Annotated in this window: 55 protein-coding genes (2 of these 55 only partly in view); 38 read left to right on the plus strand and 17 right to left on the minus strand. The window is 63.5% G+C overall.

Annotated elements, in window-relative coordinates; genetic code table 11:
- From Q4I12_RS13440 to moaA, 5 genes are all read right to left on the minus strand, one after another.
- A protein-coding gene (locus tag Q4I12_RS13440) for a YczE/YyaS/YitT family protein (RefSeq protein WP_239463855.1) crosses the window boundary here: on the minus strand, window positions 1-597 show its 5' portion. Its footprint begins 120 nt before the window's first position; 597 of the gene's 717 nt are visible here — the first part of the coding sequence; it begins with the start codon at window positions 595-597; its stop codon lies beyond the left edge, outside the window.
- Between the two features lie 307 nt (window positions 598-904).
- Window positions 905-1,981, minus strand: coding sequence for a Holliday junction branch migration DNA helicase RuvB (gene ruvB, locus Q4I12_RS13445; protein ID WP_239463854.1), 1,077 nt, complete (start codon window positions 1,979-1,981; stop codon window positions 905-907).
- 79 nt (window positions 1,982-2,060) lie between these two features.
- Window positions 2,061-2,672: a Holliday junction branch migration protein RuvA gene (gene ruvA / locus Q4I12_RS13450; protein ID WP_302261981.1), complete on the minus strand. Its 612-nt coding sequence runs from the start codon at window positions 2,670-2,672 to the stop codon at window positions 2,061-2,063.
- Between the two features lie 48 nt (window positions 2,673-2,720).
- Window positions 2,721-3,134, minus strand: coding sequence for an EamA family transporter (locus Q4I12_RS13455; RefSeq protein ID WP_072337360.1), 414 nt, complete (start codon window positions 3,132-3,134; stop codon window positions 2,721-2,723).
- Between the two features lie 362 nt (window positions 3,135-3,496).
- Complete coding sequence (gene moaA / locus Q4I12_RS13460; protein ID WP_204625400.1) at window positions 3,497-4,504, minus strand: GTP 3',8-cyclase MoaA; 1,008 nt, start codon at window positions 4,502-4,504, stop codon at window positions 3,497-3,499.
- Window positions 4,505-4,560: 56 nt separating this feature from the next.
- Here moaA and Q4I12_RS13465 point away from each other — a divergent pair, with 56 nt between their 5' ends.
- Window positions 4,561-4,866 (plus strand): DUF5334 domain-containing protein, encoded by a 306-nt coding sequence (locus tag Q4I12_RS13465; RefSeq protein WP_006008500.1) that lies wholly within the window; start codon window positions 4,561-4,563, stop codon window positions 4,864-4,866.
- A gap of 54 nt (window positions 4,867-4,920) precedes the next feature.
- Here the strand turns inward: Q4I12_RS13465 and Q4I12_RS13470 are convergent, their stop codons facing one another.
- The gene (locus tag Q4I12_RS13470; RefSeq protein WP_204674304.1) at window positions 4,921-5,484 is read right to left on the minus strand and encodes a hypothetical protein; all 564 of its coding nucleotides are present in this window, start codon (window positions 5,482-5,484) and stop codon (window positions 4,921-4,923) included.
- 166 nt (window positions 5,485-5,650) lie between these two features.
- On the opposite strand from Q4I12_RS13470, the gene Q4I12_RS13475 reads away from it, so the two are divergent.
- From Q4I12_RS13475 to Q4I12_RS13485, 3 genes are read left to right on the plus strand one after another with little or no spacing between them, the layout of a single operon-like run.
- The gene (locus Q4I12_RS13475; RefSeq protein ID WP_006008497.1) at window positions 5,651-6,034 is read left to right on the plus strand and encodes a hypothetical protein; all 384 of its coding nucleotides are present in this window, start codon (window positions 5,651-5,653) and stop codon (window positions 6,032-6,034) included.
- A 5-nt stretch (window positions 6,035-6,039) separates the two neighbouring features.
- Entirely contained in the window at window positions 6,040-7,386 is a 1,347-nt protein-coding gene (gene miaB / locus Q4I12_RS13480) for a tRNA (N6-isopentenyl adenosine(37)-C2)-methylthiotransferase MiaB (RefSeq protein ID WP_302261985.1), read from the plus strand.
- Complete coding sequence (locus Q4I12_RS13485; protein ID WP_302261986.1) at window positions 7,380-7,991, plus strand: bifunctional nuclease family protein; 612 nt, start codon at window positions 7,380-7,382, stop codon at window positions 7,989-7,991. The genes miaB and Q4I12_RS13485 overlap by 7 nt, the downstream gene beginning before the upstream one ends.
- 160 nt (window positions 7,992-8,151) lie before the next feature.
- Here Q4I12_RS13485 and Q4I12_RS13490 read toward each other — a convergent pair whose 3' ends face one another.
- The 5 genes from Q4I12_RS13490 to Q4I12_RS13510 form a co-directional block, all read right to left on the minus strand.
- Window positions 8,152-12,396 (minus strand): acyl-CoA dehydratase activase-related protein, encoded by a 4,245-nt coding sequence (locus tag Q4I12_RS13490; protein ID WP_302261987.1) that lies wholly within the window; start codon window positions 12,394-12,396, stop codon window positions 8,152-8,154.
- Window positions 12,397-12,432: 36 nt separating this feature from the next.
- Window positions 12,433-13,137 carry a TetR/AcrR family transcriptional regulator gene (locus Q4I12_RS13495; protein ID WP_204674300.1) on the minus strand — a complete coding sequence of 235 codons (705 nt, stop codon included), beginning with the start codon at window positions 13,135-13,137 and terminating at the stop codon, window positions 12,433-12,435.
- A gap of 184 nt (window positions 13,138-13,321) precedes the next feature.
- Window positions 13,322-14,800: an MATE family efflux transporter gene (locus tag Q4I12_RS13500; RefSeq protein WP_297160340.1), complete on the minus strand. Its 1,479-nt coding sequence runs from the start codon at window positions 14,798-14,800 to the stop codon at window positions 13,322-13,324.
- Window positions 14,801-15,154: 354 nt separating this feature from the next.
- Entirely contained in the window at window positions 15,155-16,576 is a 1,422-nt protein-coding gene (locus tag Q4I12_RS13505; RefSeq protein WP_302261991.1) for an MATE family efflux transporter, read from the minus strand.
- Window positions 16,577-16,696: 120 nt separating this feature from the next.
- The gene (locus Q4I12_RS13510; protein WP_302261992.1) at window positions 16,697-17,527 is read right to left on the minus strand and encodes a 1,4-dihydroxy-6-naphtoate synthase; all 831 of its coding nucleotides are present in this window, start codon (window positions 17,525-17,527) and stop codon (window positions 16,697-16,699) included.
- Between the two features lie 110 nt (window positions 17,528-17,637).
- On the opposite strand from Q4I12_RS13510, the gene mqnE reads away from it, so the two are divergent.
- Both mqnE and mqnC read left to right on the plus strand, forming a co-directional pair.
- Window positions 17,638-18,771 (plus strand): aminofutalosine synthase MqnE, encoded by a 1,134-nt coding sequence (mqnE, locus tag Q4I12_RS13515; RefSeq protein ID WP_302261993.1) that lies wholly within the window; start codon window positions 17,638-17,640, stop codon window positions 18,769-18,771.
- Window positions 18,768-19,895, plus strand: coding sequence for a cyclic dehypoxanthinyl futalosine synthase (gene mqnC, locus Q4I12_RS13520; protein ID WP_302261994.1), 1,128 nt, complete (start codon window positions 18,768-18,770; stop codon window positions 19,893-19,895). The genes mqnE and mqnC overlap by 4 nt, the downstream gene beginning before the upstream one ends.
- A 609-nt stretch (window positions 19,896-20,504) precedes the next feature.
- Here mqnC and Q4I12_RS13525 read toward each other — a convergent pair.
- Complete coding sequence (locus tag Q4I12_RS13525) at window positions 20,505-21,962, minus strand: catalase (protein WP_302261996.1); 1,458 nt, start codon at window positions 21,960-21,962, stop codon at window positions 20,505-20,507.
- Between the two features lie 217 nt (window positions 21,963-22,179).
- On the minus strand, window positions 22,180-22,629 hold the full coding sequence (locus Q4I12_RS13530; protein WP_302261998.1) for a GlcG/HbpS family heme-binding protein: 450 nt from the start codon (window positions 22,627-22,629) through the stop codon (window positions 22,180-22,182).
- A gap of 247 nt (window positions 22,630-22,876) precedes the next feature.
- Here Q4I12_RS13530 and Q4I12_RS13535 point away from each other — a divergent pair, with 247 nt between their 5' ends.
- Window positions 22,877-23,731: a menaquinone biosynthetic enzyme MqnA/MqnD family protein gene (locus Q4I12_RS13535; protein WP_006008470.1), complete on the plus strand. Its 855-nt coding sequence runs from the start codon at window positions 22,877-22,879 to the stop codon at window positions 23,729-23,731.
- A gap of 553 nt (window positions 23,732-24,284) precedes the next feature.
- Here the strand turns inward: Q4I12_RS13535 and lon are convergent.
- The 4 genes from lon to tig all read right to left on the minus strand — a co-directional run bounded on the left by lon (window position 24,285) and on the right by tig (window position 30,311).
- Window positions 24,285-26,726 (minus strand): endopeptidase La, encoded by a 2,442-nt coding sequence (lon, locus tag Q4I12_RS13540; RefSeq protein ID WP_297159148.1) that lies wholly within the window; start codon window positions 26,724-26,726, stop codon window positions 24,285-24,287.
- Window positions 26,727-26,961: 235 nt separating this feature from the next.
- Entirely contained in the window at window positions 26,962-28,239 is a 1,278-nt protein-coding gene (gene clpX, locus Q4I12_RS13545; protein ID WP_302262002.1) for an ATP-dependent Clp protease ATP-binding subunit ClpX, read from the minus strand.
- Window positions 28,240-28,242: 3 nt separating this feature from the next.
- On the minus strand, window positions 28,243-28,845 hold the full coding sequence (gene clpP / locus Q4I12_RS13550) for an ATP-dependent Clp endopeptidase proteolytic subunit ClpP (RefSeq protein WP_006008466.1): 603 nt from the start codon (window positions 28,843-28,845) through the stop codon (window positions 28,243-28,245).
- A gap of 143 nt (window positions 28,846-28,988) precedes the next feature.
- Window positions 28,989-30,311: a trigger factor gene (tig, locus tag Q4I12_RS13555; protein WP_168935243.1), complete on the minus strand. Its 1,323-nt coding sequence runs from the start codon at window positions 30,309-30,311 to the stop codon at window positions 28,989-28,991.
- Between the two features lie 887 nt (window positions 30,312-31,198).
- On the opposite strand from tig, the gene Q4I12_RS13560 reads away from it, so the two are divergent.
- The 31 genes from Q4I12_RS13560 to Q4I12_RS13710 form a co-directional block, all read left to right on the plus strand.
- Window positions 31,199-33,808, plus strand: a complete 2,610-nt coding sequence (locus Q4I12_RS13560; RefSeq protein WP_302262005.1) for a DNA-directed RNA polymerase — start codon at window positions 31,199-31,201, stop codon at window positions 33,806-33,808.
- Window positions 33,809-34,107: 299 nt separating this feature from the next.
- Window positions 34,108-34,413, plus strand: coding sequence for a hypothetical protein (locus tag Q4I12_RS13565; RefSeq protein ID WP_302262007.1), 306 nt, complete (start codon window positions 34,108-34,110; stop codon window positions 34,411-34,413).
- Window positions 34,406-35,113, plus strand: coding sequence for an ssDNA-binding protein (locus tag Q4I12_RS13570; RefSeq protein ID WP_302262008.1), 708 nt, complete (start codon window positions 34,406-34,408; stop codon window positions 35,111-35,113). The genes Q4I12_RS13565 and Q4I12_RS13570 overlap by 8 nt, the downstream gene beginning before the upstream one ends.
- Window positions 35,097-35,579: a PDDEXK family nuclease gene (locus Q4I12_RS13575; protein WP_302262009.1), complete on the plus strand. Its 483-nt coding sequence runs from the start codon at window positions 35,097-35,099 to the stop codon at window positions 35,577-35,579. Before Q4I12_RS13570 ends, Q4I12_RS13575 begins: the two co-directional genes overlap by 17 nt.
- 16 nt (window positions 35,580-35,595) lie before the next feature.
- On the plus strand, window positions 35,596-37,284 hold the full coding sequence (locus tag Q4I12_RS13580) for a DnaB-like helicase C-terminal domain-containing protein (RefSeq protein ID WP_302262010.1): 1,689 nt from the start codon (window positions 35,596-35,598) through the stop codon (window positions 37,282-37,284).
- Between the two features lie 2 nt (window positions 37,285-37,286).
- On the plus strand, window positions 37,287-38,123 hold the full coding sequence (locus tag Q4I12_RS13585) for a BRO-N domain-containing protein (RefSeq protein WP_302262012.1): 837 nt from the start codon (window positions 37,287-37,289) through the stop codon (window positions 38,121-38,123).
- Window positions 38,113-39,906, plus strand: a complete 1,794-nt coding sequence (locus tag Q4I12_RS13590) for a DNA polymerase (protein WP_302262013.1) — start codon at window positions 38,113-38,115, stop codon at window positions 39,904-39,906. The genes Q4I12_RS13585 and Q4I12_RS13590 overlap by 11 nt, the downstream gene beginning before the upstream one ends.
- A gap of 19 nt (window positions 39,907-39,925) precedes the next feature.
- The gene (locus Q4I12_RS13595) at window positions 39,926-40,423 is read left to right on the plus strand and encodes an HNH endonuclease signature motif containing protein (protein ID WP_302262014.1); all 498 of its coding nucleotides are present in this window, start codon (window positions 39,926-39,928) and stop codon (window positions 40,421-40,423) included.
- Between the two features lie 16 nt (window positions 40,424-40,439).
- On the plus strand, window positions 40,440-40,610 hold the full coding sequence (locus Q4I12_RS13600) for a hypothetical protein (RefSeq protein ID WP_302262015.1): 171 nt from the start codon (window positions 40,440-40,442) through the stop codon (window positions 40,608-40,610).
- A gap of 15 nt (window positions 40,611-40,625) precedes the next feature.
- On the plus strand, window positions 40,626-41,024 hold the full coding sequence (locus tag Q4I12_RS13605) for a hypothetical protein (RefSeq protein WP_302262016.1): 399 nt from the start codon (window positions 40,626-40,628) through the stop codon (window positions 41,022-41,024).
- A 75-nt stretch (window positions 41,025-41,099) separates the two neighbouring features.
- On the plus strand, window positions 41,100-41,330 hold the full coding sequence (locus tag Q4I12_RS13610; RefSeq protein WP_204674282.1) for a hypothetical protein: 231 nt from the start codon (window positions 41,100-41,102) through the stop codon (window positions 41,328-41,330).
- A gap of 9 nt (window positions 41,331-41,339) precedes the next feature.
- The gene (locus Q4I12_RS13615; RefSeq protein ID WP_302262018.1) at window positions 41,340-41,996 is read left to right on the plus strand and encodes a hypothetical protein; all 657 of its coding nucleotides are present in this window, start codon (window positions 41,340-41,342) and stop codon (window positions 41,994-41,996) included.
- A 22-nt stretch (window positions 41,997-42,018) separates the two neighbouring features.
- Window positions 42,019-42,810: a hypothetical protein gene (locus tag Q4I12_RS13620; protein ID WP_302262019.1), complete on the plus strand. Its 792-nt coding sequence runs from the start codon at window positions 42,019-42,021 to the stop codon at window positions 42,808-42,810.
- Complete coding sequence (locus Q4I12_RS13625) at window positions 42,786-43,163, plus strand: DUF3310 domain-containing protein (RefSeq protein ID WP_302262021.1); 378 nt, start codon at window positions 42,786-42,788, stop codon at window positions 43,161-43,163. The genes Q4I12_RS13620 and Q4I12_RS13625 overlap by 25 nt, the downstream gene beginning before the upstream one ends.
- Window positions 43,156-43,587: a nucleoside triphosphate pyrophosphohydrolase family protein gene (locus Q4I12_RS13630; RefSeq protein ID WP_302262024.1), complete on the plus strand. Its 432-nt coding sequence runs from the start codon at window positions 43,156-43,158 to the stop codon at window positions 43,585-43,587. The genes Q4I12_RS13625 and Q4I12_RS13630 overlap by 8 nt, the downstream gene beginning before the upstream one ends.
- Window positions 43,588-43,602: 15 nt before the next feature.
- A complete protein-coding gene (locus Q4I12_RS13635) occupies window positions 43,603-44,082 on the plus strand; it encodes an ATP-binding protein (RefSeq protein WP_302262026.1) in 480 nt (159 codons plus the stop codon).
- A complete protein-coding gene (nrdD, locus tag Q4I12_RS13640; protein WP_302262124.1) occupies window positions 44,082-46,034 on the plus strand; it encodes an anaerobic ribonucleoside-triphosphate reductase in 1,953 nt (650 codons plus the stop codon). Before Q4I12_RS13635 ends, nrdD begins: the two co-directional genes overlap by 1 nt.
- Before the next feature lie 118 nt (window positions 46,035-46,152).
- Complete coding sequence (locus Q4I12_RS13645; protein ID WP_302262027.1) at window positions 46,153-46,629, plus strand: 4Fe-4S cluster-binding domain-containing protein; 477 nt, start codon at window positions 46,153-46,155, stop codon at window positions 46,627-46,629.
- Window positions 46,604-46,828, plus strand: a complete 225-nt coding sequence (locus Q4I12_RS13650; protein WP_302262028.1) for a hypothetical protein — start codon at window positions 46,604-46,606, stop codon at window positions 46,826-46,828. The genes Q4I12_RS13645 and Q4I12_RS13650 overlap by 26 nt, the downstream gene beginning before the upstream one ends.
- A 34-nt stretch (window positions 46,829-46,862) precedes the next feature.
- On the plus strand, window positions 46,863-47,114 hold the full coding sequence (locus Q4I12_RS13655) for a hypothetical protein (protein WP_302262029.1): 252 nt from the start codon (window positions 46,863-46,865) through the stop codon (window positions 47,112-47,114).
- Window positions 47,092-48,741, plus strand: a complete 1,650-nt coding sequence (locus Q4I12_RS13660) for a portal protein (RefSeq protein ID WP_302262030.1) — start codon at window positions 47,092-47,094, stop codon at window positions 48,739-48,741. Before Q4I12_RS13655 ends, Q4I12_RS13660 begins: the two co-directional genes overlap by 23 nt.
- Window positions 48,734-48,895, plus strand: a complete 162-nt coding sequence (locus Q4I12_RS13665; RefSeq protein WP_302262032.1) for a hypothetical protein — start codon at window positions 48,734-48,736, stop codon at window positions 48,893-48,895. Before Q4I12_RS13660 ends, Q4I12_RS13665 begins: the two co-directional genes overlap by 8 nt.
- Window positions 48,896-48,922: 27 nt before the next feature.
- Window positions 48,923-49,699 (plus strand): capsid assembly protein, encoded by a 777-nt coding sequence (locus Q4I12_RS13670; protein ID WP_302262033.1) that lies wholly within the window; start codon window positions 48,923-48,925, stop codon window positions 49,697-49,699.
- 3 nt (window positions 49,700-49,702) lie between these two features.
- Window positions 49,703-50,227: a lysozyme gene (locus Q4I12_RS13675; RefSeq protein WP_302262035.1), complete on the plus strand. Its 525-nt coding sequence runs from the start codon at window positions 49,703-49,705 to the stop codon at window positions 50,225-50,227.
- Window positions 50,228-50,234: 7 nt separating this feature from the next.
- The gene (locus Q4I12_RS13680; RefSeq protein WP_302262036.1) at window positions 50,235-50,537 is read left to right on the plus strand and encodes a hypothetical protein; all 303 of its coding nucleotides are present in this window, start codon (window positions 50,235-50,237) and stop codon (window positions 50,535-50,537) included.
- Window positions 50,538-50,573: 36 nt separating this feature from the next.
- The gene (locus tag Q4I12_RS13685; protein WP_302262037.1) at window positions 50,574-51,533 is read left to right on the plus strand and encodes a phage capsid protein; all 960 of its coding nucleotides are present in this window, start codon (window positions 50,574-50,576) and stop codon (window positions 51,531-51,533) included.
- 83 nt (window positions 51,534-51,616) lie between these two features.
- Entirely contained in the window at window positions 51,617-52,258 is a 642-nt protein-coding gene (locus tag Q4I12_RS13690) for a phage tail tubular protein A (protein ID WP_204673939.1), read from the plus strand.
- Window positions 52,259-52,260: 2 nt separating this feature from the next.
- Complete coding sequence (locus tag Q4I12_RS13695; RefSeq protein WP_302262039.1) at window positions 52,261-54,666, plus strand: phage nozzle protein; 2,406 nt, start codon at window positions 52,261-52,263, stop codon at window positions 54,664-54,666.
- The gene (locus Q4I12_RS13700; protein WP_302262041.1) at window positions 54,667-55,146 is read left to right on the plus strand and encodes a hypothetical protein; all 480 of its coding nucleotides are present in this window, start codon (window positions 54,667-54,669) and stop codon (window positions 55,144-55,146) included.
- A gap of 5 nt (window positions 55,147-55,151) precedes the next feature.
- The gene (locus Q4I12_RS13705; RefSeq protein WP_302262042.1) at window positions 55,152-55,775 is read left to right on the plus strand and encodes a virion core protein, T7 gp14 family; all 624 of its coding nucleotides are present in this window, start codon (window positions 55,152-55,154) and stop codon (window positions 55,773-55,775) included.
- A 3-nt stretch (window positions 55,776-55,778) separates the two neighbouring features.
- Window positions 55,779-57,021, plus strand: the 5' portion of a protein-coding gene (locus tag Q4I12_RS13710) for a hypothetical protein (protein ID WP_302262043.1). It continues 659 nt past the right edge of the window; the window shows 1,243 of its 1,902 coding nt (coding positions 1-1,243); it begins with the start codon at window positions 55,779-55,781; its stop codon lies beyond the right edge, outside the window.

A 57,021-nucleotide genomic window follows, 5' to 3' on the forward strand; every position in this document is an offset into this window, starting at 1 on the left:
GCCCACCAGCACGGCCGAGATGATGGTGCCCTCGCGCAGGCCCACGATGGTATGCAGGACGGCCAGGCTGAGCAGCACCGCGGCCAGCACCATGGAGGAGTCCACCAGGACCTTGATGTTGCCGAAATTCTTGTGCGTGCGGAAGACGATGGCCACGACCATGCCCTCACCGGGCAGCACGGTGGCGTTGCTGATGATCTCCAGGCTCACGCCCAGGCCCAGGACCATGGAGCCCACCAGGCACATGAGCATCTGCTGCCAGTAGACATCAGTCACCAGATAGGAGGTGGCCCACATCCAGCCGTCGATGAACAGGCCGAACAGGAAGACCGCGGGGATCTGCATCAGATGCCCCACCGTAAAGTAACGACCCAGCAGGGCCTTTTGTACCACGAGAAAACAGATATTGGACAGAAAAGTCACGGTCCCCAGACTCAGGGGGAAGATGGCGCTCAGGGCGTACGGCAGGCTGGTGATGGGCGAGGTGCCCAGACAGGCATTGGTCACCAGCGCTACCCCCAGGGCACAGACCAGCAGTGCCACGGTGAAGCCCGCATAACGTTTGCACAACACAGATTTGTCAACAGTCACTTTCATTCTGAAAACTCCGACCACGTCCATACACAACGCGGTACTCCGGCGATGAAACCAAGGGGGGCGCCGTCTCCGCCCCCGTGCCGCTCCTTCCGGCGCCGGTCGGGAAGGCAGGGCAAGGGGACGTTATCGAAACGACGTCCGCCGCGGGCAACGTCCCGCCGCCTTTCAGGAGAGAACAGAAAAGCGACGGCGCCGTTACCGGCGCGGCACAAATTGGAGCCGGGCTCCGGGAAGAACAGAAAAAAACGTTGCTGTCGCAACTATGCAGATGCGACAAAAAGCAGCGCAGCTGTTCTTCGTGCGCCTCTCAGCGCAGTAAAAGGTTGAGGTGGCGGTAGGCTTTGGCGGTCACCATGCGACCACGGGGGGTACGCTTGAGCAGACCGCACTGGATGAGGTAGGGCTCGTAGATCTCTTCGATGGTACGCACTTCTTCGGAGCAGGCCACGGCCAGCGTCTTGAGCCCCACGGGTCCGCCGTCGTAGTGGGTGATCATGACTTCCAGCAGGCGCCTGTCCATGCGGTCCAGACCTATCTCGTCGACGTCCATGCGCCGCAGGGCCTCGGCAGCCTGTTCCGCGGTGATGACGTCGTGGCCGCCCATCATGGCAAAATCCCGCACGCGACGCAAGAGGCGGTTGGCGATGCGCGGTGTGCCGCGGGAGCGGCGGCCTATCTCTTCCGCACCGTCAGGAGTGACGGCGATGCCGAGGATGTGCGCCGTGCGCAGCACCACCCGGGCCAGTTCGGCGGGCGTGTAGAACTCCAGCTGCGAAAGGATGCCGAAGCGCCCGCGCAAGGGCGCGGAAATCAGGCCCATACGCGTGGTGGCCCCTACCAGGGTGAACGGCTCCAGGTCGATCTTGACCGTGCGGGCCGCCGGGCCCTGCCCGATGACCAGATCCAGCTTGAAGTCTTCCATGGCCGGATACAGCACTTCCTCCACAGCGATGGGCATGCGGTGGATCTCGTCCACGAAGAGGATGTCGTTGCGGGACAGGTTGGTCAGGATGGCGGCCAGATCACCGCTGCGCTCCAGCACCGGGCCCGAGGTGCAGACCAGGTTGACGCCCAGCTCGGCAGCCATGATCTGGGCCAGGGTCGTCTTGCCCAGACCGGGGTTGCCGTAAAAGAGCGTATGGTCCAGCGCGCAGCCGCGTTCACGGGCAGCGCCCAGATACACGCGTAGATTGGCACGCAGTTCTTCCTGACCGATGAAATCATCCAGGCTGCGGGGCCGCACGCTCTCTTCCAGCGCGGCGGTGCTCAGACCGGGGTCTTCCGTGCCGGCTGCGGGTGCGGGCGTGTGCTGTTCCGCAGGGGCATCCCAGTCATCATTGCCGAAAAAACGGGCTGCGGGGGAAGGGGAGGATTTCTGTGCCATGATGTCCAGTCGGTCAGGATTTGCCCCCTGCACAGGCCGGGCCTGCACGGGGAACACTCAAGAAAAAGAAAGCGCCGGTCTACAGACGACCGCGCGCCAGTGCCTTGAGCGCCGCCCGCAAAGCGCCGGTGACGTCAAGGTCGGGCTCCTGCAACAGGATGTTTTTGACCACAGGAGCGCATTCGTCTTCAGAATAGCCAAGATTGGACAAACCATCAAGCACGTCCCGGAACACGGAGCCCGGACGGCCGTTGGGCGCCAGCACCGCCGCCTGCGGCACGTCCTCCACCTTGAGCTTGTATTTGAGCTCCAGAAAAACATGCTGGGCCGTCTTCTTGCCGATGCCGCTCACCCGGGTGAGGGCATCCACATCCTCTTCCAGCACGATGCGGCGCAGGTCGTCGGGCCGGTACAGGGAAAGGATGGCCAGCGCCGTGCGCGCGCCCACCTTGGAGATGGTCAGCAGCACCCCGAAGACCTGCCGCTCCTCAAAGGTGGCAAAGCCGAACAGCTGCTGGGCATCCTCGCGCACCACCAGGCTGGTGTACAGGGCCACGCTTTCCCCGCGTCCGGGCAGGGATGCCATGGTGTGGGCGGGCAGATCCAGCTCGTAGCCCACGCCACCGCGCGTGACCACGATGCAGGAGGTGCCCCAGGTCTCGGCCAGCAGGCCTTCAAGATAGGCGATCATGGATGCTCCTTGATGTCATCGAAAAACAGGGATGCGGAGGCAGCGGCCTCACAGCACCAGCAAAAGGGCCCCGGCCGTGATCAGGATGCCCCCGGCCACGGTCTTGGGATCACAGGGCTCGCCCAGGACGAGCACCCCCAGCAGCATGGCCAGAGGTACGCTGAGCTTGTCCAGCGGCGCGACCCTGGAGACGTCCCCCAGCTGCAGGGCCTTGAAGTAGCACAGCCACGACAGGCCCGTGGCCACGGCGGAAAGGAACAGGAAGAGCCAGGTATGCCCGCCGATCTGGCGCACCTCGCGCCAGGTGCCGGCATACAGGCTCATGCCCCAGGTGAGGAGCAGGATGAAGCCCACCCGGATGGCCGTGGCCAGCCCGGAATCCACGTCCCGGACGCCCAGTTTGGAAAAAATGGCTGTCAGGGCCGCGAACACGGCCGCCAGCAAGGCATAGACCTGCCACATGACGCTTTCCACCCCTCTGTTGCCGGTCTCTCCCGCCGGGCCCTGGGGAACAGTCTCTGAGAGCTGTCATACCGTGGAGACGCTGCCCGGGCCCCTGCTCCCCTCGTGGGCAGGATGCCTCTCCCTGGCCGGAGGATGCCGGCGGTATCCGCGAGGCAGCGCTGCTCCGGGCCGGTGCGGCGCCCCATACGGCAACCATGCAGGCAGGGACCGGGCTGCCTTTCCGGGGCATGGGCAACAGACACGGCTACCCCGAACAGGGAGGCAACCGTATCATTTTGTATCAATATATATGGCAAGGCCTGTTGTGCCTGCCACCCCACCCCGCAGGGCACCTTGCCGTGCGGCAGGAGCGCCCTGCCCTAGCCGCCGATGGAGACCATCTTGCTGCTGGCCACAGCGCCCCCCTGCCGGGCCGCCAGCAGATCCGCGCCCACGGGCTTGCTCTTGCAGGCCTGGGCGATGACCCGGGCGATATGCTCATCCGTGACCTTGGGATGACGCAGCAGGGGCCGCAACGGATACTCCCTGTCGGCAAACAGACAGGTGCGCAGATGCCCGTCGCTGGTCATACGCAGGCGGTTGCAGGACAGACAGAAATGGTTGGTCAGCGGCGTGATGAAGCCCATGCGCCCCTTGCCGCCTTCCAGGGCGAACATGCGGGCCGGGCCGCGCTGGCCCTCGTTGGCATCGCCCAGCGGCACCAGGCGGACGTGCTGCTCCACGGCGGCGCGGATGTCGCTGGCGGGCCAGAAATTCTCGGGGCTCCACAGGGTATCGCTGCCCATGGGCATGAATTCGATGAAGCGCACGTCCACGGGCAGGGTCATGGCCGCATGGACGAAGTCGGCCAGCTGGCCGTCATTGATGCCGCGCAGGCCCACGGCATTGATCTTGACCCGGATGCCCGCGGCCAGCATGGCGTCCAGGGCCCGCAGCACTTCGGGCAGCATGTCGCGCCCGGTCACACGGGCAAAGGTCTCGCGGTCGAAGCTGTCCAGCGACAGGTTCACGGCGCTGATGCGGATACGCTGCAGCAGGGGGATGTGCTCCTCCAGCAGCGTGCCGTTGGTGGTGATGCGGATGTCCAGATCGTCGAAGCGCTGCCGCAACCGCAGGAGGAAATCGTCACAGCCCTTGCGCGCAAAGGGTTCCCCGCCGGTCAGACGCACCTTTCCCACGCCCATGCCGCGCACGATCTGCACCAGACGGATCATCTCCTCATAGCGCAGCACCTTTTCGTGCGGGATGCACTGGTGCCGGGCATTGCTGTGACAATACAGACAGCGCAGGTTGCAGCGGTCCGTCAGTGACAGGCGCAGGTAACGTACCGTGCGGCCGTGGTCGTCGTGCAGGGCATGGATGCTCATCGTCCCTCCGGGGCCTCCTGTTGCCAAGAAGCAAAAATGGTTTTACACATGCAGCCATGAAGACACTCTTACGCAATCAGCGTGTCCGGCGTCTGCCGGCCGTCATCGCCCTGTGTGCCTCTCTGGCCCTGCCGCTGCCCGCGCTGGCCTGGGACGGCTTTGATGCGGATTCCGCCGACCTGGTGGAGATCATCCCCGATGCCCTGCCCAACAAGGGCGACACCGTGGACGTGCGCAACTACAGCAATGACGAGACGACCACCTGCCTGGTGGTCTCCGTCACCCGCAACAGCCGCACCGTGGAGATCGTGGTCCGCACGCCCGACGGCGAAGCGCACACCCTCGTGATGGAAGGCCGCTAGCCGTCGCGGACGGACGCGCCGGAACCCTGGGGCCCCGGCGCGACCGGGTCATGCCTATTCGTCGGCGCCCTGCTCGTAGCCGGGCAGCACCACACTGGCAGCCTCGCTTTTGCCCTGTCCCTTGGGGCAGTTGGACTGCAGATGGCAGATCTCGCAGCCGCCCTTGAAGGGATAATGGGTCACCAGAGCAAAACGGCGGTTCAGGGTGGGGGCATCTTCACGATATTCCAGGCCCAGGCCGGACAGGGCCTCACGCAGGGCCTCGGTGGGACGCGGTGCGGGCGCACAGCCGGCATCTTCCACCTGGGGCAGCACTTCCTGCACGGCGGCCATGCACATGTACTGGGCCAGGTTGTTGTCCTGCCAGCCGTCCGAAGGGGATTTTTCCCAGGCGGCGTCCACCTGCTGCTCCACGCTCTCGGGCAGCCAGACGGCCAGATAGGAGATCTTGGCTGTCTTGATCTCGCAGACCTTGAGTTGCGGCATCCACTCTTCCCACAACTTGCACAGCCGTTCCAGCGTCGCGCCGCCCAGGCGCGATTCCTGGCTCAGGGTCATGAAGCCTTCCATATCGAAATAGGGACGGATCTCGTGTTCCGTAACGGTAATCTCGCTCACAGTCTCTCCTTGCGGGCATCAGGATGAGCCCTTCTTTACCGTGCTATTGTAACCAAGGACAGGCGACCGTCAAGCCTGCACATCCTTTCACATGCGCCGGGCCCGCCGGGCTTTACTATTGCGGCCGTCTTCTTTACCATCCCCCATATTTTTTCAAGGAGCCTGCATGAGCAACCAACCCGAGCTTCCCAAGAAGATCCGCTACAAGTACGTTATGGACGACAGCGTGCGCATGAGCACCGCCCACGGCGTCTGGGGCGGCATCAATCCCCAGGGAGAGATCGAACTCAATTTCTATGAGGAAAGCGACTCCCTGCCCCAGTGGTCCGAATGCCTGGTGGCCCCGGACGGTTCGCTGGGCCCCGAGATGATGGACGAGGAGAACCTGGAAGTGCGCGAGGTGGTGCGCCGCATCAACACCCGCGTGCTGCTCAACTACAACACGGCCCGCGCCGTGCTGGAATGGCTGGAAGACCGCGTCGCCGCCCTGGAGATGGACGAAAGCGGCATGGCCGTCTACCCCCGCAACATCACCGGCCCCGAACAGTAGAAGACATGATCGACAACAGCTTCCACATCATCACCTTCGGCTGCCAGATGAACGTGCACGACTCGCAGTGGCTGGCCCGCGCCCTCGAAGCGCGCGGCTTTTGCGAGGCGCCCCTGGAAGAGGCCCGCGTGGTGGTGGTCAACACCTGTTCCGTGCGCGAAAAGCCCGAACAGAAAGTCATGAGCACCCTGGGCCGCATCCGCCAGGTCACCGGCAACTCGCCGCGTGTGCTGGTGGCCGTCACCGGCTGCGTGGCCCAGCAGCTGGGCGAAAAACTCTTCAGCCGCCAGGTGCGTCTGGTGGCGGGCAGCGACGGCATCAGCGGCGCGCCCCAGGCCATCGAACGCCTGCTGGACGAGCCCGCCCTGCGTCTTTCCCTGCTGGACTTCACCAGCCATTACGTGGAGCGCGAACCCGGCGCCGATACGCCGTCCGCGCCCGTGGGCTTCGTGAACATCATGCAGGGCTGCGACAATTTCTGCGCCTACTGCATCGTGCCCTATACCCGCGGCCGCCAGAAGTCCCGTCTGACCCCGGCCATCCTCGACGAATGCCGCCACCTGCTGGACCGCGGCGCGCGCGAGATCACCCTGCTGGGGCAGAACGTCAACGCCTTCGGCCGCGATACGCACGGCGACGGCGTCAGCTTTGCCGCCCTGCTGGAAAAAGTGGCCGCCCTGCCCGGCCTGAAGCGCCTGCGCTACGTGACGCCCCATCCCAAGGACATGGGCCCCGAAGACGTGGCGGCCTTCGCGAACATCCCGCAGCTCTGCCCGCGCCTGCACCTGCCCCTCCAGGCCGGTTCCGACGCCGTGCTCAAGCGCATGGGCCGCAAGTACGACAGCGCCCGCTATCTGGAGCTGGTGGCCAGCCTGCGTGACGCCCGCCCGGACATCGCCCTGTCCACGGACCTCATCGTGGGCTTCCCCGGCGAGACCGAGGAAGATTTCGCCGCCACGCTGGAGCTGATGCGCGCCAGTGACTTCATGTCCAGCTTCTCCTTCTGCTATTCGGACCGTCCCGGCACCCGGGCCAGCCGTTTCCTGGACAAGATCGCCCCCGACGTGCAGCAGAATCGTCTGCTGCGCCTGCAGGCCCTGCAGGAGGAGCTTTCCCAGCGCTGGCTCGACGCCCGCGTGGGCCAGGAGTGCGAAGTGCTGCTGGAGAACGCCAGCCGCCGCGAGGCCACCGACGACGACAGCCTGCAAAGCTGGCAGGGCCGCGACATCTACGGCGCCCTGGTGCATGTGCCCCTGCCCGCCGGCGACCATACCGGCCGCCTGGTCAACGCCCGCATCGTGGAAGCCAAGAAGCACAGCCTGGTGGCCGAAGCCACGGGACAGCCATGGTAGAGATGCACATGGAGGGCCTGAGCCTCGACCCGCAGACACGAAAACCCATCGTCATCCTGCGGCAGAACGACGGCAAGGGCCTGCTCCCGCTCTGGATCGGCGCCATGGAGGCCATGACCATCTCGCTGGTGCTCAACGGCGAGGAGCTGCCCCGCCCCCTGGCCCACGACCTGCTGCTCATGGTGGCCAAGGCCCTCAACGGCACGCTCACCGGCGTGGACATCGTGGACTACAGGGACGACATCTACTACGCCGTGCTCCTGCTGCGCGGCCCCTCGGGCCTCATCAGCGTGGACTGCCGCCCCTCGGACGGCATCGCCCTGGCCCTGCGCGCCTCGGTGCCCATCCGCGTCAAGAGCGAAGTCTTTGAAAAGGCCGCCCGCGAACAGGAGCCTGGCAGCATCCATCCCGCCACCCGGCACCAGGCCGGTTCCGATGCCGCCACCGACATGGCCCGCACCGCCGACGCCCGCAAGGAGGCCGACACCCTGGCCGCCCTGCTGGCCAAAGGCGCCGTGCCCGAAGATCTGGGCGAGGCCGCCGGGCCGGAACGGCTGCGCGACCTTTTGCGGGCCCTGGAGCCCGTATCGCGGAACAAGATGTAGAAAGCATCGTTCCGGGAGGTCTCTGTTGCAATACATTCAGGGATCTCAACGAATCAAGATGACAACCGGTCATCATCCACTGGAATGCAAAACAGCCCGAAACCTTCCGGTTTCGGGCTGTTTTCTCAGACAGATCCAGTGATGCCTGTGCTCCCTGTCATCAGGCCTGCTGCAACTTGGCGTGGGCCATGGACATGAAGAGCTTGATGCGGTTGAGCTGGTTGGCCTCGCTGCTGCCTGGGTCATAGTCCACGGCCATGAGGTTGGCCGCAGGACGCAGGCGCTTGAGTTCCTTCATGACGCCCTTGCCGGTGATATGGTTGGGCAGGCAGCCGAAGGGTTGCAGGCAGAGCACGTTGGTGGCGCCGTTGTCGATGAGCTCCAGCATCTCGGCGGTCAGCAGCCAGCCTTCACCGGCCTGGTTGCCGCGCGAGATGATGCCCTTGACGCTGTGCGACAAATGCCGGATGCGGGACACGGGCATGAAGATGCTGCCCTCCAGGGCCTTGCGCATGGAGGCGCGCAGCATCTCCACCCGCATGATGAACAGCCAGCTGCCCAGCGCGGGCAGGATGCGTCCGCCCAGCCGCTTCCAGCGGTACATGGGATCCATGAAGCAGTAGAGGAAGAAGTCCATGATGTCGGTGAGCACGGGCTCGCCGCCTTCGTCCATGATGTGCCGGGCCACATGGTTGTTGGCATCGGGGTGGTACTTGAGCAGGATCTCGCCCACGATGCCCACCTTGGGCCGGACCACGCCGTCACGCGGGATCTTCGTGAAGTCTTCCACGATACGGCGCATGTCCTTGCGGAAGGCACGGGTATCGCCCTTGCCCGCCACTTCGCGGGCGCGCTGCGTCCAGCGTTCCAGCAGGGCGTCGGTATCGCCCTTGTGCAGCTCGTTGGCCCGGCAGGACATGGAGACACGCTGCAGCATGTCGCCGTACAGGCAACTCAGGATCATGCGGTGCAGCATGCTGCCCGACATCTTGAAGCCCGGCTGCTTGTTGAGGGAACCGCTGCTCAGGGTCAGGATGGGCACCTGCGGGAAGCCCGCTTCCTGCAGGGCCTTGCGCAGAAGGGCCGGATAATTGCTGGCGCGGCAGGGGCCGCAGGTCTGGGCCAGCATCAGGGCCGTGCGCTGCGGGTCGCACCGGCCGTTGAACAGGGCGTCCAGCATCTGGCCGATGACCACGATGGCCGGGTAGCAGGCGTCGTTATGGACGTAGTTCAGGCCCAGCTCGATGGCCCGGCGGCTGACCACGGGCAGCACCTGCAAGCGGTAGCCCGCGCTGTTGACCGCCGCCTCCATGATGGAGAAATGCAGCGGCGCCATCTGCGGGGCCACGATGGTGTGGGTCTCGCGCATGTCTTCGGTGAAGTACGGGCTTTCCGGGCGCGGGGACTGCCGGAACTCCGGCGCCCTGCTCTCGCGGCGTTCCCGCACCGCGGCCAGCAGCGAACGGATGCGGATGCGGGCCGCCCCCAGCGACGCGCCTTCGTCGATCTTGATGAGCGTATGCAGGCGACCGTGATGGGTCAGCAGTTCCGCCACCTGGTCGCTGGTCACGGCATCGAGGCCGCAGCCGAAGGACGTGAGCTGCACCAGCTCCAGCAGGGGACGCTCGCAGACCAGGGCCGCGGCCCGGTACAGGCGGGAGTGGTAGCTCCACTGGTCCACCACGCGCAAAGGATCGCGCAGCACGCCCAGATGGGCCACGCTGTCCTCGCTGAGCACGGCCGCGCCCAGCGACGCGATATAGTCCGGCAGGCCGTGATGCACGGCAGGGTCCGCATGGTAGGGACGGCCGCACAGCACGATGCCCAGCCCCCGCTCACGTTCCACCTGGGCCAGGATGCGTTCGCCCTCGGCCCGCAGTTCGGCACGATAGGCCTCCTGCTCGGCACGGGCCGCATGGGCCGCCTCCCACAATTCCAGCTTGGGCAGGCCCAGCACTTCGTGCAGGCGGTCCACCAGGGTGTCCAGATGCTCCAGCGAGACGAAGGGCGTGTACAGATGCGCGCCCAGCTCCCGCACCTCGTCGGTGTTCAGGCGGATGACCTCGGGATAGCCGGAGACCACGGGGCAGTTGTAGCCCCGCACCGAGGTATCCTGCCCTTCACGCGGCAGACAGGGGAAGAAGATCTCCCGCACGCCCTGGCGCAGCAGGGCCGTCACATGGCCGTGGGCCAGCTTGGCGGGATAGCAGACCGTCTGGGACGGCATGGACGAAAGCCCCAGATCGTACAGCTCCTTGCCCGATGCCGGGGAAAGCTCCACCCTGTAGCCCAGGCGGGTGAAAAAGGTGAACCAGAAGGGATAGTGCTCGTAGATGTTGAGCACACGGGGGATGCCCATGCGGCCGCGGGGGGCCCGCTCCGGCTCCAGCGGCTGGTAGCGGAACAGGCGCCGGGCCTTCCAGGCGTAGATGTTGGGCATGACCGGGACATCGTCCTGCGAATGCCCCATGCCGCCGCGCTCGCAGCGGTTGCCGGACACGAAGCGGTGCCCGTTGGAGAAACGATGCACCTTGAGCAGGCAATGGTTGCCGCAGCCACGGCAGCGCACGGACTTGGTCGTGATCTCCAGCGAGCGCAGCCCGGCGGAACTCAGGGGCGTGCGCTCCTCCTGTCCGGCACAGCGGCGCAGGGCCAGCAGGGCCGCGCCGTACGCGCCCATGAGCCCGGCGATGTCGGGACGGCTGACCTCGCGTTGCAGCAGGTTTTCCATGACGCGCAGCAGGGCGTCGTTCATGAAGGAACCGCCCTGCACCAGCACGCGTTCGCCCAGCTCGTCGGGCGTGCGCAGGCGCAGCACCTTGTACAGGGCATTGCGGATGACGGCATAACAGAGCCCGGCCGCGATGTCGCCGATGGAGGCGCCTTCCTTCTGGGCCTGTTTGACCTTGGAGTTCATGAACACCGTGCAGCGCGAGCCCAGATCCACGGGATGGCGGGCAAAGAGCGCGGCCTGCACGAATTCTTCCATGCTCAGGTTCAGGCTTTGGGCAAAGGTCTCCAGAAAGGCCCCGCAACCGGCGGAACAGGCTTCATTGAGGGTCACGCCCGCGATGCAGCCCTGCCGGACCTTGAGGCACTTCATGTCCTGGCCGCCGATGTCGATGACATAGGTGGCGTCCGGCACCAGACGGCAGGCCGCCTTGAGGTGGGCCACGGTCTCCACTTCGGAGATGACGGAGCCCAGGGCAGCCCGGGCGTAGTCGGCGCCGTAGCCCGTGGCCGCACTGGCCTGTATCCAGGCACCGGCAGGCAGACGGTCCACCAGATCGGCCGCATAGGGCAGCAGCCCGGCCAGCGGATCGCCCTGGTTGCGCTGGTACCAGGTGTCCAGCACGGCACCGTTGATGTCCACCAGCACGGCCTTGACCGTGGTGGAGCCCAGGTCAACGCCCAGATAGAGCGGGCCCGAGGCCTCGGCCAGCCGGCCGCGCGGCGCGGCGTCCTGACGGTGACGGTCGAGGAAATCGTGGTATTCGGCTTCGGAATCGAACAGGGGCGGCAGGCTGGCGCTGGTTTCGCCCTCAAACGTACGGGTGCGGGCGCGTTCGGCCAGTTCGGCCACGCTCACGGGCGCGGAAGCCACGGGCCGCCCCATGCCGGGGATGTCCACCAGGCTCAGGGCCGTACCGCGCGCCACCACGTACTGGGCGTCCGGCACATCCACCACGTCTTCGGGAGCCATGTGCAGGGTCTCCACAAAGCGGGCCTTGAGCTGGGGCAGGAAATGCAGGGGCCCGCCCAAAAAGGCGACCTTGCCGCGGATGGGGTGGCCGCAGGCCAGGCCGCCGATGGTCTGTTCCACCACGGCCTGGAAGATGGAGGCCGCCAGATCCTCGCGGGGCGCGCCTTCGTTGAGCAGGGGCACCACGTCGGTCTTGGCGAAGACGCCGCAGCGGGACGCGATGGGATAGATGGTGGTGTGGCGCGCGGCCAGGGCATCGAGACCGGCCGCATCGGTATCCAGCAGGCTGGCCATCTGGTCGATGAAGGCCCCGGTACCGCCGGCACAGGCCTCGTTCATGCGCAGGTTGTCCGAACCGTCGGAAAAATAAAGGATCTTGGCGTCCTCGCCCCCCAGTTCCACAGCCACGTCGGTCTGCGGCGCCAGGACGGCGATGGCCCGCGACGTGGCCAGCACCTCCTGCACGAAGGGCAGCTCCAGGGCCTGCGCCAGCTGCAGGGCCGCGGAACCCGTCATGGCCGGGCGCACCACCAGACCGGGCCGCCGCTCGGCCAGGTCTTCCAGCAACGTGCGCAAGGTCGCGCGCACCGCCGCGCCATGACGTTCATAACGGGCTTCCAGCAGCGTGCCCCGCGCATCCACCAGGGCCAGCTTGACCGTGGTGGAGCCTGCATCGAGCCCGAGATACAAAGCTTCTTCCATTACCTGATTCCCCCGCTTCTGCCGGATAAATCTCGTCTATCGTCTTTCGTCGGATCCGGTCCCGCACCCGGCCCCTGCCGAACGGGCGCGCCACTTGGCCGCGGCATCGTCCAGCCCGGCAAAGATGAAGTCCTTGACCATCTGGTCAAGGGACGCGCTTTTTTCTGCCAGGTTCGGGAACAGACTGTTGGCAAAGGCCGGATCCAGCATGATGAGCATCATGCAGGTCCCCATGGAACTGGCGATGCAGCAGTCCAGCTGGGAGGCCTCCTGCGGGATGCCGGTGATCTCGCTCAGCAGGCCGCGCAACAACCGGGCTTTGGGATGCACCTTTTCCTGCAGGAAAGGATCCACAAAGCCCGCCGGCGAAAAAAACTCCCGTGCCAGCACCCGCACATGCCAGCTGCGCGGCCCGTGCAGATGGGCCAGCAGCTCGTCCAGCGTACGCGACAGCTTTTCGCGCGCCGTGCCCTCCGCCAGGATCTGGCGCAGGCGCTCCAGCGTGAAGAGACGGTCATGGGCCTCGGCCAGCACGGCCGCATACAGCCCTTCGCGGCTGCCGAAATGATAATTGACCGCCGCCATGTTCACATGGGCCCGTTCGCAGACCTGCTTGCTGGTCATGTTGGCATAGCCGCACTCGGCCGCCAGCTGCCCTGCCGATTCCAGGATCCGGGCCCGGGTCAGATCCCCGTCACCGCGCTTGCCGCGCTCGTGCCCCCCGTGGGAAATACTGCCCATTACCGCCTCATAGTGCTAAAGTTCCATTATCCAATCAAGAATATTTCCTGCCATGTTCAAAAAACGTTAACGAATTAAAATTCAAATTTCAATTATTTTTCTTGCCGCCGGGATCAGCATCGCGGCGTGGCAAACGGATAAAAAGAAGGCCCCACGGCATGGTGCCGCAGGGCCTTTCAGAGCGTCAGCGCTGGATGCGCCGCCGTACGGCTTCGGCATCCAGACCGTGCAGATGGTGCACGCGTATCAGGTAACACAGGGCCACGAAGCCCAGGGCCACGATATAGGAGATCCAGAAGCCCGCAGGCCCCATGGCCGGGACGAGCCAGTCCGTACGGGCCAGCGTGAAGCCCAGGGGCAGGCCGATGATCCAGTAGGAGGTGAAGCAGACCAGCGAGATGATGCGGGTATCGTTGTAGGCACGCAGGATGCCGATACTGATGGTCTGCAGGGCGTCCACCAGCTGGTAACAGGAACCGAGCAGCAGCAGGCTCATGGCCAGGGCCGTCACGGCGGGATCGTCGTTATAGATGTGCACGATCTGCTCGCGGAACAGGGCCGTGCAGGCCGCGATGATCAGCGAGGAGACCGCGCCCATGCACAGGGCCGTGCGGGCCGAAAGACGGGCCCGGCCCAGACGCCCGGCCCCCACGCTCTGCCCCACCCGGATGGCCGCCGTGATGTTCAGCGACAGGGGCAGCATGAAGACCATCCCGGCAAAGTTCATGGCGATCTGGTGCCCGGCCACGATGACCTTGCCCAGCGGTGCCAGCAGCAGTGCGGAAAGTGCGAACAGCGAGACCTCGAAGAACACGGCCAGCGCACCGGGCAGGCCGATGCGCAGGATGCGCCAGATCAGGGGAAAGTCGAAACGGCACGGCACCGGCTCGGGCGTATAGGGAGCGGCCAGGGGACTGGCGTCATCACGGGCGCGGGCCTCGCAGCCGCAGGCAGGGGCCGTGCGCGGCAGCAGCAGGGGCAGGAACAGGGGATGCAGATCCCGGTACTGGGCATCCCGGCGCACGTAGTAGATCATGCAGGCGGCCATGAACCAGTAACACAGGGCGGTGGCCACGCCGCAGCCCACGGCCCCCAGCTGGGGCAGGCCCAGCTTGCCGTAGATGAGCACATAGTTGCAGGGCACGTTGAGCGCCAGCCCCAGGATGCCGATGATCATGGCCGGGCGCGTGCGGGCATAGCCTTCCAGAAAGCTGCGCACATTGACGAACAGCATGAAGCCCGGCAGGCCCCAGAGCATGGCGCGCAAGTAGCCGCCGCCCAGGCGGGAAAGCTCCTCATCCAGCCCGAAGGACTGCAAATGCCAGGAGATGACGTAAAAGGCGGTCATCAGGATGGCGCTGATGACCAGCGTGAGCCAGATGCCCTGCCGCAGCAGGTGCGGGGTGCGCGAACGCTGCCCGCCGCCCACCAGATGGGCGCTCATGGCCGGCAGGGAAAGCAGGCAGCCGATGCCCAGCAGGGAAAGAGGGTTCCAGATGGAACCGGCCACCGCCACGGCAGCCATGTCCGCCGTGCTGGCCTGACCGGTCATGGCCGTGTCTACGAAGTTCATGCCCATCTGTGACATCTGGGCCACAAATACAGGGAGGCCCAGAGCAACAAAGCGCCGGGCCTCGGACAACGAAAAGAACTGGTTCTGCATGGTCTCCCATCCGCAGCCGGAAATATCCGGTTACAAGACAAGCCCTTATGCCGGGCCGGAGGCAGGCGGGGCATCCTGCCGGCACAGCCGTGGCAGGGTACGGTCCGCGCCCCTCCTATACCTGCTCCCCCCTTGAATGACAAGCCCGCGCCATACCGGGAAATACCTTCCCGAAAAGCCGACCGCTTTTTCTTTGCCGGCACGGCCCGCAATACTCCTGCCCTGCCGTGGCGGCATATGTTCCGTCATGGCAGACGTCCGTGAAGATGGGCCTTCAGCCACGCAAAAAAGGGGAGGCCTTGCCATGCCTCCCCTTCCCCGCGTGCCTATCCGGCTAAAATCCATCGCTCCCGCTCAGCGGCGGATGCGCTGGAGCACGGCCTCCGCATCCAGCCGGTGCAAGCGGCCCATGCGCAAACGGTACAGGCTGAAGCTCACCCACAGGGCCAGGCCGTAACCTATCCAGAAGCCGGTGGCGCCCATGGCGGGCACCAGCCAGTCCGTCCGGGCCAGGGTCCAGCCCGTGCCCAGCCCCACGATCCAGTAGGAGAACAGGCAGACGCCCAGGATGTAGCGGGTATCGTTGTAGGCGCGCAGCACACCGATACTCACCGTCTGCAACGATTCCGGGATCTGGTTGACGGCGGCGAAGACCAGCAGGCCCACGGCCAGCCCCAGCACGGCGGGGTCCGAGTTGTAGATCTGGGCGATCTGCGGCCGCAGGCACAGGGTGGTCGTCATGGTCAGCAGGGCCAGGCCCAGCCCCAGGCACAGGGCCGTGCGGGCCGAAAGGCGGGCCCGTTCCAGACGCCCGGCCCCCAGGTTCTGCCCCACCCGGATGGCCACGGTGATGTTCAGCGACAGGGGCAGCATGTAGACGATGCTGGAAAAGTTCATGGCGATCTGGTGCCCGGCCACCACCACCTTGCCCAGCGGTGCCAGCAGCAGTGCCGTGACCGCGAAGAGCGAGGCCTCGAAACAGGCGGCCAGCGCACCGGGCAAACCAATGCGGAAGATGCGCCAGACCAGCGGCCAGTCCACCCGCCGGGCCTCGCCGCCCTCCCCTGCCGTACGCGGCAGCAGCAGGGGCAGGAACAGCGGCCCCAGCTTGCGGCAGCGTGCCTCGCGCCGGGCATACAGGGCCAGAGTCAGACCCATGAACCAGTAGCACAGGGCGGTGGCCACACCGCAGCCCACGGCCCCCAGCTGGGGCAGGCCCAGCTTGCCGTAGATGAGCACATAGTTGCAGGGCACGTTGAGCGCCAGCCCCAGCAGGCCCACGAGCATGGCCGGCCTCGTGCGGGCATAGCCTTCCAGAAAGCCGCGCACGTTCACGAACAGCATCATGCCCGGCAGGCCGAAGAGCATGGCCCGCAGATACCCGGCCGCCAGCGGCGCCAGCTCGGCATCCAGACCGAACAGCTCCAGATGGAGGGAAAGGAAGGCGAACACGCCCATCAGCACCAGCGACAGCAGGGTCGAAAGCCAAAGGCCCTGCCGCAGCAGATGCGGGGTGCGCTGCTGCTCGCCGCCGCCCACCAGATGGGCCATCATGGCGGGCAGGGACAAAAGGCAGCCCATGCCCAGCAGGGAAACCGGCACCCAGATGGAGCCCGAGACGGCCACGGCGGCCATGTCCGCCGTACTGGCCTGGCCGGTCATGGCCGTGTCCACGAAATTCATGCCCATCTGGGCGATCTGCGTCACCAGCACGGGCAGGCCCAGCGCCAGGAAGCGGCGGGCCTCATTGAGGGAAAAGAATCTGTTCTTGGTCATCATGTTCTGTGATGGAGGCAAAAACAGGGCCGCTCCCTGCGGAACGGCCCTGAAAAGGCCCCGGCGGCATGACCGCACGAGGCCCCCGGATACGTACGAACAGGCCTGATGCGGCCTGCTTTACAGGAAGAGCCCCGCCCCGGGCAGGCGCAGGCCCTGCATCTTCGCCGCAGTCTCCACCAGACGGGCGATGGCCTGACGGCCCGTCTCGCCCAGGTCACGGCTGTACTCGGTGACGAAGGTCTTGATGTGGGCCGAGGTCACGCTCTCGGCCAGCTCCTGCGCGTGTTCGCGGATGAATTCCGCCGAGGCGCGCGGGTTGGCATTGGCATAGTCCACGCTGGCCGTGATGGCCGCTTCGATGGCGCGGGCCAGCTCCACGGGCACGTCGCGGCGCACGGCGATGGCGCCCAGCGGCAGGGGCGCATGATAGGTGGCTTCCCACCACTGCCCCAGGTCCAGCAGCTTCACCAGGCCGCGGTCGGCATAGGTGAAACGGCCTTCATGGATGATGACGCCCATGTCCGCCTCGCCGGTGAGCACCGCGTCCATGACATCGCTGAAGAGCATCTCTTCGCGCGGGCCCTGGAAGCCGCCGTGCAGGGTCAGCAGCAGGTTGGCCGTGGTCATGAGGCCCGGCACTGCCACGCGGGCCGTTTTCCACTTTTCTTCGGGCAGGTCCTCGCGGGCCACCACCAGCGGGCCGCAGCCCCAGCCCAGGGCGGCGCCCGAGGCCATGATGGCATAATCGTCCATGATGTAGGGCACCACGCCCAGCGAAAGTTTGGTCACCGGCAGCTTCTTCTGCCGGGCAAGGGCATTGAGCTCCTCCACGTCGGCCATGTGCGGCGTGAAGTGCGCCGGGGACGGCACCAGATGGTGCAGCAGGGCATGGAAGATATAGGTATCATTGGGACAGGGCGAAAGGCCCAGCGTCATGTTCTCCGCCACGGGACACCTCTCTTTGTTTGATCCGGCGTAACAGTTTGACAGGCAGCGAGACTGGAACATATACTGCGCTGTTCCGGCCTTCGGCCAATCATCATCTGAGGATAACCATTATGCTGGATGCTTCCTATTACGCAAGCCTCGGGCTTGCCGACGTTCTGGACAAGGTCCTTGCCGGCCAGCGCCTGAGCGCCGAAGACGGCATGGCGCTTTTCGCCTGCCCCGATATCACCGCCGTGGGCGCTCTGGCCCACCACGCGCGTTGCCGCATGCACGGGGACAAGACCTCGTATGTGGTCAACCGCCAAATAAATTATACCAATGTCTGCGTCAACGGCTGCGTGTTCTGCGCGTTCCGCCGCGACCGCGAAGAAGACCAGGGGGCCTTCTGCCTGAGCACCGAGGAAGTGCTGGAGCGTCTGCGCGCCGCTGACGCCACGCCCCTGCATCTGGACGAGCTGCACATCGTGGGCGGCTGCCATCCCACCCGTCCTTTCCAGTGGTTCCTGGACACCCTGCGCGCCGCGCGCGAGCTCAATCCCGACCTGCTCATCAAGGCCTTCACCCCGGTGGAGATCGCCCACTTCGCCAAGATGGAAGGCTGCTCCACCCTCGAAGTGCTGCAGCGCCTCAAGGAAGCCGGCCTGGTCATGATGCCCGGCGGCGGTGCCGAGATCTTCGACGAGGGGCTGCGCGCCCGGATCTGCCCCCACAAGGCCGGTTCCGCCGAGTGGCTGCGCATCTCCGGCGAGGCCCACAGCCTGGGCATCAAGACCAACTGCACCATGCTCTACGGTCATCTGGAGACCTGCGCCATGCGCGTGGACCATCTCTGCCGCCTGCGCGAACAGCAGGACAAGAGCGGCGGTTTCACCTGCTTCATCCCCCTGCCCTTCCTGACCGAAAACAGCAAGCTCAAGCTGCCTGAAGAAAAGCTCGGCCCCGTGCGCGGTCTCGACCAGCTGCGCACCGTGGCCGTCTCGCGCCTGATGCTGGACAACATCCCCCACATCAAGGCCTACTGGATCATGATGGGCACCAAGCTGGCCCAGACGGCCCTCTGGTACGGCGCCGACGACCTGGACGGCACCGTGGTGGAAGAGCATATCGGCCATATGGCCGGTGCCGGTTCCGCCCAGGGCCTGACCCTCAAGGAACTGGAATTCATGATCCGTGAAGCGGGCTTCACGCCCGTGCGGCGCAACGCCATCTTCAATACCGTCCAGACCGAGGAGGCCCGCGCATGAGCGACCAGCAGTTCCGTCCGGCGCACAGCGCCTTTGACGAAAGCCCCGAAGTGAAGGAGGCCGCGGCCCTTTCCCTGGCCGGGAAGCGCCTGGACCGCGCCGCCGCCGAAGCCCTGTATTACGGTGCCTCTCTGCACACGCTGGCCCAGCTGGCCCACGCCATGCGCCTGCGCCTGCATCCCGAGCCCATCGTCACCTATGTGGGCGACCGCAACATCAACTATTCCAACGTCTGCGTCTGCGCCTGCCGCTTCTGCGCCTTCTTCCGCGCGCCCGAATCCGGCGAAGGCTACGTCATCACCCGCGAGGAGATGGCCCGGAAGATCGACGAGACCCTGCGCCTGGGCGGCACCCAGATCCTGCTGCAGGGCGGGCACCATCCCGACCTGCCCCTGGAATGGTACGAAGACCTGCTGCGCTGGATGCGTGCCACCTGGCCCAGCCTGCACATCCATGCCTTCTCCCCGCCGGAGATCTTCTTCTGGTCGCAGAAGTTCGGTCTGAGCGTGGACGAGGTCATCTCCCGCCTCAAGGCCGCCGGTCTGGACTCCATCCCCGGCGGCGGCGCCGAGATCCTCCAGAACGATGTCCGCGCCCAGGTCTCGCCCAACAAGTGCAGCGCCGACCAGTGGCTCTACGTCATGGAACGCGCCCACAACCTGGGCATGCGCACCACCGCCACCATGATGTTCGGCCATGAGGAAGAGCCCCGCCACCGTCTGGACCACCTCTTCGCCGTGCGCGAGGTACAGGACAGGACCCACGGCTTCACCGCCTTCATCCCCTGGACCTTCCAGCCCGCCCATACCCGCATCAACGTGACGGCCCCCCTGCCCGCGCCCGCCTATCTGCGCCTGCTGGCCGTGTCGCGCCTGGTGCTGGACAATATCCCCAACATCCAGTCCTCCTGGGTGACCATGGGGCCCGAAGTGGCCCAGCTGGCCCTCTTCTACGGTGCCAACGACTTCGGCTCGCTCATGATCGAGGAGAACGTGGTGGCCGCCGCCGGCGTGTCCTACCACCTGACCCGTCATGAGATCCACAAGATCATCCGTGCCGCCGGCTTCACCCCCGTGCAGCGCACCATGAACTACACCCCTGTGAATCCGCAGCCCGAAGACTAGCTGACCATAAAAAGATGATGTGAGGGGGAGGCCCCCCTTTTGTGGACAAAAGGTGCGGCCTCCCCCTCACGCTCCCCCTCCACGCCAAAAAACTTTGCCCGGATCTGCCCTTTTCCCGCAGGTTCGGACATCGTGTATCGGTGTGGAAAACGGGAAAAAAGCCCAGCAGGTTCTGCCGGTCCACCAGTGCGGCGGGCGTAGGATATGCCCTCAGGTACCGGGAGATTCCCGCAGACAGGAAGATACGGAAAAGCGGACATGGCCGTGATGGTCATGTCCGCTTTTTTTTTGCCGGCAGCATTCCGTCAGCGGAAGCTCTGCCGCGATACGGCGTGTCTTCCGCGCCTGCAACGACGAAGCGCTGCCGGGGCACTGGGAAGGACTCCTTTTCCGGACCGGCTGAAAGGACATGCTGCCGCTTTCAGCCGGAGCCCAGCCTTGCGTGGGCCTTTTGGGGAAAAGGAGACCAGGGAGAGCCATCGGCCCGCAGGGTGCCACCGGATACCGGCCCTCAGGACGTATGCCGCGACGGGGAGGAGGATCCGTCGCTGCGCAGGAGACTCCGGCACCGGCAGCAGGGACAATGGCCCCCTGTCTCACATTGTTTCTTTAGATCTCGCTTTCCGGGATACCGCAGGCCCGGGCCACGCCCGCACCGTAGGCGGGGTCGGCCTTGGCGCAATGACGGATATGGCGCAGCTTGATCTCGCGGGGCGCGTCGCCCAGGGCGCGGGCCGTATTGCCGAACAGCTCTTCCTGCTGTTCCGGCGTCATCACGCGGAACAGCTTGCCGGGCTGCTCGAAGTAGTCGGCATCATCGCAGGGATAGTCCCAGCGGTCCGCATCGCCGCTGATCTTCAGGGGCGGCTCGCTGAAGTCGGGCTGTTCCTGCCAGGCACCCGTGCTGTTGGGCTCATAGCTGGTATAACTGCCGTAGTTGCCGTCCACCCGCATGGCGCCGTCCCGGTGGAAGCTGTGGTAGAGACAGCGGGGACGGTTCACCGGGATCATGTTGTGGTTGACCCCCAGGCGGTAACGCTGGGCATCTCCATAGGAGAACAGACGGCCCTGCAGCATCTTGTCGGGCGAGACGCCGATGCCGGGCACCAGATTGGCGGGATTGAAAGCCGCCTGCTCCACCTCGGCAAAGTAGTTCTCGGGATTGCGGTTCAGTTCCAGCACGCCCACTTCGATGAGGGGATAATCCTTGTGGTACCAGACCTTGGTCAGGTCAAAGGGATGATAGGGCAGCTTTTCGGCGTCCTCCTCGGGCATGATCTGGAAATACAGGGTCCAGCGGGGGAAGTCGCCCTTTTCGATATGCTCGTACAGATCGCGCTGGTGACTGTCCCGGTCACGGCCGATGAGTTCCTGCGCCTCGGCATCGGTGAGGTTCTTGATGCCCTGCTGGGTCTTGAAATGGAACTTGACCCAGAAACGCTTGTTCTCCGCATTGATGAGGCTGTAGGTGTGGCTGCCGAAACCGTGCATGTGACGGTACGACGCCGGGATGCCGCGATCGCTCATGACCACGGTGATCTGGTGCAGGGCTTCGGGCAGCAGGGTCCAGAAGTCCCAGTGGTCCGTGGCGCTGTGCATGTTGGTGCGCGGGTTGCGCTTGACCACATGGTTCAGGTCGGGGAACTTGAGCGGGGCACGCAGGAAAAAGACCGGCGTGTTGTTGCCCACCATGTCCCAGTTGCCCTGGTCCGTGTAGAATTTGACGGCAAAGCCGCGGATGTCGCGTTCCGCGTCCGCTGCGCCGCGCTCGCCGGCCACAGTGGAAAAACGGACGAAGACTTCGGTCTGCTTGCCGACCTCGGCAAAGAGCGAGGCCTTGGTATACCGGGTGACGTCATGCGTCACCGTGAACGTCCCGTAAGCACCGGAGCCCTTGGCGTGCATGCGCCGCTCCGGGATGACCTCACGGTCGAAATGGGCCAGTTTTTCCTGGAACCAGACATCCTGCATCAGCATGGGGCCGCGCGGACCGGCAGTCAGGGCATGATTGTTATTGGCTACCGGCGCACCGGCACTGGTGGTCAGGCGGTCATTTTTATCAGTCATGTGCTTTCTCCCTGGTTTGCGCACCTGGTTGGTGCAGTGACAGCCTCCCCCCAGGAGGTATCGCAAGGAAAGAAATGCCATGACCGGCAACTTTTATAAATAGGAATTATTACTATTTAGTTATTTTCTCACTTTTCCCGCCGGATCTCCCTCGGGCAGCGGCCAGCCGCCCGCATGTCACGCCGTACGCCACGCGGGCAGTGCCCCGCGCGCAGGATTAATGCTGCAACACCAGCAGGCCGATGCGGGCCAGACGTCCGTCTTCACTGCCGTGGGCACCGCCGACCCCGATACCGCCCATCACCACATTTTCCAGGATGACGGGGATACCGCCTTCCATAAGGGAGAAATTGGGGTCGAGATAACGGATGTCCGAGGGGATGGAGCCGTCCCGTATGCCACGGGCTATGGCGACCGTCTCGCGCTTCTGGGAGGCCGCCGTGTAGGCTTTTTTGTAACTGGCGTTGAGCGTATGCACACCGGCGTGATGGTCGCGCAGCACCGCCAGTATCTGGCCGGAGCGGTCCACCACGGTCACGGTGACGGCATGCCCGCTCTCGCGGGCCTCATGCATGACCACCTCGACCATGGCCTGGGCCTGTTCACCCGTCAGGACAGGCTCACGCACGATGGCGCCCGCGGTCTCGTTTTCCAGTGCTGCAGCCATGACCGGAATCCCCCCAAGCAGCGTACCTGCCAGCAATACTCTCAAAAACGTTTGAACATGACTCACCTGCTTTTTTCCATCATATACAGGAAGGCCGAGGGACGTCAAAACGCCTGCTCCCGCCCTTTCCTTTTTGGCGGCGGCCTGTTATGCAGCATTCCGGGATGCGTCCGCACGGGTGCCTCCCTTCCCGCTGCCCCCGGACAGCCCACCAAGAAACGGCCGCTCTGCGGCCAGGAGGAATGCCATGTCCAGTGAACCCGGTCTGCCCGCTGATGCCCTGCGCATGGGCCGTATCGGCTACCTCAACGTCCTGCCCATCTATCATCCCCTGGAAGCGGGCATCATCCCCCACGATTTCGAGATCATCTCCGGGCCGCCCGCCGTCCTCAACAACATGATGGCCCGGGGCGAGCTGCACATCTCCTCCAATTCCTGTTTCGAATACGCCATGCGCCCCGAGCGCTACCATCTGGTGGAGGATCTTTCCATCGGTTCCCACGGCAATGTCATGAGCGTGCTGCTCATGTCCCGCCGCCCCGTGGAACAGCTGGGCGGCCAGACCATCCTCATCAGCGGCGAGACCCACACCTCCGTGGCCCTGCTGCGCCTGCTCATGAAGGACCACTACCACTGCGACGTGAACTACGTCACCGGCGCCGTCACGCCCACCCTGGGCACGGACAGGGCCCCCGAAGCCTTCCTGGCCATCGGGGACGAAGCCCTGCGCCTGCGCAACCATCCTGACTATCCCTACCGTCTCGACCTGGCCGATGCCTGGGTGGAATGGACCGGCCTGCCCTTCATCTTCGGTGTCTGGGTGGTCAGCCACGACGCCGTGCAGAAAAAACTTTTCCACAGCGACCCCGGCGCGCTCATGCGTCAGGGCCGTGACTGGGGCCTCTCCCATATGGATGTCATCCTCGACCTCACCGGGCACGGCTGCCCCCTGTCCCGCGAGGAACTGACCGTCTATTACAACGAAGGCCTGACCTTCAGCCTGGGCGAACGCGAACTGCAGGGCCTCAGCCTCTTCTACCGCAAGCTGGCCGACGCCCGCATGATCCCCGGCGTGCCTCCCCTGCGCTTCTTCCACATGTAAGCAAGTTTTTTGGGGGAAGGAGGGACCTTGCCCTGCTGTCGATGCCCGTAGCGCCCTTCGTCGCAACGGGCACGACCTGCGGCCGCCTTCGGTCGCCGGCTTGTGCGCAAAGGTCCCTCCTTCCCCCAAGCCCCCATCCTCCTCCCAACGCGCTTTGTGCAGGAGGATGGATTCCCCGGTACGACGCCGGACAGCCCCCATTGCCGGTCCCCCGGCAAAAATGGCCAAGACAAGCACGGCTCTCTGACAAAGAGGCCTGCGCCCAAAACAAAAACGCGGAAGGCACTCTGCCCTCCGCGTTTTTGTTTTATACCGGACATCCGTTCAAAGGTACGCTGCGCACGCAAGGCACGCCATACGTACCAAAAACAGGAAGAGGAAGGCACAATACCTTCCTCTTCCTGTTTTCCCGGTCCACGGGCCGTTGTCCGCTCCCCACCGTTCAGCGGCGGGGACCGGCGGCCCCACCTGAAAAAAGTTTTTTGGAAGGGGGTGCGGGGGAGAACCTTTTGTCCACAAAAGGTTTCCCCCGCATCTCTCCCCTCCTCACATATTATTGCGGCGCAGCGGCGCTGCTGTCCTTGTCGTTCTTGCCGGCGCGCAGGCTGAGATACAGCGGCCGGGCCGTGGCGCGACCGGAAAAGATCTCTTCCACGGAAGCGGCCAGGGCATGGGGCAGGACTTCGTCCACATGGTCCACGAAGACGATCTCCAGATCTTCCAGCACCTCGGCGGGCACTTCCTTGAGATCCTTTTCGTTGTCATGCGGCATGAGGACCTTCTTGATGCCGCTGCGGCGGGCAGCCAGCAGCTTTTCCCGCAGGCCGCCGATGGGCAGCACGCGGCCGCGCAGGGAGATCTCGCCGGTCATGGCCACATCGTTGCGCACCGGGATGCCCAGCAGGGCCGAGGTGATGGACGTGGCCAGGGTGATGCCGGCCGAGGGGCCGTCCTTGGGCGTGGCGCCGTCGGGCACATGCACATGGATGTCCACCTTGCGGTGGAAACGCGGGTCAAGGCCCAGGATCTCGGCGCGGGAACGCACATAGGTCAGGGCCGCACGGGCGGACTCGGTCATCACGTCGCCCAGCTGGCCGGTGATGACCACCTGCCCGGAACCGGACATGAGGCTGGTCTCCACCATCAGGATCTCGCCGCCGCGCTGGTTGTAGGCCAGACCGGCGCAGACGCCCACCTGGGACTCGCTCTCGCGCTCCTCGTGGCGATACTTCTTGACGCCGAGGAAGGAAGCCAGGTTCTGGCGGGAGATGCTCACGCACTTGTCCAGATCGTTGTCCTCCACCAGACGGATGGCGGTCTTGCGGCACAGGGCGGCAATCTCGCGCTCCAGATTGCGCACGCCCGCTTCACGGGTGTAGGAACGGATGATCTCCAGGATGGCGCCGTCGGACAGCGCGATGTTCTCCGGCTTCAGGCCGTGTTCCTTCACCTGGCGCGGCAGCAGGAAGTTGCGGGCGATCTGGCGCTTTTCCGTCTCCAGATAGCTGTTGAGCTCGATGATCTCCATGCGGTCCAGCAGCGGTGCCGGGATGGTATCCAGCGAGTTGGCCGTGGTGATGAAGAACACCTTGGAGAGGTCGTATTCCAGATCCAGATAGTGGTCCATGAAGGTGTTGTTCTGTTCCGGGTCCAGCACTTCCAGCAGGGCCGAGGCCGGGTCGCCCCGGAAGTCCGAGGTCATCTTGTCGATCTCGTCCAGGCAGAACAGGGGGTTGCTGCTCTTTACCCGTTTCAGGGACTGGATGATCTTGCCGGGCAGGGCGCCCACATAGGTACGGCGGTGACCGCGGATCTCGGCCTCGTCACGCACGCCGCCCAGGGAAAGGCGCACGTATTCGCGTCCCGTGGCCCGGGCCACGCTCTTGGCCAGCGAGGTCTTGCCCACGCCTGGCGGGCCCACGAAGCAGAGGATGGGACCGCGCAGGCCGTTGGAGAGCTTCTGCACGGCCAGATATTCCAGGATGCGGTCCTTGGGCTTTTCCAGACCGAAGTGGTCGCCTTCAAGGATGGCACGGGCCTTTTCGATGTCGATATCGATCTCTTTGAGGTCGTTCCAGGGCAGATCCAGCAGCCAGTCCACATAATTGCGCACCACGGTGTATTCCGCGGCCGAGGGCGGCATGCTGCGCAGCTTGCGCAGTTCGGACTGGCAGCGCTCGCGGGCTTCCTGCGGCATGTTGCGGCCTTCGAGCTTCTTTTCCAGCTCGTCCACTTCCGCCTGGGGATCGTCCTCGCGGCCCATCTCCTTGTTGATGGCCTTGAGCTGCTCGCTAAGGTAGTACTCGCGCTGGTTGCGCTCCATCTGCACCTTGACGCGGTTCTTGATGCGCTTTTCCACCGAGGCCAGGGCCACTTCGCCCTGCAAAAGCTCGTACACGCGCTCCAGGCGCTCGGTGACGTCGGCGATCTCCAGCACTTCCTGCTTCTTGCGGTAATCCACCTTGAGGTGGGGCACCACGGCGTCGGCCAGCGGCCCGGCATCGCGCAGGGCCATGATGGACATGAGCGCTTCCTGGGTCAGCTTCTTGTTGTTCTTGGCGTACTCTTCCAGCGCTTCCTGCACGGTACGCACCAGGGCCTCGCGCTCTTCGGGGCGGCTCTCGCTTTCCGGCACGGTGCAGAGCATGGCCATCAGGCAGTTGTCCTCTTCGCGCAGCTCCGTCCAGCGGGCACGGTGCAGGCCTTCGAACAGCACCTTGATGGTGCCGTCGGGCAGGCGCAGCATCTGCAGGACCTTGCAGACGACCCCCACGGGGCTCAGATCATCGGCGCCGGGCTTCTCCACATCGGGCTCGCGCTGGGCCACCAGGAACATCTGCTTGTTGTAGCCGGACTGGGCCAGTTCGATGGCCTTGATGGAGGCTTCGCGCCCCACGAAAAGCGGCATGATGGTACGCGGCAGCATGACCACTTCGCGCAGGGGCATGACCGGCAGCTCGGCAAAAAAGCGCGCTTCGCGCTGGAATTCGGACATAGTGTACCTCGTAAAAGGGCCGCGCGGGCGGCCCGCTCAGCCGTCGGGACGGCCGGGCCGGATGGCCCCGTATATCGTTGAAAGGGGAAGGATCCCTTCTGCCTGCGGCAAAAGCGGATGCTTCCCCCCCTTTCAGATCTTGTGACAGCCTGCCCGGGGGCAGGCCCCGGCAAGGTGCGACCGGCAGCAGCAGGGGGGAGCGTCTCCACGCCGTGCGACCATGCCGGAAGCCGGGCTAGTTCAGGCTGGTATCGGCAGCAGCGCCTTCGGCGCTTTCGCCATACAGCAGCACCGGCTCCTTGCCCTTTTCGATGACGGCCCGGTTGATGAGGCATTCCTTGACACCGGGCATGGAGGGCAGGCGGAACATGATGTCCAGCATGGTGCGCTCCATGACGTTGCGCAGTCCGCGCGCGCCGGTCTTGCGCTCGATGGCCCGGGCCGCGATGGCCTTGAGGGCATTGGGCGTGAAGCGCAGCTGCACGTGGTCCAGTTCGAACAGCTTCTGGTACTGGCGCACCAGGGCGTTCTTGGGCTCGGTCAGGATACGCACCAGATCGGCCTCGTCCAGATCGTCCACATGGGTGATGATCGGGATACGGCCCACGAATTCGGGGATCAGACCGAACTTGACCAGGTCCTGGGGCTGGATCTTTTCCAGCAGCTCGCCCAGGGGCATCTCCTTCTTGGAGCAGACCTGGGCGCCGAAGCCCATGGAGCTGCCGCTCATGCGGGAGCCCACGATCTTGTCCAGGCCCACGAAGGCACCGCCCACGATGAACAGGATATTGCTGGTATCCATGCGGATGAATTCCTGCTGGGGATGCTTGCGGCCGCCCTTGGGCGGGATGTTGGCCTCGGTACCTTCGATGATCTTGAGCAGGGCCTGCTGCACGCCTTCACCGGACACGTCACGGGTGATGGAGGGGCCGTCGCTCTTGCGGGAGATCTTGTCGATCTCGTCGATGTAGATGATGCCCTTGCTGGCGGCTTCGATGTCGTAGTCGGCATTCTGCAGCAGCTGCACCAGGATGTTCTCCACATCCTCGCCCACGTAACCGGCTTCGGTCAGGGTCGTGGCGTCGGCGATGGCAAAGGGCACGCGCAGCACCTTGGCCAGGGTCTTGGCCAGCAGGGTCTTGCCGCTGCCGGAGGGCCCCACCAGCAGGATGTTGCTCTTTTCCAGTTCCACGTCATCGCCCAGGGCATCGGCGAAGAAGACGCGCTTGTAGTGGTTGTGCACGGCCACGGAGAGGATCTTCTTGGCCTCGGTCTGGCCGATGACGTATTCATCCAGGCGGGCCTTGATCTCCTGCGGCGAGAGCAGGCGCTCGTCGGCCTCCTCCACCTGCTGCTGGACCTTGTCGCGGGCGATGATATCGCCGCAGGCGCGCACGCAGTTGTCGCAGATGCAGGCGTTGTCCTGCACGATAAGGTTGTTCACCTCCAGCTCGCTGCGTCCGCAGAAGGAGCAGCGCAGCGGTTCCTGTCCGGAATTCTTGCTGTTGGACATAGACTAGTTTTTCTCCGTCATATCGCTGCGCGATACCAGTACCCGGTCGATGATGCCGAATTCGAGGGCCTGTTCGGGGGTGAGGAAATTGTCGCGTTCCGTGGCCCGGACCACCTCGTCATAGCTCTTGCCGGTGTTCTCGGCCAGCATGGTGTTCAGGCGTTCCTTGATGCGCAGCATCTCGCGGGCGTGGATGTCCACATCCGTGGCCTGGCCCTGGAAGCCGCCCAGCGGCTGGTGGATCATGATCTGGCTGTTGGGCAGCGCGTAGCGCATGCCCTTCTGCCCGGCAGCCAGCAAAAATGCCCCCATGCTGGCGGCCCGGCCCATGCACACCGTGCTGACGGGCGCGGTGATGTAACGCATGGTGTCGTAGATGGCCAGACCGGCGGTCACGGAGCCGCCGGGAGAATTGATGTACAGGTTGATCTCCTTCTCCGGATCCTGGGATTCCAGGAACAGGAGCTGGGCGCAGACAAGGGAGGCCACAGTGTCGTTCACTTCGCTGCTCAGCAGGATGATGCGATCCTTGAGCAGGCGGGAATAAATATCGTAGGCACGTTCGGAACGGCCCGTGGTTTCGATGACCATGGGGACGAGGGACATGAAAACCTCTCTGTGAGTTAAACCGTATAAATTCGACGCCGCCGCGACGGGAGAACCGCCGCGGCGTACGTCAAAAGCGGACGACGAAGCGTCGCCGGAAAGGTGCGGGAAACATCTGCACCATGGTGCAGACATCGCTCGCTTTAGTTGTTTTCTTCAGTCTTTTCAGCAGCCTTGGGCTCCACTTCCTTCACCTGGGCCTTGGCGTAGATGGCGTCCATGGCCTTGTCGGCCAGGATGCGGTCACGCAGGGTGAAGATCATGCCGCTCTTTTCATAGGCTTCGCGAACCTGCTTGAAGTCTTCGCCGCTGCGCATGCACAGCTGGTAGAGCTGGGCATTGACTTCCTGCTCGTTCACATCCAAGCCTTCCTTCTTGGCGATGGCCAGCAGCAGCACCTGCATGCGGGTGATCTCTTCGGCCTGGGGCTGGACTTCCTTCAGCAGTTCTTCTTCGGTCTTGCCCAGGGAATCCAGGCTCTTGCCCTGGCGTTCCATGCGGGCGCGCATGTCGGCCAGCAGGGTGCGGGCCTGCACGTCCACCATGCTGGGCGGCAGTTCGAATTCCACCATCTTCACCAGCTTGTCCAGCATGGACTTCTGGGCGGAACCCTTGTTCAGGTTGTAGCGGCTGGAGCGGTAGCTTTCGCGGATGCCGGCCTTGAGCTTTTCCACGTTTTCCACGCCCACGGCCTTGGCCAGTTCGTCATCCACGGCGGGCAGCTGACGTTCCTTGATGGCATGCACCTTGACCTTCATGGTCACGGTCTTGCCGGCCAGGTCCTTGGCCAGGAAATCTTCGGGGAAGGTGATGTCGCCTTCGGCTTCGCAACCCAGCTTGATGGTCTTGACCAGGTTTTCGAAATCTTCCAGGGCCTGCTTTTCGCCCAGGGCCAGATCGAAGCCGTCAGCCTTGATGCCTTCCAGGGGCTGACCGTTTTCGTAGGCGCAGAAGTCGATGTTGGCCACCTGGCCGTCCACGGCCGGGCCGTCGCCGTCCACGGGCACCAGCTTGGCGCGGTCGCGGCGGATGCGTTCCACCACTTCTTCCACTTCAGCGTCGTCCACGATGGTCTTTTCCTGCTCCACTTCCATGCCTTCGTAGGGGGGCAGATCGAAGGTGGGCAGCACTTCGAACTCGATGCTGTAGTTCATGCCCTTGCCGCGTTCCATGACAGGCTCGCCGTCCACCATGTTGATACCGGAGACGGGGGTCACGTCCAGCTTGGACATCACTTCATTGATGTGCACGTTGACGAGGTCCTGACGGGCCTCTTCATAGATGCGGTCGCGGAAACGCTGTTCGATGACGGAAGCGGGCACCTTGCCCTTGCGGAAACCGTCAATCTGCACAGACGTCTTGTACAGGGCGACAGCGCCCATGATGGCGGCTTCCACTTCCTTGGGATCAGTGGTGATGGCAACCTTTTTCTTGACCGGGGACAAATCTTCAACAGTATATTCCACGAGGCGCTCCTTTAACGAAAAGTCTCTTTTTTCCGCCGCGCCCCGGGGATGCCCCGAAGACGACCGCGACCTGGGCCGCACGGCAGTTCTCTGAATGATGATGCGGTGCAGAACACGCATCATCCGGCATGGCGAGCGACTCGCCAGCCACGACAATCGCTTCTCATAGCCCAAAGAAGGGCGGATTTCAAGCGGCTGGGCGCCGGTCTCCCGGCAGCTCTCTGCCGTCAAAGATAAGCACGGAAGCGTGCCGGTCAAGATGAAAAGCCGTCCTTTGGCGAAACGGTGAAGAAGGCAGCAGGAGGCGCTCAGGTACAGGCAGAAAGAGGTGAAGGAACAGGGCCGCGGTCTGATGCGGTATGGCCCGTGATGCCACGGCAAGAAGGGATGGACGGAGGATACCCCTTGGCCGGCTCGCCGCAGGCCGGACGGGGAAGGAACATGCAGCAGCATGGCCAGGGAGGACTGCTGCCTGCGCGCTGCCGTGGAGGAATGGAGCTGCTCTGGCTTCCTCTCTGCGCCGGACAAGGAAGGCTTCCTGCACAACAGCCCTCAAAACAAAGACGTCCCACAGCCATGCCGGGGACGTCCTTGCAAATTCTGGTGCGAGAGACGGGACTTGAACCCGTATGGATAAACCGCTGGATTCTAAGTCCACGGTGTACTCATAACATATAGAGATACTTGATTCCTTTTTCATGGTTGCCGCAACCTGGGCACGTCCCGCAACCATGCCGCAACCACAAAGTAACCGCACATAACATACTAAAATATCACACGATATAAGACTGGAGCCCTAAGTGAATGAAGGGTTTCAGTCTTATTTTTCGGCTTCGTTCTGAAAGCCTTCTCCGTAGTCCCCGAACCCCGACCTACGGAGAAAGCCCATGGCCTACACCAAGGAAGCCATCGAACGTGAGCTGGCCCTCGAAGAAGAGATGTTCAACCGTGGCAAGGACCGCTTCTTTGCCAACATCGCCCGCCTCAAGGAGCAACGCAACGAAGGCGGCACCACCTACGGCAAGATGCTGCTCAAGCGTGGCATCGCTCCCCTCGCCGCCGCCATCACCGCCTTCATGGAGAAGGCCAACAGCGGCACTGCCGGGCGCAGACACATGGCCGTGGCCCTGCTCAAGGACATAGCCCCCGACGTGGCCGCCTTCATCACCCTGCGTACCGCCATCGACACACTCACCTCCGAGCCCATGCTCCAGAACGTGGCCGTGCGTGTGGGCCGCGAGATAGAGGCCGAGCTGCGCCTGACCAACCTCAAGCAGAACGACGCCGACCGCTACGCCATGACCCAGCGGTACATCCAAGGCCACAAGTCCCGCAAGTATCGCAGCACGGTGCTGCGGTATGCCTACGGCAAATCCACCACGGTGGACTTCGAGCCATGGCCCCTGGCCCAGTGCCTCCATCTTGGGCAGAAGCTCATCGAGCTGGCCATCGACAGCACCGGTATCTTCGCCATCGAGCTGACCTCCAACAAGGTCCGCAAGGGCAACAAGGACATGGCCGCCTACAGTCTGGTCATGACCCCGGCCCTCAAGGAATGGATGGACGACCACCTCGAATCCCGTTCCATCATGGCCCCCGCCTACATGCCGACCCTCATCCCGCCCAAGCCGTGGGAGGGTGCCTGCGGTGGCGGCTACTACTTCCAGGCCATGCGCCCGCTGTCTCTGGTGAAGACCGGGAACCGGGACTACCTGCTCACGCTGGACAAGAAGATAGCCAACAACGAGATGCCCTCCGTCCTGCGGGCCATCAATGCCCTGCAAGACACGCCGTGGCGCGTGAACAGGCAGGTCTATGAAGTGGCCGACCACTTCTGGAACGACACCAACGGCGACGTGGCCGACCTGCCCCCGCGTGATGGCTACCGCCTGCCTCCCTGCCCTGTCTGCGGGGCCGACATCACGGACCCCGCCTCGGCCCGCATCCCCCATGCCTGCCTCGACAGCCTCTCCGAAGAGGAGCTGCGGCGCTGGCGTCGGGCCGCCGCCATCGTGCGGGAGAAGAACATCTCCTGCATGTCCCGCAGGCTGGGCATCGCCAAGACCCTGCATCTGGCCGCCCGCTACAAGGACGAGCCGGCCTTCTACTATCCCTACCAGCTCGACTTCCGGGGCCGCATCTATGCCGTGCCCGCCTACCTCAACCCGCAGGGCACGGGTCTGGCCAAGGCCCTGCTCCAGTTCGCCCAGGGCAAGGCGCTGGGCAGCATGGCCGCCGTCAAGTGGCTGGCCATCCACGGCTCCAACTGCTTCGGCAACGACAAGGTGAGCCTCGACGCCCGCTACTCGTGGGTCATCCAGCATCAGGAGGACATCCGCCTGTGCGCTGAAGACCCCTACGGCAACCGCTGGTGGACGGAAGCCGATGACCCGTGGGGCTTCCTTGCCTTCTGCTTCGAGTGGCAGGGGTATCTCGACGGGGGTTTGACCTTCGTCTCCCACCTGCCCATCGCAATGGACGGCACCTGCAACGGCCTGCAAATCTTCTCGCTCATCCTGCGCGACGAAGTGGGCGGTCATGCGGTCAACCTCACCCCCACGGACACGCCGCAGGACATATACGGCATCGTCGCCGACAAGGTTCGGCTGCTGCTGGAAGAACAGGCGGTCAATCCTGTCGAGGGCGCGGAGGTCTACCCCAAGGGAAAAACGGAGGAAGAAGGACGGCCACTGTACAATGCGACCATCTGCGCCCGCTGGCTGCTTGGCCTCAACATCAACCGCAAGATGACCAAACGGCAGGTCATGGTGCTACCCTATGGGGGCACCTTCGACAGTTGCCGGGAATACACGGAAGCGTGGCTGAAGGAACAGGTCTATGCCGATGCAGCCAAGCCGCTGGACATGCCCAACGGACACACGGCCCGCGCCATCTCCCGCTATCTGGCGGAACTCATCTGGGAGGCCATCGGGGCCACGGTCATCAAGGCCCGCGAGGCCATGACCTTCCTGCAAAACACCGCCGCCGTCCTCAACAAGGCCGACCTGCCCATCCGCTGGACCACGCCCGTGGGCTTCCCCGTCCAGCAGTGCTACCGCGAACAGAAAGGCAAGCGCGTCAAGACCAGGATAGGGGATTCCCTCATCTACCTCACCCTCAACGAGGAGCAGCCCGACAAGCTGGCCAAGGCCAAGCAGAAGTCGGCCATCTCCCCCAACTATGTCCACTCGCTGGACGCCGCCGCCCTCATGCGGACCGTGTGCTGCTGTGCTGATGAAGACATCCTGTCCTTCGCCATGATTCACGACAGCTACGGCACCCATGCCGCCGACAGCGAACGTCTCGCCGCCATCCTGCGGACCACGTTCGTGGGCATGTTCGGTGGCGACGCCAACATGCTGGAGCTGTGGAGCCGCGAGGTCATGGCCCCGGTGCCTGCCGCTGTCCTGCAAAAAATGGACGGCCTCCCGGCCATCCCTGCCTTCGGGGAACTGGACGTGGAAGCGGTCAAGCGTTCCCTGTTCTTCTTCGCGTAACATTATATAATAGAGCTGACCCCGTGCTTCACCTTGTCGTGAGGCGCGGGGTCTTGGCGTTTCAAAGCTGGTGGGACGAAAGTGCCCATTACCAGAGAACACACACCAATGTGCTGATTACCAGAATAAAACAACCGACCGATTAGGTTGCACTAAGCGGAAGATGGCACCCCACTTGGACCGATCAGGTTGCACTAAGCGGGAGAGTACCCCCCGGCTTGGGGCAATTAGGTTGCACTAAGTGGAAGAAGAGCATCGCTCTTGTCCTCACATCACAACAAAGGAGACCCAGCACAGGAATGTTCACCACCATCGCCACCCCTGAGAACGTCACCCAGCAACTCCGCGACCTCACCGCCAACTGTACCACCCGCGATGCCGCCCAGTGCTGCATGGCCGTGGCCTCCGCCATCCAGACCCATCCCGACCGGGGCGCACGCCTCATGGGCCTGGCCGCCGCTTTCCTCCTGGCCGCCGAAGCCTCCGGGCTGCCGGTTCCCGACCTCATGGGCTATGCCCGCAACTGCATGAACACCGCCGAAGGCAAGCGCCCTGAGTTCGCTGCCGTCAGCACCTACATCGAGAAGGAGATTCTCCATGGCTAACACCGAGAACGACAAGAACAAGAAACCCAAGCAGCACACCACCCCCAAGGCCGAGGCCTTGTTCGTCCACATCGTGGAGCCGGACCACGGCACCAAGGAGTTCCCCGACGAAGAGGGCTCCTTCACCGTCACCCTGCGGATGCCGGAAGAGCAGGCCCAGCGGTTCCTCGATTCCCTCAACGAGGAACTGGAAGAAGCCCAGGCCCAGATGGACAAGGAGTTCGCCTCCCTGTCTGTGGCCACCCGCAAGAGCCTGAAGCACCCCACCTTCGTGATGCCCGGCACCGAAGAATACGACCGCGAGACCGAAGAGCCCACCGGCTACATCCTGTTCCGCTTCAAGACCAAGGCCAAGTACACCAACAAGCAGGGCAAGGTCATGGACCGCAAGGTGGCGGTCTTCGATTCCATGCTGTCCCCCGTGAGCCTGAGCGCCGAGCCCGGCTGGGGCTCCATCATGCGCGTCTCGTTCACGGCCCGGCCCTACTTCGTCAACGGCACCGGCAAGGCCGGCCTGACGTTCTACCTGAACGCCGTCCAGATTCTCAAGCTGAACGCCTCCGGCGAACGCTCCGGCACCGACTACGGCTTCGCCTCCGAGGACGACGGCTTCACCGCCGACGACATGCCCGCCGACCAGCCCGTCGCCCCGGTGACCGGCGGCAGCGAGGACGCCCAGCCCGATGAAGTCCCGTTCTAGCAGCGCCCTGAGCGCGAAGGTCAAACGCTACAAAGCGTGGGCCGCCGTGCGGAACGACACCGGTTTCCGCAGCCAGTTCGAGGCCGATGTGTCCCGGTCCCTGCCCGATGATGCCGCCCGGTACGAAGCCGGGCGCATCCCGTACACGGTCACGACCACATGGCACTACACCCCGGACTGGCTGCTGCCCAGGCAGGCCATCGTCCTCGAAGCCAAAGGCCGCTTCACGCTGGAGGACAGGAACAAGATGCTCATGGTGAAGGCCCAGTACCCCAGGCTGGACATCCGCCTCATCTTCCAGCGCCTCAGCCAGAAAGTCACCAAGACCATGACCGTGCAGGACTGGTGCGACAAGCACGGCTTCCCCTGCTGCAAGGGGCCTGCCGTCCCTGACGCATGGCTCAAGCACAAACCCACCGCCGCCGGGAAGAAGGCCTTCGCCGCCCTCTTCCCGCAGGTGGCCTGATTGGAGGAGACCCGTCATGTACAGGCATGAACAGGCAGAACAGTCATCCTTCATGCAGCATGAACCCTGTCCCGCCTGTCGCTCCCGTGGCGAAGACGCCAAGGGGAACAACCTTGCCCGCTACTCCGACGGGCACGGGTACTGTCATGCCTGCGGATACTACGAATCAGCCGAAGGCGAGGGCAAGACCGGCAAGCCCGGTGCCACCAAGGCCCGCCCCACGTTCGAGGCGCTCCCCTGCGACATCCTCCCGCTCAAGCAGCGCGGCATCGACGCCGCCACCTGCGAGAAGTTCGGCTACGGCATCGGCCGCTGGGGCAAGGAGAAAGCCTGGTGCCATGTGGCTCCCTACCGGGATGCCGAGGGCCGGGTGGTGGCCCAGCACATCCGGCTGGAAGGCAAGGACTTCAAGTGGCTGGGCGACAGCAAGGACGCCTTGCTCTTCGGACGCCACCTCTGGCGCTCCGGCGGCAGGCGGGTCATCGTCACGGAAGGCGAGATAGACTGCCTGACCATCTCCATGTTGCAGGACAACAAGTGGCCCGTGGTCTCCCTGCCCAACGGGGCCAGCGCCGGGGCCAAGGCCATCCGGCAGAACCTCGAATGGCTGGAGACCTTCGAGGAGGTCATCCTCTGCTTCGACATGGACGAGCCGGGACGCAAGGCGGCGCAGGAATGCGCCATGCTCCTGACCCCAGGCAAGGCCAAGATTCCCTATCTGCCCTGCAAGGACGCCAACGAATGCCTGGCCAAAGGCAAGACCAAGGAACTCATCAGCGCCCTGTGGGACGCCCAGCCCTACCGGCCCGACGGCATCGTCGCCGGTCAGGACCTCTGGGACAAGGTGCGCCAGAGCCCGCCCAAGGGCTACGGCATCCCCTATCCCCAGCTCAACGACAAGCTCCACGGCCTTCGCCTTGGCGAGCTGTACCTGTTCACCGCAGGCTCCGGCATCGGCAAGTCCACCATCGTCAACGAGATAGCCTACCATCTCAAGATGGTGCATGGCCTGCCCCTTGGCGTCATCGCCCTGGAGGAATCCGTCTCCCGCAACCTCCGCCGCTACCTCGGCATCCATCTCAACAAGCCCCTCCATCTCCCCGAAGTCCACGAGAGCATCCCCGAAACCGACCTCAAGGCCGCCTTCGATGCCGTGACCGGGGACAACAAGTGGTTCGCCTATGACCACTTCGGTTCCTCCGACATCGACAACCTGCTGTCCAAGCTCCGCTACATGGTGGTGGGCCTGGGCTGCAAGGTCATCGTGCTGGACCACATCTCCATCGTGGTCTCGGCGCTGGACGAGGCCGGAGGGGAATCCGAGCGCAAGGTCATCGACAAACTGATGACCAAGCTCCGTTCCCTCATCGAGGAGACCGGGGCCATGGTGCTGGCCGTGGTCCACCTCAAGCGGCCCGACAAGGGCAAGAGCTTCAACGAGGGCCGGCAGGTGAGCCTCACCGACCTGCGCGGCTCCGGCTCCCTGGAGCAGGTGAGCGATGTGGTCATCGCCCTGGAGCGCGACCAGCAAGGAGACGAACCCAACCTTGCCAGCATCCGTGTCCTCAAGAACCGCCCCATCGGGGAGACAGGCCCGGCAGGTGCCGTGACCTACGACCCGGAGACGGGCCGCCTCACCCCGGCGGACGGGGAGAGCTTCGGCTTCAGCCAGTACAACGACAACCAGGAACAACAGGAGTTCTGAGCATGACGAACACCGAGAACACCCCCCCTTCCTTCCAGGCCCCCCAGACCTTCACCACCCCCACCCTGCCCGGCGTCAGCCTCCGCGTCCTGCTGGATGCCGAGGGCCAGCCGTGGTTCGTGGCGCGGGACATGGCGCTGGCTCTGGGATATGCCCTTCCGTCCAAAGCTGTCCTTGACCATTGCAAATATGCGAAAATATTGAAAGGTTCCGAATCGGAACTTTTGACTTCCAGCCCCCGTGGCCTCTCCATCATCCCCGAAGCCGACGTGTACCGCCTCATCATGCGGTCCAACCTGCCGGATGCCGTGCGCTTCCAGGACTGGGTGGTCGAGGAGGTCCTGCCTTCCCTGCGCAAGACGGGCCGCTACAGCCTCATCCCCGACGACCCCACGTCCCTGGGCCTACCCGACTTCCGCAATCCCGTGGAAGCGGCCAAGGCATGGGCGCTGGCCATCGAGGAGAAGCAGGAGGTGGAGGGCAGGCTGGCCATCGCCGAGCCCAAGGCCGCCGTCTACGACGAGGTGGTGGCCCCCAATGTCCTCACCCTGACCGACTTCCGCCGCCGCCTCGAAGGCGTCAACCTCATGGCGGTCAAGCGTTCCCTGTGTACGGCCAATGTACTCTACTACGTCCCCGGCGTCGGATACCGTGTCTATGCCCGCTACCGTGACACCCACTTCACGGAAAAGTTCAACAAGGATTATGGCACCACGACCATACACGTCCTGCCCGAAGGCCAGAAGCTCCTGACGCGCCTGTACCACGAGGGCAAGCTCATCATGAAGAAGGGCTTCACCGCCCCTTCCAGGGACAAGGGCGTCTCCCATGCAGCGTGAGCTGTATGATGGTCTCGATACCGGCTGGATACCCACGCCCGATACGCCTGCCCTGCTCTTCGACATAGAGACGGACGGCCTGCTGGATTCATGCAGCAAGGTCCACTGCATCTGTGCCAAGGAGTATCCCGGCGGCAGGACCTATTCCTTCGGACCGGGCCACATCGAGGAGGGGCTGGAGCTGCTGGCTTCGGCCCCTCTCCTCGTTGCCCACAACGGCCTGTGCTTCGACAGCCCGGCGCTGGCCAAGCTCTATCCTGATGTCCGCCTCCCCGAACAGCTCTTCGATACCCTCACGGCAAGCCGCCTCATCTGGACCAACCTCAAGGACCTGGACTTCGAGCGCCTCCGCAAACAAGCCAGGCGCAAAGGCGGCGTCCCGTTCCCGGCCAAGCTCTGCGGCAAGCACAGTCTTGAGGCGTGGGGCTACCGCCTCGGCGAGTACAAAGGGGAGTACGGGAAGAAGGAGGACGCATGGGCGGCGTGGTCCCAGGAGATGCAGGACTACTGTATGCAGGACGTGGAGGTGCTGGACAAACTCTACCGCCTCATCCTGGAGCAGAACTACAGCCCCGAAGCCCTGGCCATCGAGCATGAGTTCCAGAAGATTATCTTTCGGCAAGAGCAGGATGGCGTCCCCTTCGACGAACAAGGGGCCGCCGCCCTCTATGCCGACCTCTGCGCCAAGCGGGACGACATCAAGCGCACGCTGTGCAAGATGTTCCCGCCCAAGCGGATGGAGGAGGTCTTCATCCCCAAGGCGAACAACAAGACCCGTGGTTATGTGAAGGGGCAGCCCTTCATCAAGGTCCGGTATGTGGAGTTCAACCCCGGCAGCACCCAGATGATTGCCGAGCGCCTCGCCGAAGAGTACGGCTGGCAGCCCTCCGAGTTCACCCCCACCGGCCTGCCCAAGGTCGATGGCGACACCCTGGGCTCCCTCGACTACCCGCCCTGCCCCCTGCTCTGTGAGTACCTCGAACTCACCAAGATAATGGGGATGCTGGCCGACGGGAACAACGGCTGGCTCAAGCTGGTGCGCGACGGCAAACTCCACGGTCGCGTCATCACCTGCGGGGCCGTCACCGGAAGATGCACACACAACAGCCCCAACCTGGCCCAGATTCCGGCGCACGGCACCTACGGCCATGCCTGCCGCTCCCTGTTCCGCGTGGACCCTGCCCGGCCCGGATGGGTGCAGGTGGGGGCCGACGCCAGCGGTCTTGAGCTGCGGATGCTCGGCCACTACATGGCCCGCTATGACGGCGGGGCCTATGTGCGGGAACTGCTGGACGGCGACATCCACACCGCCAACCAGAAGGCGGCAGGACTTGCAACAAGAGACAGTGCAAAGACATTTATATACGCCTTCTTATATGGAGCGGGCGACACGAAGCTCGGCTCCATCGTGGAACCCTACGCCTCCCCGGCACGACAGGCCCAGATAGGCAAGCGCCTCAAGGCCAAGTTCTTCAAGGCCATCCCGGCCATCAAGTGTCTCATCGACGATGTGCAGGCCGCCGTCTCGGCCCGCCCCTGGCTCTATGGCATCGACAAACGACGCCTGCACGTCCGCTCCAAACACGCGGCCCTGAATACCCTGCTCCAGTCCGCCGGTGCCGTGCTGGTCAAACTGGCCACGGTCATCTGCAACAAGGAAGCCAAGGCCCGCTTCGGCTGGGTCCAGGGCAGGGATTATACCCAGGTATTGCACGTCCATGAACTCTTCATTGTGGACGTTAAACCTTGTGAACTCAGGGAAACCCCACAGGGGCAATCCTGAACCAAGCCCGGAGCAATATATGGCACGAAAACCCCTCGTTTTGAAACAGGACGAGAAAACAGGATGTATTGTTCCCGTCTCACACAAACTCAACTCTGATGGTTATTTCAGGAAACGTATAGAAGGCAAGCTCCGTATGTACCACATTTATGTTTGGGAAAAACATAACGGGCCTGTACCTTCTGACTTTGAAGTACATCACGTCTGCGGCAACAGGGCGTGCTGTAACCCTGACCATCTTGAGGTTCTCCCGTCTCAGGAACATACAACTCACGGGAACAGGCAGCGGTATATCAGTCGGTATTTTGAGGCGTCTCTTTATTGGGAAGAGCATCGCTGCACTGGTACTGCGCTTGGGGAAAAGTTTGGTGTGACGTTTTCAACGGCGTGCGAATGGGTACGCAACTGGAAAGGGAAGGTGCAGAGACTATCCAGTAATGGAGTAGAGCCGCGTGAAGTTGCCGTCATGCTCGCTCGAAGCGCAAGGCAGAAGATGTGCCATTTTCTGATGATATAGTCCGACACTCCCAGTAATGGGAGAATACAGCAAGGATGAAGCCCAGTTCCAGTGCCCGGCGGAACATGCCGAGGCCCTGGGCAAGCTCTTCGTGGAATCCATCGAGATGGCCGGACGGCACTTCGCCATGCGCTGTCCGACCACAGGCAAATACAAGATAGGCAACAACTGGGCAGAGACCCATTAAACCAAAGGATACCCCATGTTCGAACAGTTCTCCCTCATCCCCGTCACCCGTACCGTCGTCACCCGTCGCGAACATCCCGATGTCTCCCTGTTCTTCACCAAGAAGGGCGACCTCGTGTTCCTCTTCTCCCCTGAGTTCCTGGCTTCCGACGACCACATGCTGGCCCTGGGCTCCAAGGTCCTGTGCGGCTACGCCACCGGCTCCGGCGAGTTCCTCATCACCCCCGCCGAAGAAGGCCAGAGCAACGCCCGCACCATCGGCAAACGCCCCGGCTTCAAGGGCGCGGGCCAGCTCGTCATCCCCTGCCGCAACCTGCCCGAAGGCATCACGTCGTGGGAAGGCCGCATCACCGCCGCCACCACCTGCCATGAAGGCAGCGTCGTGGTCGATGCCGCGATTCAGCCCCTCCAGTAGGGCTTTCCTCTCTCCCCTCCCGTGCCCCGCCGCCCGGCCTCATAGGGCGGCACTACTTTTTTCAAAGGAGCAAACATGAGCCTCTTCATCAACACCGGCAACAAGGCCCCCATGTCCATCGACCTCATCGAACTGAGCCTCAAGACCACCTGGGCCGCGTTCACGGACGCCGTGGCCAAGGCCGAAGATGCCGGCGTCAGCGTTACCCTGTTCAAGAAGGACGAACTGGACAGCCTCAAGGACATGGAGCTGTCCAACATCCGTGGCCTGAAGCTCGGTGCCCACATGGACCTGAACGTCATGTAGGGGGCGGGGATGAACGTCCTGATTTTCCATGAGAGCGGAGAACAAGCCGCCCTGTATGGCCTCGGCCTTTCCTTCGGTGTCACGTCCAACATCGACCCTGTAGATTTCATGTACACGACCCTCCATGAGGGGGTCGCCAACCGCCTCCTCATGCGGGCTCGCAGGCTGTCCGGCCTTGGCAACGGCCATGACAAATTCCTCCGCATGTTGCGGGCGGACCTGCTCATCACGGCTCCCCTGTACTGGTGGAAGCAGTTCGACACCTACAAGGTGGGAACTGTCACCCAGTCTGAATCCACCATGCACACCCTCATGAAGTCCCCCATCACACAGAACATGTTCGAGAGCGGGTTGCATCCCGACATCCTGAATATCCTTGAGAACATGCGTCTGGCCGGGAACTTCGACGGGCTCAACAACCTCCTGCCCCATTCCTTCCTCCAGACCCGCATGGTCTCCACCAACTACGCTGTCCTGCAAAACATCATCCGCCAACGGCGTGGGCACAAGCTGCGGGAGTGGCGCGAGTTCATCTCCACCATCCTCGGCCAGTGCAATCACCCGGACCTTCTCTGGCCCGACCGTCTGGCTGATGCGGAAGACCCGGACGGGACGGAAGATGAAGGCAAAGGCGACACCATGCCCGACCATCTCCATAAATCCTAGCAAAAAGGTTTGGTTGCACTAAGTGGAAAAGAAGAAAAAACGTGTCCTGCTCATCGACGCAGATGTCCTTGCCTATCAGGCATGTGCAGGAACAGAGAAAGTCATCTGCTTCGACGGGGACAATTGCTTCCCCATCGGCAGCCTTACCGAGGCCATGTGGTCCTTTTCCTACCGTATGGAGTTCATCAAGGACACCCTGGGTACGAAGGATGCCATCCTCTGCTTCTCCGGGGATACCGGGGAGAACTTCCGCAGGGGGCTCTATCCTCCCTACAAGACCAACCGTGTGGGCAAGCCCAAGCCTGTGGCCCTCTCCGCCCTGCGCGACAGCATCATCAACGGCAGTGGCGAGACGGTCATGCGCGAGCCGACGCTGGAAGCGGACGACCTCCTGGGCATCCTCTCCTCCCGTCTGCGTACCGACGAAACGGAGACCGTGGTGGTCTCCATCGACAAGGACCTCCGCTCCATCCCCGGCCTGTTCTTCAACATCGGCAGGCCGGACGACGGCATCCAGGAAATCACGCAGGAAGAGGCCGACCGCTGGTTCATGATGCAGGCCCTCATGGGCGACATGACCGACAATTATCCCGGCTGTCCCAAGTTCGGCCCGGCCACCGCCGCCAAGGCCTTGGATGCTGTGGAGCCCACCCCCGGAGCCATGTGGTCCGTGGTGGCGGCCGCCTATGCCAAGGCCGGGTTCGGTGAAGATTACGCCCTGACCATGGCCCGCCTGGCCCGCATCCTGCGGGACGGGGAATACGACTTCAACACGAAAAAGGTGAACCTATGGGAACCTCCTGCAATGCGCTGATTTGCTGTGAACACTGCGCCTATGCCGGACGCCGGGGTAACGAAGAGCCCTGCAAACAATGCAGTGGACATTCCGCTTTCGTCCTCGACATCTCGGTCCTCAACGCCGCTCTGGCGGAAACCAAGGCCACGCCTGCCTCCGCTCCGGTGGCCAAGCCCGCCCACTACAGTGGCATGGCCGTGGATGTCATCGACTTCTGCCTGCGCAACGGCATCCCCTATCCCGAAGGCAACATCATCAAGTATGTTTGCCGCTGGCGCAAGAAGGGCGGCATCGCCGACCTTGAGAAGGCCCGCGACTACCTCGACCGCCTCATCGCTCACGAGAAAAGCGAAGGAGCCATCCATGCCTAAGCACAACGACGGCCTCGCCATGCTGGCCCAATTCATGACGGCTATGGGCCAGCCCGTCTCCCAGGGCTGGGATGACAGGAGCGGTGCGGAACTGGGCATGAAGCTCATCGCCGAGGAAGCCTGCGAACTGGAACAGGCCTTCCGGGGGCTTTGGGGGGTCGCTCCCCTGCCCGCCGCCGAAGGCCGGGCCAACTTCGTGAAGGAGCTGGCCGACCTCATCTACGTTTGCTACTGGCTGGCCGCCCGCCTGGGCATCGACATCAACGAGGCCCTGCGCCTCGTGCATGAATCCAACATGTCCAAGCTGGACCCGGAAACGGGCAAGGCCCTCAAGCGGGCCGACGGCAAGGTCCTGAAAGGCCCGGCCTACCATGCCCCGGACCTCGGCCATGTGGTCAGGTCCGTCCCCGTTACCCTCAACTAGAAACAGGAAAGTGACATGGAATCTCTGAATGTGAAACAGCCCACCCTCTACATCATGCTGGGCCTGCCTGGCGCGGGCAAAAGCACCTATGTGAACACCAAGCTGGTGCCTGAGGGCGTCCAGGTCATCTGTGCCGACGACCTCCGTGCCGCCCACGGCCACCGCTACTACGGCCCCCTGGAGCAGCAGATTCACGGTATGGCCTACACCTTCGCCCGTGCCCATATGCTGCGCGGTCTGGACGTGGTGGTGGATGAATGCACCGTCCGCGCTTCCTATGTGAAACGCTGGAAGCAGCTCGCCGAGGACATGCGCTATCAGGTGAAGGTCATCCACCTGACCACTCCCAAGGATGTCTGCGTGGAACGGCGTCGCACCAACACCCCCGACTTTCCTCTGGAGGTCATCGGCATGAAAAAGAGCAACCTCGACTTCCAGCTCCCGCTCATCAAGGAAGCTCTGAAACCTTATGAATACATGGAAGTAAGCGAGTGATGGAACTTCACCAGTCTTTCGACCCGGCTTTCACGGCCCTGATTGAAAAGCTCCGCAAACAATCCCCTGCGGAGCTTTTTGCTTTGTCGGGCATCTCCCCTGAGCAGCTCGACATCAATCACATGGCGCGGGATTTCTTCCGCTCTTCCAACCGCAAGGGCGCGGCCACGGCTGACCACAGCATCGACCCCAACGCCAACGTCAGCGGCAGGGATGTCATCACCTTCAATTATGAAGTGCCCAAGGCGTACATGAAGCTGAACTCCCTGTACAACCTGTGGCTCTCCCTGCGTGATGGGTTCGACGAGGAGACCGCCGACCTCGCCATCAAGAGTGAGGTGGACGGCCTGCTCTACATCAATGACAGTTGGGACATCGGGCGTCCCTACTGCTTCAATTACTCCATGTACGACATCGCCCTGGAGGGCCTGAAGATGGGGGGGCGTCTCAACATCGTCCCGGCCAAGAGCCTTGCCACCTTCTTGCGGCAGGTGGAGCAATTCACGGTCTACGCCGCCAACAGCACCCTGGGGGCCACCGGCCTTGCCGACCTGCTCATCGTTGCGTCCCGGTACATCGACGACATCCTGACCACCGGCTACGACAATCACGTCAAAATCGGCAAGGAAGAGCGCGTCTGGACCTATGTGGCCGAACAGCTCACCTCGCTCATCTACACGCTCAACTGGGAGTTCCGGGGCAACCAGAGCCCGTTCACCAACGTGAGCGTCTATGACGACAACTTCCTTGCCCAGCTCGCGCCCGCCTACGTCATCAACGACAAGGCCCCCCGTATCGAGACCGTGAAGAAGGTGCAGGACGTTTTCCTCTCCTGCTTCAATCAGGTTCTCGAACGGGACCCCGCCACCTTCCCTGTGGTGACGGCCTGCTTCTCCCTGGCTGAAGACGGCAAGGAACTGGCCGACCCGGCCTTCGTCAAACACATCGCCAACCACAACCTGAAATTCGGTTTCATCAACATCTACGTTGGCGAGACCAGCACCCTTTCGTCTTGCTGCCGTCTGCGGTCGAACATCAACGACCTCGGCTATGCCAATTCGTTTGGGGCTGGCAGCACCAAGATTGGCAGTCTCGGTGTGGCCACGCTCAACCTGCCCACCCTTGCGCGGGCGGCTTCCGCAGAGACCGCCGGCAAAGACAATGAGTCCGCTGTCACGGAGATGCTGGATGCTGTTGAGGCGGTGGCCATGATGGCGGCCTTCATCAACCACGCCAAACGCCGCTTCATCGCCGACCGTATCGAACGCGGCAGCCTGCCGCTGTACAAGCTCGGCTACATGGACCTGAAGCGCCAGTTCTCCACCTGCGGCTTCACCGGTCTGTACGAGGCCCTCCACATCTTAGGCTATGACCTGCGCGAGCCGGAAGGCCTGAAGGTCGCCAAGCGCATCCTTGAAACCATCAATGCGACCAATGAGTGCATGACGGAACAGCTTGGCACCCCCCACAACATGGAGCAGGTCCCCGGCGAATCCAGCGCCGTCAAGCTGGCCCGCAAAGACACCATCCTGGGCAAGAATCCCGAAGGCTGGGCGCTGTACTCCAACCAGTTCATCCCCCTCTGGGAAGAGGGCGTCGATATGCTGGACCGCATCCGCATCCAGGGTGAACTGGACGGCTACTGCACCGGCGGCGCCATCTGCCACCTCAACGTGGCCGACCGCATCGAGAAGCCGGAAGTCATGGAAGCCCTTATCCATCATGCAGCCGCCTCCGGCGTGGTGTACTTCGCCATCAACTACGCCATCAACCGCTGCGAGGCGGGCCACATGACCGTGGGCCACGGCGATGACACCTGCCCCGTCTGCGGCAAACCCATCGCCGACACCTTCACCCGTGTCGTGGGATTCCTCACCAACACCAAACATTGGAACGTCACTCGCCGCGAACATGATTGGCCGCACAGGGCGTTCCTCAAAGCAAAGGGGTAGACAACATGCTCACATTCCTCATTACCTTTGTCGGTGCCTTTGGCGGCTTCTGTGCCGCCGAGTTCTTCCTTCGCTGGTGGGACAGCCGCCCCCGCAAAATGAAGTAGCGTGCCCGGCCATGTTTCGCATCATCGGCTCCGAGATAAACCTGCGCCACAGTGCGCTGGAAGTATACGTCTCCGGCTGCACCCGTGATTGTCCCGGTTGCCACAACCCGGAGGCCCAGGCCTTCGGCCACGGGGCGCGCTGGGACAAATGGCTTGCGGCCCACCGCTACAAGCTGGGCACGGGCACCTTCCGCAACGTCTGGATTCTTGGGGGCGACCTCCTGTGCCAGACGGAGCCTGCGGAAGTCGAAGAGTTCCTGCGCTCCCTGCGCCGCCTCATGCCCGAAAGCATGGACCTGTGGCTGTGGACTGGCGCGGACAGGAAAGATGTACCGGGCTATGTGCTGCGGCATATCGACTGGCTCAAAACCGGTCCCTACATGCGTGAGCTGCCGGAAAAGACCGTGGCGTTACCTGACGGCTCCGCCCTTCTCCTTGCCTCTGAAAACCAGGAGTTGTCCCGTGTATCCTCCCCTCGTTCCCTCTGACAAACCTCTCATACGCTCCCTTGATGACCTGCCCCTGACGCCTGACCTCGTGGAGGGTCTCGACAAGCTGGTCCCCCATCGCTGTCCCCTGCCCGACCAGAGCGAGAGGGAAATCTGGATGTATGCCGGGAAGCGGCAACTGGTGGATGCCCTCAAGACGGCTATGGTCCGCCGCATCCGGGAAGGCCGCGTCGTGTAGTCTTTCAACCCTCAACCCCATAAGGAAAAGCTTTATGTGCAGTGGCAGCATTTTCGGTGGTGCCCCCAGCAAGCCCAAGGTGGTGGAGGCCCCGCAGCCCCAGGTGGCCGCCACCCCGCCCCCGGCGGAAGAAGTGGCAGAGGCCCCCATCATCAACGAAGGCGCTAAACGCCAGAACGCCAACGAGGCCAAACGCAAGGGCACCGCCGCCCTGCGCATCAACCTCAACATGGGCGGCGTCGGCGGCGCGGGAGGCGGCACCAGTGGCCTCTCCATCCCCCGCTAACGATACCGGCGGCCAGACCTCCAGCTCCCGCTACGAGGCCCTGGCCGTTGACCGCCAGCCCTACCTTGACCGGGCTCGCGACTGTTCCGCCCTCACCCTTCCCTACCTCATCCCCCGCGACGACGACCCCAACGGCAAAAAGCTCCCCTCGCTCTACCAGAGCGTGGGGGCCAACGGGGTGACGAACCTCGCTTCCAAGCTCCTGATGACCATGCTCCCGCCCAACGAGCCCTGCTTCCGGCTGCGGGTCAACAACATGGTCATGGAGCAGGAGGTGGAGGATGAAGGGGACAGGGAGTTCCAGACCAAAATCAACAAGGCCCTGTCCCGTGTGGAGCAGGCCGTCCTCGCGGACATTGAATCCACGGCGGACCGCCCCGTGGTCCATGAGGCCAACATGCACCTCATCGTCGGGGGCAATGTCCTGTTCCACAACGACGGCAAAAGTGGCCTGCGCATGTTCCCCCTGTCCCGCTATGTGGTGGACAGGGACAGCGCCGGGACGCCCGTCGAAATCATCGTCAGGGAGACCGTCAGCATCCACGCCCTGCCGGAAGACTTCCTGGCCTCCCTCAAGGAACTGGAAGGCGATACCGGGGCGCAGGTGTCCAAACTGCTGGAAGCACGCCCCGGTGACGGCAAGGACGAAGTGGACATCTACACCCACCTCCGCCGTGAGGCCGGTCTGTGGAAAGTCAGGCAGGAGGTCTTTGGCCACGAGGTTCCCGGTTCCACCGGCAGCTACAAGCCGGAGGTGTGCCCTTGGTTCCCCGTCCGCATGTACAGCATCGCGGGTGAGAACTACGGGCGGGGCTTCGTGGAACAGCAGCTCGGCGACCTGACCAGCCTCGAATCTCTGAACCAGGCGATGGTCGAAGGTGCCATCGTCTCTTCCAAGATGCTCTTCTTCGTGGAACCCAACTCCGTCACCAGCGCCCGTGCCGTGGCCGAAGCGTCCAACGGCGACGTGCTGGAAGGACGGGGCGATGACGTGTCCTGTCTCCAGGTCCAGAAAGGGGCCGACTTCCAGGTGGTGGCCGCCAAGATTCAGGCCATCGAGCAGTCCCTCAAGACCGCCTTCCTCATGGTGGACGGTATGCGCCGGGACAAGGAGCGCGTCACGGCGGAAGAGATTCGCATGATTGCCCAGGAGCTGGAAGCGGGGCTTGGGGGTGTCTACACCACCGTGGCCCAGGAGTTCCAGCTCCCCTACATCCGCAGCCGCATGGCCGCCATGACCAAACAGAAACGGCTCCCCAAACTCCCCAAGGAGCTTGTCACCCCCGCCATCGTCACCGGCTTCGAGGCCATCGGGCGCGGCACGGACAAGAACAAGCTCATGGAGTTCCTGCAAGCCGGAGCGACGACTTTCGGGGATTCCTTCCTCGGACTGCTCAATCCCCACAACGCCGTCGAACGGCTGGCCTCGGCTATGGGCATCACCACCGAGGGCCTGGTCAAGACCCCTGAGGAACTTCAGGCGGAACAGGAGCAGGCGCAGCAGATGGCCCAGCAGCAGTCCATGCTGGAGAACCTGGGACCGGAAGCCGTCAGACAGGGCGGCGGGATGCTGAACCAGGCATTCGCCGCCAGCCAGCAAAACAGCAACGGAGGAAACAATGGCTAATACCCCGGCCACCGAAACCAAGGCCCCGGCTTCTCCCGGCGGTCTGACCCTGAGCAATCCCGGCACCAAACAGGGTGCCAAAGCCGAGACCCGGAAACCTTCGACCGCCCTGCCCATCGGCACGTCCGGCAAGCTCCGCGTCATCCACAACTAGCCCACCCATACCATCCGCGAGGGAAACATGAGTGAAAACAACGTGTCCAGCATCGATGCCCCCTATGAAGTCGCCGGTCCTGAAGACCCCAAAGCCGGTGAGGGAGGCGGCAAGGAACATGCTGATGCTTCTGTGGCTGCTGACGCTCCCGCTGAGGGAGGCGTGGAGGCACAGGAAAACGACGGGAAGGAAGGGGAAGAGCAGCAGGTAAAGGAGGGGGACAACGAATCCCCCGAAGTCCTGGAGCGCATTTCCAAGGCGACCAAAGAAGAAGCCGCCGAGGCCCTGAAAGAGAACGGCCTCGACTTCACCAAGTTCGAGCGGGAATACATGGCTTCCGGTGACTTGAGCGAGGAATCCTACAAGGAGCTGGAAAAGGCGGGCATCACCAAGAAGCACGTCGAGGCCTACCTGCGCGGCAATGAAGCCCTGATGAACCAGACCGTTACGGACATCACCAGCATGGCCGGGGGCATGGAGAGCTATCAGGCCATGACCGCGTGGGCGGCCAGGAACATGCCGAAGGAAGATGTCGATGCCTATAACGAGGCCATGAACTCCGGCAACATCCCGCTCATCAAGATGGCCGTGTCCGGCCTCGTGGCCCGCTACCAGGCCTCGGAAGGCGCGGAACCCGTCCTGCTGGGCGGTCGTGCCCCGGCGGCCCGCTCCGGCGGTGTGGCCGGGTATGCCTCCAAGGAAGAGATGGTGGCCGCCATGCGGGACCCCCGCTACGGCAAGGACAGCGCCTACACCCGCGAGGTGGAACGCAAGACCGGCGCTTCCACCTTCTTCGGTTACTAGGAGGTGTTCCTCATAAGTATCCTCATTTCCACCGCGCTGGCCTTCCAGAACCCCGACATCCTGACCATCACCAAACACTACGAGGGCTTCCGCTCCAAACCCTACCTCTGCCCTGCCGGGGTCACCACCATCGGCTACGGGCATACCGGGGGCGACGTGACCCTCTCCACCCCTCCCGTCAATGAAGCCGAGGCCGAGGCCCTGCTCATCGTGGACCTGACCACCGCCGCCCTGGCCGTCATCCGGCACGCGGGCGGGTACCTCTCCCAAAGCGACACCCCGGAGGAAGCGGCCCGCCGTCTGGTGGCCCTCACCTCCTGGACCTTCAATCTTGGCGAAGGCAACCTGCTGTCCTCCACCATGCTCAAGCGCATCAAGGCGCTGGACTGGGAAGGGGCGGCCCGCGAGATGCTGCGTTGGGACAAGGCCACCGTCAACGGCAAAAAGGTTTCTCTGGCCGGTCTCACCAAACGCCGCAAGACCGAATCCCACTACTTCAAAACAGGCGAACTCCGCTTCGATTTCTGAGGTGCCTATGTGGACATCCCTTGCCCGTATCGGCGCTTCCCTGCTGAACAAGATTCTGCCCGACAGGTCCGGCATCAACGCGGCCCAGGCCCGCATCAACGAGGCTGAGGTGGCCGGGGCACCCGCATCCATCCTCCGGCTCTGGCGCGGTTTCCTGGGCTGGGTCTGCGCCATCCTGTTCGCCTGGGAAGTCGCCGGGCGTCTCATCATCATCCCCATCCTCTTCCCGGAATGGGGTAAGACCCTGCCCCCCTCCTGCATCGACCATGTGACCACCCTGCTGGCCGCCATGCTCGGTGTGGGTTTCTGACCCCGCAACCTCAACTCCAAAGGAGCCAACCAGTTTATGGCTGAAAACCTGACCCTTTCCCTCCCCGGTCAAAAGAACCTTGCCGGTGAAAGCGATGCCCTCTTCATGAAGACCTTCACCGGCGAAGTGATGACCGCCTTTGAAGAGCGCAACGTCATGAAGGACCTGCATCGCGTCCGCACCATCGACCACGGCAAGTCCGCCAGCTTCGCCCTGCTGGGCAAGGCGGCTGCCCGCTACCACACCCCCGGCACCGCCATCCTCGGCAGCAACAAGATTGCCACCGAAGAGCGTGTCATCAACATCGACGACCTGCTCATCGCCGACGTGGCCATCTACGACCTGGATGACGCCAAGAACCACTACGACGTGCGTCAGGAATACTCCAAGCAGCTCGGCTGGGCTCTGGCCCGCGAGTTCGACAAGAAGACCATGCGTGTGGGCGTCCTGGCCGCCCGTGCCAAGGGCCTCATCGACGGCGAACCCGGTGGCTCCGTCATCAAGGGCGGCCCCACCGTGGAGACCAACGGCGAGGTGCTGGCCGAGGCCATGTTCTCCTGCGCCCAGATTTTCGATGAAAAGGACATCACCGAATGGGAACGTACTCTTATCGTTAAACCTGCGCAGTACTACCTGCTGGCCCAGACCACCAAGGTGCTGAATCGCGACTGGGGCGGTGCCGGTGTTTACGCCGATGGTTCCGTCCTCAAGGTGGCCGGTATCCAGATTATCAAGTCCAACAACCTGCCCAACACCAACGTCACGAAGGTCACCGGCGAAAAGAACGACTACAGCGGCGACTTCACCAACACCGTGGCCCTCTGTCTCCAGAAGGAAGCCATCGGCACCGTGAAGCTGAAGGACCTGACCGTGGAGAAGTCCGGTTCCGACTTCCATATCATGTACCAGTCCACCATGATGGTGGGCAAATACGCCATGGGGCACGGCATCCTGCGCCCCGGCTGCGCCATCGAAATCTCCAAGGAAGCCGCCTAGTCCCTGACCAAGAACCATCCATCCCCCCGCAGGCCGTCCATCACGGACCCTGCGGGGTTTTTACGGCCAAGGAGGGCCACAGGATGCCTACCAACACCACTACGGCCATCTTCACCACGCCCACATCCGAACTGTCCGCCGTCAACATCATCCTTTCCGGTATCGGGGAAGCGCCTGTGAACTCCCTGTCCGATACCACTTCGGACGTGGCCGTCGCCCTCAACATCCTTGCCGAGGTCTCCAAGGAAGTGCAGACCGAAGGCTGGCAATGGAACACCGAGGACGACTACCCCCTCACCCCCGGCGATGACGGGCGCATCAAGCTCCACCCCAGTATCGTCCGGGTCCACTTCCGGGACCCCGATGACAGGGAACTGGTCATCCGTGGCCAGTACGTCTACGACCGCATCCGTCATACCTACATCTTCCCCAGGGAAACGGCCATCAAGGTGACGGTGACGCTGCTCCTCGGCTTCGAGCAGCTCCCCGAAGCCTGCCGCCGCTACATCACCCTCAAGTCCCTGCGTGTCTTCCAGGAACGTGTGGTGGGCTCCAACACCCTCTCCGCCTTCCACCAGCAGGACGAGGCCCGCGCCCGCGCCCAGATGCAGGCCGAGGAACGCAAGGCCGACAGGCCCAACATCATCAAGGGCACCCTGCCCCCCACCGGGACATGGCGGCCTGTGACAGCCCTGTACAACAGGGGCATAGGGAGGCTGCGGTAAGCATGGGCCAGCTCGTTTCCTCTTCCATCCCCAACCTCATCTCCGGCGTCAGCCAGCAGCCCCAGAACGTCCGCCTGCCCACCCAGGGCGAAGAACAGGTCAACTGCTTCTCCTCGGTGACGGACTTCCTCAAACGCCGCCCGGCCATGAACAGCGTGGCCCGGCTCATGGACGCCGCAACGGCCAGGGGCCTGGGGTCGTCCGTGTTCATGCATCCCATCAACCGGGACGAGCGGGAAAAATACCTCGTCCTCATCTACAAGGACGGCATCAAGGTCTTCGACCTCGACGGCACCGAAAAGACCGTGACGGTCGATGAATCGGCCAAAGCCTATCTGGCCCAGGCCCAGGACCCCATGGCCGACTTCCGCGCCCAGACCATCAATGACTACACCTTCATCGTCAACCGCCGTGTGACGGTCAAGGCAGATGCGGAGAGCCTGACGCCCAAACGTCCCCCGGAGGCCCTGGTCTTCATCAAGCAGGCCAGCTACAACACCACCTACACCGTGACCCTGGGCGAAGGCGAAGGGGCCGTCTCCGCTTCCTTCACCACGCTGGACGGCGTGGCCCCCGCCGACGAGCCTGCCGACAGCCTCAGCTCCAAGGAGATAGCCGACAAGCTCACGGAAGCCATCAACAAGAACGGCGCGTATACCGCCCAGGCCGTGAACTCCACCATCTGGATTCGGACCAAGGACGGCAGCGATTTCAAGATAGCCGTTGCCGACACCCGCTCCAACACCCACACGTCCCTGTGCAAGGGCACCACCCAGCGGTTCAGCGACCTGCTCACCGCCGCCCCCCGCGACTTCGTGACCGAGGTCATCGGGGACGCCAGCTCCAGCTTCGACAACTACTATGTCCGCTTCGAGCTCATGGACGGGAACTCGGACTTCGGCACCGGCCTCTGGAAAGAGACGGTCAAGCCTGGCATCCCCAGCAAGCTGGACGCCGGCACCATGCCCCACGGCCTCATCCGCCAGGCCGACGGCACCTTCACCTTCGGCAAGCTGGACTGGGCCGAACGGGCCTGCGGTGACGAGGATTCCGCCCCCCTGCCCTCCTTCGTGGACAGGACCATCAACGGCCTGTTCTTCTATCGCAACCGGCTGGCCTTCCTCTCCGAGGACAACGTGGTCATGTCCGAGACGGGCGAGTTCTTCAACTTCTTCGTCACCACCGTGACCACCATGGTGGATTCCGATGTCATCGACGTGGCCGCGTCCAACGTCAAATCCTCGCTGCTCCAGCACGCCGCCGTCTTCTCCGGGGGCATCATCCTGTTCAGCGACCAGACCCAGTTCACCATGGAGCATGATACGGTCCTCGCCAACGCCACCGTCAGCATCAAGCCGGTGACGGAGTTCGAGGCCGACATGTCCGCCGCTCCGGTCTCCGCCGGGAAGACGGTCTTCTTCGCCACCCGCCGTGGCGAGTGGGGCGGCGTGCGCGAGTACCTCACCCTGCCCGACAACAGCGACCAGAACGATGCCGCCGACGTGACGGCCCATGTTCCCCGCTACATCACAGGGGGCATCTTCAAGCTCATCTGCTCCACCAACGAGGACCTCCTGCTGGTCCTGTCGCGGAACAAGCGGGATTCCATCTGGCTCTACAAATACTACTGGAACGGCTCCGAAAAGATTCAGTCCGCCTGGAGCCGCTGGGACATGGCGGGCACGGTGCTTTCCGGGGCCATGTTCACCAGCAAGTTCTACTGCGTCATGGAATATGACGACGGCGTATGGCTGGAAGTCTGCGACTTCGCCCCGGCCTTCAAGGACCCCGGCGAGCCCATCGAATACTGCCTGGACCGCAAGGTCACGGAAGAGCGGTGCATCGTCGGCCCGTATGACCAGGCCACCAAGACCACGACCATCACCCTGCCCTGGCCGGTCAGGGAAGGTCTCTCCCCCCTGCTCGTGACCAGGACGGCCCAGGGCCAGAAGGCCGGTGTCCTGCTGGACATCGTGAGCCATGGCGGGGACACGGTGACGGTCAGGGGAGATGCGTCCGGCAAAAAGTTCTTCGCCGGCATCCCCTACCGCAGCACCTACACCTTCTCGCAACAGGCCATCAGGGAAGAGAGCAAGGGCAATGCCATCACCACGGGCCGCCTCCAGCTCCGCAGCATGACCCTCAACTGCGACGACACCGGCTACCTTGAGATGGAAGTCACCCCCTCGTTCCGCCAGACCAGCCGCTACATCTTCACAGGGCGCGAGCTGGGCCACGGCGCCAACGTCATCGGGGACATCCCCCTCTATACCGGCAAGATAAAGGTCCCTGTGCTGTCCCTGAACACACAGGTCTCCATCGCCGCCACCTCGGCTTCCTTCCTGCCCTTCGCCCTCGTCAATGCGAGCTGGGAGGGCTTCTACAACACCAGGCACAGGCAGGTATAGATGCTCCCCACCATCCCTCTACAGATGCGGCACTTCGCCAGGGTCTCCTGCCCCTACGACATCCACCTGCTCAAGGACACCCTGCGGGAGGAAGACCTGCGGGACCTTGAGCATATATCCGGCCATACGCCGGAAGAGGCCCTGCGCTTCGGCTTCGAGCATTCCCTGCTCTGCGTGACCTTCTTCCGCCCCGGAGACCCGCTGGATGTCATCGGCATGGGCGGGCTCGTCCCGCCTGCCGTGGTCTGGCTGCTCTTCAACAAGGACTTCTTCGCCCGTCAGAGCGACAGGGCCTTGTTCCTTGAGATGTGTCCCCTGGTCCGGGACTGGCTCCTCGACCAGTCTTCCGGGGGCTTCATGCACAACATGACCCTCAAGCGCAACCGCAGGCTGCGACACTGGCTCCGCTGGCTCGGAGCCGAGGAACTCCCTTCCGCAGAAGGGAGCGACATCATCAACTTCTACTTCCAAAGGAGGTAATCGCCATGTGCGATGGAGGCGCGTTTTCCATCCCCATTGCCTCCCTGCTCATCGGCACAGCCTCCGCCGTGGCCAACGGACAGGCACAAGCCCAGCAGGCACAGGCACAGGCCGCCTATCAGGAGGCCCAGGCAGCGGAATACGCCCGCACGGCGGAGCTGAACAATCAGGCCGCCATCCGGGAATACACCGAACAATCCGCCGCCGAACGCATCAGCCAGATGCAGGAACAGGCAGCGGCCGGCCAGCAGGCCCAGGATGTCCAAAAGGAGATGCTGCAAAAGAAAGGCACCATGCTGGCTTCCACCAACGCCGCAGGCATGGCCCTGGACTACCTCATGGCCGACTATGAACGCGAGCAGGCCAACAGGAAGGACAGCATCCGCCACCAGTACGAGATGAACTCCGTGGGGCATGAGCTGAACCTGTCCTCCTTCAAGGACAAGGCCCAGAACCGCATCAACTCCCAGCAGAACTACATCACCCAGGGAACGTCCTTCAACAGCGGCATGAACACCCTGGGCACCATCCTCGGCATCGGTGGCGCTGCCGTCGGGGCCTATGACAAGTATGACAAATACAACAGGCATACCGACATCACCTCTACCGCCAGCAAGAAGAGAGGATAAGCCATGGCACAGCAAAGCAGGTCCTCTCAGCCCACCATCCGGCAGGACCTCCAAAGGTCCCCGGCCCTCAATCCCGGCATCAGGGCCTCCGGCCTCTACAGTTATACCGAGGCCCGCCCTTCCTACATCGACCGGGACAGGACCGTGGGGGCCGGTATGGAGATTCTGGCCCGCTCCCTGTCCCGCCTGGACAGCTCCCTGGTCCCGGCGCTGGAACGCATCAATGACCGCAACATCGAACGTGCCGTCACGCAGGGCGCGGAGCTGTATGCCCAGAACACCGACCTCGACAAGAACAGGAAGAACTGGAAGGACTTCGTGGAGGAGAACCCCCAGGACAGCCCCTACAACCCCTACCTGCAAATCGGCTACGAACAGGCCCGCCTGAAGGCGCTGGCCGTGGACCAGGCCAAGGCCATGGAAGACGCCTTCATTCAAAGCGGCATGGTCAACGAGACCGACCAGAAGAAGGTCAAGGCATGGATGGACGACTTCACCATCCAGTTCCGCAAGGACAACCACCTCGACACCTACGAGGACAAGCTGACCCTGGCCGAGAACTTCAGCGCCAACGAGTTCAAGACCAAGGCCGGTATGATGGCCAAACACAGTCAGTATGTGGCCCGGCAGAACGAGAGCCGCACCATGCAGCAGTTCTCCGAGCTGACCGCCGAACAGATAGAGGCGATGTTCGACCCCAGTCTTGGCGGGAGCGTGTTCGGCGCCGGGGAGGCAGATGCCCAGCGCATCGCCGACATCATCATGGCCAATGGCCAGACGGCCCTTGCCAACGGTGTCCTCGATGCCAATGCCGCCGAGATGTACACCAAGATGGTCTTCGATGCTTACGAGCGTCTGGACAAGAACCCCGTGGCCCTCAAGGCCCTGGACCTGGTGAAGACGCCCGGCGGCGTGGCCCTCTCCTCCCTGCCCGGCGTGGCCGAGAAGGTGAACGCCCTCCAGCGCCAGCGCATCGAGCAGGCCCGCGCCGACCAGCGCCACTACTGGGCCATGGAAGAACGGCAGAAGAAGCTGACCACGGAACAGTGGATGGGACAGGGGGTCATGGTCTGGGGCGACAAGCCCCCCACCAAGGACAACATGGATGCCGCCGGTGTCCCTGTCTGGCTCCAGCCCGCCTTTGCCCAGTCCGTCAACAGCTTCAACAAAGCCATGCAGGAAGGCCAGCGTCTCGCTCCCGCGAGCCAGGCCGGGCTCACCGCCGTGCATATCCTCTCCAGCACTG

The sequence above is a fragment of the Desulfovibrio piger genome (assembly GCF_951793255.1).
Classification (GTDB): Bacteria; Desulfobacterota; Desulfovibrionia; order Desulfovibrionales; family Desulfovibrionaceae; genus Desulfovibrio.

Bases quoted from the DNA above. Each gene is read 5' to 3' on its own strand.
- ruvB (WP_239463854.1), bottom strand. From the start codon at position 1,981: ATGGCACAGAAATCCTCCCCTTCCCCCGCAGCCCGTTTTTTCGGCAAT.
- ruvA (WP_302261981.1), bottom strand. From the start codon at position 2,672: ATGATCGCCTATCTTGAAGGCCTGCTGGCCGAGACCTGGGGCACCTCC.
- Q4I12_RS13455 (WP_072337360.1), bottom strand. From the start codon at position 3,134: ATGTGGCAGGTCTATGCCTTGCTGGCGGCCGTGTTCGCGGCCCTGACA.
- moaA (WP_204625400.1), bottom strand. From the start codon at position 4,504: ATGAGCATCCATGCCCTGCACGACGACCACGGCCGCACGGTACGTTAC.
- Q4I12_RS13465 (WP_006008500.1), top strand. From the start codon at position 4,561: ATGAAGACACTCTTACGCAATCAGCGTGTCCGGCGTCTGCCGGCCGTC.
- Q4I12_RS13475 (WP_006008497.1), top strand. From the start codon at position 5,651: ATGAGCAACCAACCCGAGCTTCCCAAGAAGATCCGCTACAAGTACGTT.
- miaB (WP_302261985.1), top strand. From the start codon at position 6,040: ATGATCGACAACAGCTTCCACATCATCACCTTCGGCTGCCAGATGAAC.
- Q4I12_RS13485 (WP_302261986.1), top strand. From the start codon at position 7,380: ATGGTAGAGATGCACATGGAGGGCCTGAGCCTCGACCCGCAGACACGA.
- Q4I12_RS13490 (WP_302261987.1), bottom strand. From the start codon at position 12,396: ATGGAAGAAGCTTTGTATCTCGGGCTCGATGCAGGCTCCACCACGGTC.
- Q4I12_RS13495 (WP_204674300.1), bottom strand. From the start codon at position 13,137: ATGGGCAGTATTTCCCACGGGGGGCACGAGCGCGGCAAGCGCGGTGAC.
- Q4I12_RS13500 (WP_297160340.1), bottom strand. From the start codon at position 14,800: ATGCAGAACCAGTTCTTTTCGTTGTCCGAGGCCCGGCGCTTTGTTGCT.
- Q4I12_RS13505 (WP_302261991.1), bottom strand. From the start codon at position 16,576: ATGACCAAGAACAGATTCTTTTCCCTCAATGAGGCCCGCCGCTTCCTG.
- mqnE (WP_302261993.1), top strand. From the start codon at position 17,638: ATGCTGGATGCTTCCTATTACGCAAGCCTCGGGCTTGCCGACGTTCTG.
- mqnC (WP_302261994.1), top strand. From the start codon at position 18,768: ATGAGCGACCAGCAGTTCCGTCCGGCGCACAGCGCCTTTGACGAAAGC.
- Q4I12_RS13525 (WP_302261996.1), bottom strand. From the start codon at position 21,962: ATGACTGATAAAAATGACCGCCTGACCACCAGTGCCGGTGCGCCGGTA.
- Q4I12_RS13530 (WP_302261998.1), bottom strand. From the start codon at position 22,629: ATGGCTGCAGCACTGGAAAACGAGACCGCGGGCGCCATCGTGCGTGAG.
- Q4I12_RS13535 (WP_006008470.1), top strand. From the start codon at position 22,877: ATGTCCAGTGAACCCGGTCTGCCCGCTGATGCCCTGCGCATGGGCCGT.
- lon (WP_297159148.1), bottom strand. From the start codon at position 26,726: ATGTCCGAATTCCAGCGCGAAGCGCGCTTTTTTGCCGAGCTGCCGGTC.
- clpX (WP_302262002.1), bottom strand. From the start codon at position 28,239: ATGTCCAACAGCAAGAATTCCGGACAGGAACCGCTGCGCTGCTCCTTC.
- clpP (WP_006008466.1), bottom strand. From the start codon at position 28,845: ATGTCCCTCGTCCCCATGGTCATCGAAACCACGGGCCGTTCCGAACGT.
- Q4I12_RS13560 (WP_302262005.1), top strand. From the start codon at position 31,199: ATGGCCTACACCAAGGAAGCCATCGAACGTGAGCTGGCCCTCGAAGAA.
- Q4I12_RS13565 (WP_302262007.1), top strand. From the start codon at position 34,108: ATGTTCACCACCATCGCCACCCCTGAGAACGTCACCCAGCAACTCCGC.
- Q4I12_RS13570 (WP_302262008.1), top strand. From the start codon at position 34,406: ATGGCTAACACCGAGAACGACAAGAACAAGAAACCCAAGCAGCACACC.
- Q4I12_RS13575 (WP_302262009.1), top strand. From the start codon at position 35,097: ATGAAGTCCCGTTCTAGCAGCGCCCTGAGCGCGAAGGTCAAACGCTAC.
- Q4I12_RS13580 (WP_302262010.1), top strand. From the start codon at position 35,596: ATGTACAGGCATGAACAGGCAGAACAGTCATCCTTCATGCAGCATGAA.
- Q4I12_RS13585 (WP_302262012.1), top strand. From the start codon at position 37,287: ATGACGAACACCGAGAACACCCCCCCTTCCTTCCAGGCCCCCCAGACC.
- Q4I12_RS13590 (WP_302262013.1), top strand. From the start codon at position 38,113: ATGCAGCGTGAGCTGTATGATGGTCTCGATACCGGCTGGATACCCACG.
- Q4I12_RS13595 (WP_302262014.1), top strand. From the start codon at position 39,926: ATGGCACGAAAACCCCTCGTTTTGAAACAGGACGAGAAAACAGGATGT.
- Q4I12_RS13600 (WP_302262015.1), top strand. From the start codon at position 40,440: ATGGGAGAATACAGCAAGGATGAAGCCCAGTTCCAGTGCCCGGCGGAA.
- Q4I12_RS13605 (WP_302262016.1), top strand. From the start codon at position 40,626: ATGTTCGAACAGTTCTCCCTCATCCCCGTCACCCGTACCGTCGTCACC.
- Q4I12_RS13610 (WP_204674282.1), top strand. From the start codon at position 41,100: ATGAGCCTCTTCATCAACACCGGCAACAAGGCCCCCATGTCCATCGAC.
- Q4I12_RS13615 (WP_302262018.1), top strand. From the start codon at position 41,340: ATGAACGTCCTGATTTTCCATGAGAGCGGAGAACAAGCCGCCCTGTAT.
- Q4I12_RS13625 (WP_302262021.1), top strand. From the start codon at position 42,786: ATGGGAACCTCCTGCAATGCGCTGATTTGCTGTGAACACTGCGCCTAT.
- Q4I12_RS13630 (WP_302262024.1), top strand. From the start codon at position 43,156: ATGCCTAAGCACAACGACGGCCTCGCCATGCTGGCCCAATTCATGACG.
- Q4I12_RS13635 (WP_302262026.1), top strand. From the start codon at position 43,603: ATGGAATCTCTGAATGTGAAACAGCCCACCCTCTACATCATGCTGGGC.
- nrdD (WP_302262124.1), top strand. From the start codon at position 44,082: ATGGAACTTCACCAGTCTTTCGACCCGGCTTTCACGGCCCTGATTGAA.
- Q4I12_RS13645 (WP_302262027.1), top strand. From the start codon at position 46,153: ATGTTTCGCATCATCGGCTCCGAGATAAACCTGCGCCACAGTGCGCTG.
- Q4I12_RS13655 (WP_302262029.1), top strand. From the start codon at position 46,863: ATGTGCAGTGGCAGCATTTTCGGTGGTGCCCCCAGCAAGCCCAAGGTG.
- Q4I12_RS13665 (WP_302262032.1), top strand. From the start codon at position 48,734: ATGGCTAATACCCCGGCCACCGAAACCAAGGCCCCGGCTTCTCCCGGC.
- Q4I12_RS13670 (WP_302262033.1), top strand. From the start codon at position 48,923: ATGAGTGAAAACAACGTGTCCAGCATCGATGCCCCCTATGAAGTCGCC.
- Q4I12_RS13680 (WP_302262036.1), top strand. From the start codon at position 50,235: ATGTGGACATCCCTTGCCCGTATCGGCGCTTCCCTGCTGAACAAGATT.
- Q4I12_RS13685 (WP_302262037.1), top strand. From the start codon at position 50,574: ATGGCTGAAAACCTGACCCTTTCCCTCCCCGGTCAAAAGAACCTTGCC.
- Q4I12_RS13690 (WP_204673939.1), top strand. From the start codon at position 51,617: ATGCCTACCAACACCACTACGGCCATCTTCACCACGCCCACATCCGAA.
- Q4I12_RS13695 (WP_302262039.1), top strand. From the start codon at position 52,261: ATGGGCCAGCTCGTTTCCTCTTCCATCCCCAACCTCATCTCCGGCGTC.
- Q4I12_RS13700 (WP_302262041.1), top strand. From the start codon at position 54,667: ATGCTCCCCACCATCCCTCTACAGATGCGGCACTTCGCCAGGGTCTCC.
- Q4I12_RS13705 (WP_302262042.1), top strand. From the start codon at position 55,152: ATGTGCGATGGAGGCGCGTTTTCCATCCCCATTGCCTCCCTGCTCATC.